Annotated in this window: 50 protein-coding genes, 1 tRNA gene and 1 pseudogene (1 of these 52 running past the window's edge); 23 read left to right on the forward strand and 29 right to left on the reverse strand. The window is 59.6% G+C overall.

Annotation, left to right across the window (positions count from 1 at the left end):
* Together GOX88_RS23295 and GOX88_RS11540 are read left to right on the forward strand one after the other, a co-directional pair.
* A partial coding sequence (locus GOX88_RS23295) for a hypothetical protein (protein ID WP_217354218.1) occupies positions 1-251 on the forward strand: 251 nt, incomplete at its 5' end.
* 232 nt (positions 252-483) lie between these two features.
* Complete coding sequence (locus GOX88_RS11540; RefSeq protein ID WP_170401532.1) at positions 484-1,158, forward strand: GntR family transcriptional regulator; 675 nt, start codon at positions 484-486, stop codon at positions 1,156-1,158.
* Positions 1,159-1,164: 6 nt separating this feature from the next.
* Here GOX88_RS11540 and GOX88_RS11545 read toward each other — a convergent pair whose 3' ends face one another.
* From GOX88_RS11545 to GOX88_RS11575, 7 genes are all read right to left on the reverse strand, one after another.
* Positions 1,165-2,121, reverse strand: a complete 957-nt coding sequence (locus GOX88_RS11545) for an ABC transporter ATP-binding protein (RefSeq protein WP_170401535.1) — start codon at positions 2,119-2,121, stop codon at positions 1,165-1,167.
* Positions 2,118-3,095, reverse strand: a complete 978-nt coding sequence (locus tag GOX88_RS11550) for an ABC transporter ATP-binding protein (RefSeq protein ID WP_170401538.1) — start codon at positions 3,093-3,095, stop codon at positions 2,118-2,120. The genes GOX88_RS11545 and GOX88_RS11550 overlap by 4 nt, the downstream gene beginning before the upstream one ends.
* 4 nt (positions 3,096-3,099) lie before the next feature.
* Positions 3,100-4,002 (reverse strand): ABC transporter permease subunit, encoded by a 903-nt coding sequence (locus tag GOX88_RS11555; RefSeq protein ID WP_170401541.1) that lies wholly within the window; start codon positions 4,000-4,002, stop codon positions 3,100-3,102.
* Positions 4,002-5,009 (reverse strand): ABC transporter permease subunit, encoded by a 1,008-nt coding sequence (locus tag GOX88_RS11560; protein WP_170326437.1) that lies wholly within the window; start codon positions 5,007-5,009, stop codon positions 4,002-4,004. Before GOX88_RS11560 ends, GOX88_RS11555 begins: the two co-directional genes overlap by 1 nt.
* Positions 5,009-6,103 carry a M24 family metallopeptidase gene (locus GOX88_RS11565; RefSeq protein ID WP_170401544.1) on the reverse strand — a complete coding sequence of 365 codons (1,095 nt, stop codon included), beginning with the start codon at positions 6,101-6,103 and terminating at the stop codon, positions 5,009-5,011. Before GOX88_RS11565 ends, GOX88_RS11560 begins: the two co-directional genes overlap by 1 nt.
* Before the next feature lie 65 nt (positions 6,104-6,168).
* On the reverse strand, positions 6,169-7,752 hold the full coding sequence (locus tag GOX88_RS11570) for an ABC transporter substrate-binding protein (RefSeq protein WP_170401547.1): 1,584 nt from the start codon (positions 7,750-7,752) through the stop codon (positions 6,169-6,171).
* Between the two features lie 326 nt (positions 7,753-8,078).
* The gene (locus GOX88_RS11575; RefSeq protein WP_170401550.1) at positions 8,079-8,999 is read right to left on the reverse strand and encodes a LysR family transcriptional regulator; all 921 of its coding nucleotides are present in this window, start codon (positions 8,997-8,999) and stop codon (positions 8,079-8,081) included.
* Positions 9,000-9,338: 339 nt separating this feature from the next.
* On the opposite strand from GOX88_RS11575, the gene GOX88_RS11580 reads away from it, so the two are divergent.
* The 3 genes from GOX88_RS11580 to GOX88_RS11590 all read left to right on the forward strand — a co-directional run bounded on the left by GOX88_RS11580 (position 9,339) and on the right by GOX88_RS11590 (position 15,701).
* Positions 9,339-12,542 carry a CHRD domain-containing protein gene (locus tag GOX88_RS11580; protein WP_170401553.1) on the forward strand — a complete coding sequence of 1,068 codons (3,204 nt, stop codon included), beginning with the start codon at positions 9,339-9,341 and terminating at the stop codon, positions 12,540-12,542.
* Positions 12,543-12,603: 61 nt separating this feature from the next.
* Positions 12,604-14,334 (forward strand): type I secretion system permease/ATPase, encoded by a 1,731-nt coding sequence (locus tag GOX88_RS11585; protein WP_170401556.1) that lies wholly within the window; start codon positions 12,604-12,606, stop codon positions 14,332-14,334.
* Positions 14,331-15,701, forward strand: coding sequence for an HlyD family type I secretion periplasmic adaptor subunit (locus tag GOX88_RS11590; protein WP_170401559.1), 1,371 nt, complete (start codon positions 14,331-14,333; stop codon positions 15,699-15,701). Before GOX88_RS11585 ends, GOX88_RS11590 begins: the two co-directional genes overlap by 4 nt.
* A 161-nt stretch (positions 15,702-15,862) precedes the next feature.
* On the opposite strand, the gene GOX88_RS11595 is transcribed toward GOX88_RS11590, so the two are convergent.
* Positions 15,863-16,480, reverse strand: a complete 618-nt coding sequence (locus GOX88_RS11595) for a TetR/AcrR family transcriptional regulator (protein WP_170401562.1) — start codon at positions 16,478-16,480, stop codon at positions 15,863-15,865.
* 183 nt (positions 16,481-16,663) lie between these two features.
* Between GOX88_RS11595 and GOX88_RS11600 the strand changes: the two genes are divergently transcribed.
* From GOX88_RS11600 to GOX88_RS11625, 6 genes are all read left to right on the forward strand, one after another.
* Positions 16,664-17,593, forward strand: a complete 930-nt coding sequence (locus GOX88_RS11600) for an AEC family transporter (protein ID WP_170401565.1) — start codon at positions 16,664-16,666, stop codon at positions 17,591-17,593.
* Between the two features lie 101 nt (positions 17,594-17,694).
* The gene (gene fghA, locus GOX88_RS11605; protein WP_170401568.1) at positions 17,695-18,528 is read left to right on the forward strand and encodes an S-formylglutathione hydrolase; all 834 of its coding nucleotides are present in this window, start codon (positions 17,695-17,697) and stop codon (positions 18,526-18,528) included.
* A 3-nt stretch (positions 18,529-18,531) separates the two neighbouring features.
* A complete protein-coding gene (sthA, locus tag GOX88_RS11610; RefSeq protein WP_170401571.1) occupies positions 18,532-19,989 on the forward strand; it encodes a Si-specific NAD(P)(+) transhydrogenase in 1,458 nt (485 codons plus the stop codon).
* Positions 19,986-20,441 (forward strand): YaiI/YqxD family protein, encoded by a 456-nt coding sequence (locus tag GOX88_RS11615; protein WP_170401574.1) that lies wholly within the window; start codon positions 19,986-19,988, stop codon positions 20,439-20,441. The genes sthA and GOX88_RS11615 overlap by 4 nt, the downstream gene beginning before the upstream one ends.
* 144 nt (positions 20,442-20,585) lie before the next feature.
* Entirely contained in the window at positions 20,586-21,206 is a 621-nt protein-coding gene (locus GOX88_RS11620; protein WP_170401577.1) for an HAD family hydrolase, read from the forward strand.
* On the forward strand, positions 21,203-22,111 hold the full coding sequence (locus tag GOX88_RS11625; protein ID WP_170401580.1) for an ornithine cyclodeaminase family protein: 909 nt from the start codon (positions 21,203-21,205) through the stop codon (positions 22,109-22,111). Before GOX88_RS11620 ends, GOX88_RS11625 begins: the two co-directional genes overlap by 4 nt.
* On the opposite strand, the gene GOX88_RS11630 is transcribed toward GOX88_RS11625, so the two are convergent.
* Positions 22,112-23,350, reverse strand: coding sequence for an MFS transporter (locus GOX88_RS11630; RefSeq protein WP_170401583.1), 1,239 nt, complete (start codon positions 23,348-23,350; stop codon positions 22,112-22,114).
* 148 nt (positions 23,351-23,498) lie between these two features.
* Between GOX88_RS11630 and zapE the strand changes: the two genes are divergently transcribed.
* Positions 23,499-24,557 (forward strand): cell division protein ZapE, encoded by a 1,059-nt coding sequence (gene zapE / locus GOX88_RS11635; protein WP_170401586.1) that lies wholly within the window; start codon positions 23,499-23,501, stop codon positions 24,555-24,557.
* A 75-nt stretch (positions 24,558-24,632) separates the two neighbouring features.
* Here zapE and GOX88_RS11640 read toward each other — a convergent pair whose 3' ends face one another.
* Genes GOX88_RS11640 through GOX88_RS11655 form a run of 4 tightly spaced genes read right to left on the reverse strand, consistent with a single transcriptional unit; the run spans position 24,633 to position 30,885 of the window.
* The gene (locus GOX88_RS11640; protein ID WP_170401589.1) at positions 24,633-25,907 is read right to left on the reverse strand and encodes a bifunctional folylpolyglutamate synthase/dihydrofolate synthase; all 1,275 of its coding nucleotides are present in this window, start codon (positions 25,905-25,907) and stop codon (positions 24,633-24,635) included.
* On the reverse strand, positions 25,904-26,836 hold the full coding sequence (gene accD / locus GOX88_RS11645; protein ID WP_170401592.1) for an acetyl-CoA carboxylase, carboxyltransferase subunit beta: 933 nt from the start codon (positions 26,834-26,836) through the stop codon (positions 25,904-25,906). Before accD ends, GOX88_RS11640 begins: the two co-directional genes overlap by 4 nt.
* 58 nt (positions 26,837-26,894) lie before the next feature.
* On the reverse strand, positions 26,895-27,785 hold the full coding sequence (locus GOX88_RS11650) for a CPBP family intramembrane glutamic endopeptidase (RefSeq protein WP_170401596.1): 891 nt from the start codon (positions 27,783-27,785) through the stop codon (positions 26,895-26,897).
* Positions 27,778-30,885: an ABC transporter transmembrane domain-containing protein gene (locus GOX88_RS11655; protein ID WP_170401599.1), complete on the reverse strand. Its 3,108-nt coding sequence runs from the start codon at positions 30,883-30,885 to the stop codon at positions 27,778-27,780. Before GOX88_RS11655 ends, GOX88_RS11650 begins: the two co-directional genes overlap by 8 nt.
* 243 nt (positions 30,886-31,128) lie before the next feature.
* Here GOX88_RS11655 and GOX88_RS11660 point away from each other — a divergent pair, with 243 nt between their 5' ends.
* From GOX88_RS11660 to GOX88_RS11670, 3 genes are all read left to right on the forward strand, one after another.
* Positions 31,129-31,890, forward strand: coding sequence for a DUF6478 family protein (locus tag GOX88_RS11660; RefSeq protein WP_170401603.1), 762 nt, complete (start codon positions 31,129-31,131; stop codon positions 31,888-31,890).
* Between the two features lie 11 nt (positions 31,891-31,901).
* Positions 31,902-32,261 (forward strand): hypothetical protein, encoded by a 360-nt coding sequence (locus GOX88_RS11665; protein WP_170401606.1) that lies wholly within the window; start codon positions 31,902-31,904, stop codon positions 32,259-32,261.
* A gap of 78 nt (positions 32,262-32,339) precedes the next feature.
* Positions 32,340-33,866: an MFS transporter gene (locus tag GOX88_RS11670; protein WP_170401609.1), complete on the forward strand. Its 1,527-nt coding sequence runs from the start codon at positions 32,340-32,342 to the stop codon at positions 33,864-33,866.
* Between the two features lie 47 nt (positions 33,867-33,913).
* Here the strand turns inward: GOX88_RS11670 and GOX88_RS11675 are convergent, their stop codons facing one another.
* From GOX88_RS11675 to GOX88_RS11705, 7 genes are all read right to left on the reverse strand, one after another.
* Complete coding sequence (locus GOX88_RS11675; RefSeq protein WP_170401612.1) at positions 33,914-35,254, reverse strand: S41 family peptidase; 1,341 nt, start codon at positions 35,252-35,254, stop codon at positions 33,914-33,916.
* A 6-nt stretch (positions 35,255-35,260) separates the two neighbouring features.
* Positions 35,261-36,391, reverse strand: coding sequence for a murein hydrolase activator EnvC family protein (locus tag GOX88_RS11680; RefSeq protein WP_170401614.1), 1,131 nt, complete (start codon positions 36,389-36,391; stop codon positions 35,261-35,263).
* Positions 36,388-37,905 carry a 2,3-bisphosphoglycerate-independent phosphoglycerate mutase gene (gpmI, locus tag GOX88_RS11685; protein WP_170401617.1) on the reverse strand — a complete coding sequence of 506 codons (1,518 nt, stop codon included), beginning with the start codon at positions 37,903-37,905 and terminating at the stop codon, positions 36,388-36,390. The genes GOX88_RS11680 and gpmI overlap by 4 nt, the downstream gene beginning before the upstream one ends.
* Positions 37,906-37,993: 88 nt before the next feature.
* A complete protein-coding gene (locus GOX88_RS11690) occupies positions 37,994-39,682 on the reverse strand; it encodes a sulfatase-like hydrolase/transferase (protein WP_170401620.1) in 1,689 nt (562 codons plus the stop codon).
* A gap of 61 nt (positions 39,683-39,743) precedes the next feature.
* Positions 39,744-39,986 carry a (Na+)-NQR maturation NqrM gene (gene nqrM / locus GOX88_RS11695; protein ID WP_170401623.1) on the reverse strand — a complete coding sequence of 81 codons (243 nt, stop codon included), beginning with the start codon at positions 39,984-39,986 and terminating at the stop codon, positions 39,744-39,746.
* Positions 39,987-40,001: 15 nt separating this feature from the next.
* Complete coding sequence (locus GOX88_RS11700; RefSeq protein ID WP_170401626.1) at positions 40,002-41,027, reverse strand: FAD:protein FMN transferase; 1,026 nt, start codon at positions 41,025-41,027, stop codon at positions 40,002-40,004.
* Positions 41,028-41,092: 65 nt separating this feature from the next.
* Positions 41,093-41,278, reverse strand: coding sequence for a hypothetical protein (locus GOX88_RS11705; protein WP_170401628.1), 186 nt, complete (start codon positions 41,276-41,278; stop codon positions 41,093-41,095).
* Positions 41,279-41,402: 124 nt separating this feature from the next.
* On the opposite strand from GOX88_RS11705, the gene GOX88_RS11710 reads away from it, so the two are divergent.
* The 3 genes from GOX88_RS11710 (at position 41,403) to tviB (ending at position 44,323) form a co-directional block, all read left to right on the forward strand.
* Positions 41,403-41,927, forward strand: coding sequence for a CBS domain-containing protein (locus GOX88_RS11710; protein ID WP_170401631.1), 525 nt, complete (start codon positions 41,403-41,405; stop codon positions 41,925-41,927).
* Between the two features lie 84 nt (positions 41,928-42,011).
* On the forward strand, positions 42,012-43,025 hold the full coding sequence (locus GOX88_RS11715; protein WP_170401633.1) for a GDP-mannose 4,6-dehydratase: 1,014 nt from the start codon (positions 42,012-42,014) through the stop codon (positions 43,023-43,025).
* Positions 43,026-43,039: 14 nt separating this feature from the next.
* Positions 43,040-44,323: a Vi polysaccharide biosynthesis UDP-N-acetylglucosamine C-6 dehydrogenase TviB gene (gene tviB / locus GOX88_RS11720; protein WP_170401637.1), complete on the forward strand. Its 1,284-nt coding sequence runs from the start codon at positions 43,040-43,042 to the stop codon at positions 44,321-44,323.
* A 35-nt stretch (positions 44,324-44,358) separates the two neighbouring features.
* Here the strand turns inward: tviB and nqrF are convergent, their stop codons facing one another.
* From nqrF to GOX88_RS11750, 6 genes are read right to left on the reverse strand one after another with little or no spacing between them, the layout of a single operon-like run.
* On the reverse strand, positions 44,359-45,582 hold the full coding sequence (gene nqrF / locus GOX88_RS11725; RefSeq protein ID WP_170401639.1) for an NADH:ubiquinone reductase (Na(+)-transporting) subunit F: 1,224 nt from the start codon (positions 45,580-45,582) through the stop codon (positions 44,359-44,361).
* Positions 45,583-45,592: 10 nt separating this feature from the next.
* Positions 45,593-46,201 (reverse strand): NADH:ubiquinone reductase (Na(+)-transporting) subunit E, encoded by a 609-nt coding sequence (gene nqrE, locus GOX88_RS11730; RefSeq protein ID WP_039526851.1) that lies wholly within the window; start codon positions 46,199-46,201, stop codon positions 45,593-45,595.
* Positions 46,201-46,854, reverse strand: coding sequence for an NADH:ubiquinone reductase (Na(+)-transporting) subunit D (locus GOX88_RS11735; protein ID WP_170401640.1), 654 nt, complete (start codon positions 46,852-46,854; stop codon positions 46,201-46,203). Before GOX88_RS11735 ends, nqrE begins: the two co-directional genes overlap by 1 nt.
* Positions 46,854-47,681 carry a Na(+)-translocating NADH-quinone reductase subunit C gene (locus tag GOX88_RS11740; RefSeq protein WP_170401642.1) on the reverse strand — a complete coding sequence of 276 codons (828 nt, stop codon included), beginning with the start codon at positions 47,679-47,681 and terminating at the stop codon, positions 46,854-46,856. Before GOX88_RS11740 ends, GOX88_RS11735 begins: the two co-directional genes overlap by 1 nt.
* On the reverse strand, positions 47,674-48,882 hold the full coding sequence (locus tag GOX88_RS11745) for an NADH:ubiquinone reductase (Na(+)-transporting) subunit B (protein WP_170401645.1): 1,209 nt from the start codon (positions 48,880-48,882) through the stop codon (positions 47,674-47,676). The genes GOX88_RS11740 and GOX88_RS11745 overlap by 8 nt, the downstream gene beginning before the upstream one ends.
* A 5-nt stretch (positions 48,883-48,887) precedes the next feature.
* A complete protein-coding gene (locus GOX88_RS11750) occupies positions 48,888-50,231 on the reverse strand; it encodes a Na(+)-translocating NADH-quinone reductase subunit A (RefSeq protein ID WP_170401648.1) in 1,344 nt (447 codons plus the stop codon).
* A 288-nt stretch (positions 50,232-50,519) separates the two neighbouring features.
* Between GOX88_RS11750 and GOX88_RS11755 the strand changes: the two genes are divergently transcribed.
* Together GOX88_RS11755 and GOX88_RS11760 are read left to right on the forward strand one after the other, a co-directional pair.
* Complete coding sequence (locus GOX88_RS11755) at positions 50,520-51,635, forward strand: THUMP domain-containing class I SAM-dependent RNA methyltransferase (protein ID WP_170401651.1); 1,116 nt, start codon at positions 50,520-50,522, stop codon at positions 51,633-51,635.
* Between the two features lie 99 nt (positions 51,636-51,734).
* Positions 51,735-51,811, forward strand: a tRNA-Pro gene (locus GOX88_RS11760).
* A gap of 212 nt (positions 51,812-52,023) precedes the next feature.
* Here GOX88_RS11760 and GOX88_RS11765 read toward each other — a convergent pair.
* Entirely contained in the window at positions 52,024-52,479 is a 456-nt protein-coding gene (locus tag GOX88_RS11765) for an Lrp/AsnC family transcriptional regulator (RefSeq protein WP_170401654.1), read from the reverse strand.
* Positions 52,480-52,594: 115 nt separating this feature from the next.
* Between GOX88_RS11765 and GOX88_RS11770 the strand changes: the two genes are divergently transcribed.
* The 3 genes and pseudogenes from GOX88_RS11770 to GOX88_RS11780 all read left to right on the forward strand — a co-directional run.
* Positions 52,595-53,794, forward strand: coding sequence for a methionine gamma-lyase (locus GOX88_RS11770; protein WP_170401657.1), 1,200 nt, complete (start codon positions 52,595-52,597; stop codon positions 53,792-53,794).
* 14 nt (positions 53,795-53,808) lie between these two features.
* Positions 53,809-56,181: a 1-deoxy-D-xylulose-5-phosphate synthase N-terminal domain-containing protein gene (locus GOX88_RS11775; protein ID WP_170401660.1), complete on the forward strand. Its 2,373-nt coding sequence runs from the start codon at positions 53,809-53,811 to the stop codon at positions 56,179-56,181.
* A gap of 180 nt (positions 56,182-56,361) precedes the next feature.
* A pseudogene (locus GOX88_RS11780) lies at positions 56,362-56,509 on the forward strand (transposase); the annotation flags it as partial.
* A gap of 251 nt (positions 56,510-56,760) precedes the next feature.
* On the opposite strand, the gene GOX88_RS11785 reads toward GOX88_RS11780, so the two are convergent.
* Both GOX88_RS11785 and GOX88_RS11790 read right to left on the reverse strand, forming a co-directional pair.
* Entirely contained in the window at positions 56,761-57,540 is a 780-nt protein-coding gene (locus tag GOX88_RS11785) for an IclR family transcriptional regulator (RefSeq protein ID WP_170401663.1), read from the reverse strand.
* Between the two features lie 11 nt (positions 57,541-57,551).
* A protein-coding gene (locus GOX88_RS11790) for a TRAP transporter large permease (RefSeq protein ID WP_170401665.1) crosses the window boundary here: on the reverse strand, positions 57,552-57,671 show its 3' portion. Its footprint extends 1,239 nt past the window's final position; 120 of the gene's 1,359 nt are visible here — the last part of the coding sequence; its start codon lies beyond the right edge, outside the window; the stop codon is at positions 57,552-57,554.

The raw sequence follows: 57,671 nt of genomic DNA on the forward strand, positions 1-57,671 counted from the left end.
TTCCGGCTCGCACCCGTCCAGACAGATCGCAATGGCCGGAACCTTCGGCTGAGGAAAGTATATGGGTCGAGTTGATCGCTGATCCTCTGCTTGGGGCGACGGCAATGTCCGGGGGGCTTAACCGCGCAATGCTCCTACAACAGGTAAAAGACGAGGCTGGCATATGTCCACAACAGGGCCTTACGCCGAAATGGCAGATTGGCCGAATCGCGCGTGATTTTTTTCGCAAATATCTCAATCAATCCAGTTAATGGTTTGAACTTTTCACATTGGTTAGAGTTATTCACGTATATTCGCCGGGTCTCTCGTGTTGATTGCCAGCAACCAGTTTGCAGAAAGGCTGTGAAACCGGGATGAAATCCCATTGAACTTCCGCGGAACGCAGTGAGTCACCTGTTCGTAATCTTGGCTTGTATGGGACTTGGAAATTGACCGCGCCTTTTGTATTTTGGATACAAGTTTTCCTCACCCGAGACCGACCATATGCCCAGAACACGTGCAATCCCCCGGCAAAGCCTGCCGGACGTCATCACAAACGATCTGCGCGAGCGGATTCTGAGCGGTGAAATGACCGAGGGCGAGACCATTCGGCAGGAAGCTCTGGCCGAAGATTACGACGTCTCGCGCATGCCGATCCGTGAGGCGCTGAAGCGGCTGGATGCTGAAGGTCTGGTGCAACTGACCAACAATCGCGGGGCATCGGTCACCAAGCATTCCCTGTCGGAAATCGGAGAGATTTTTGATCTGCGCGTGCTGCTGGAAGTGGACCTGTTCCAACGCGCCATCCCGCAGATGACCGAAGCCGATTTCACCGAATGCGACCGGATACTTGATGAGATGGAAAAGTCCTATGACGCCTATGATGTAGGCCGGTGGGGCAGCCTCAACAACGAATACCACATGGCGCTTTATGCTGCTGCGGATCGCGGGCTGAGCAATGAAATCCTGCAGCGGGTCAATGTGCAAACCGACCGGTATGTCCGGATGCACCTGAGCGTCATGGAACAGCGCGAACCGGCCAAGAAAGACCATCGTGAGCTGTTGTCACTGGCCCGCGATGGCCGGGCCGAAGACGCCTGCGCCCTGCTGACCCGGCATATCCTGCGCACCAAGGACCAATTGCTGGAAATGGTCATTGCCACGCGAAAAGGCGAATAAGCCCGATCAATCCAAAGGATGCAGACAGGCCACTTGATGCGTCTCGCCGCCGAGTTCGGGCGGGGCGGCACGGCATTCCTCGGTCGCCAGCCAGCAGCGTTGCGCAAAGGCGCAGCCTTGGGGGATGTTCATCGGTGAGGGCAGCTCACCTTCCAGCTTGATCCGTTCTTTCCGCGCCTCCGGGTCGGCGCGCGGGGTCGTCGACAGCAGAGCCTTGGAATAGGGATGCCGGGGGGCTGCGAACAGCAACTCTTTCGGGGCTTTCTCAACAGCACGGCCCAGATACATGACGATCACGTCGTCGGCGAAATGCTTCACCACCGACAGGTCATGTGAGATGAACAGATAGGCGAGATTCAGGCGCTCCTGCAGCTCGACCAGAAGGTTCAGAATCTGCGACTGGATCGAGACATCCAGCGCCGAGACCGGTTCATCCAGTACCAGCACTTTCGGGTTCAGCATCAGCGCCCGCGCGATGGCGATACGCTGGCGTTGCCCGCCCGAGAACATGTGCGGGTAGCGGTCGTAATGCTCAGGACGCAGCCCCACGAGGTCGATCATCTCGCGCGCCCGCGCCTCGCGGTCGGCCGCCGACATATCGGGGCGATTGATGATCAGCGGTTCCTGCAGGATCTGCCCGATCCTCTGGCGCGGATTGAGCGAGCCATAGGGATCCTGAAACACGATCTGCACCGTCTCGCGCATCTGCGCCCATTTCGATGGGGTGATGTCGACGCCGTCAATGGTCAGGTTGCCCGAGGTCGGCTCCTCGATCATCGTCACAACGCGCGCCAGTGTTGATTTTCCACAACCGGACTCGCCGACAATGGCCAGCGTCTTGCCGGGTTGCAGGTCGAAATCCACGCCGGACAGAGCCTTGACCGTTGCCGGTTTCGACAGAAGACCGCCTTTGACGGTGTAGAACCTGGCCAACGAACTGGCCTGAACAATAGGGGCGGTCATGCCAGCTCTCCGGCGGTTATCTTTTCAACATAGTGACAGCGGGCCTTGCCATACTCGGCGCTGTGGGGCGTGGGTGGCAAAGACCGGCAGAGGTCGTCGGCATATTGGCATCGGGGGCTGAACAGGCACCCCTTGGGCCGGTCGAACTGACCCGGCACAACGCCGGGAATGGTGGGCAGCATTTTCGATGTCGCCCGTTCCGGCAATGCGCTCAGAAGCGCCGACGTATAGGGGTGGCGCGGCGTGCGGAACAGGTCCTTGACGGTCTGTTCTTCCACCTTTTGACCGGCATATTGCACCTGCACCCGCTCGGCCGTCTCGGCGACGACACCCATATCGTGGGTGATCAGCACCAGCCCCATGCCCTGCTCATCCCGCAGCCGCATCAGGAGGTCCAGAATCTGGGCCTGAATGGTCACGTCCAGCGCTGTTGTCGGCTCATCCGCAATCAGCAGCTTGGGTTTGCAGGCAATCGCCATAGCAATCATCACCCGCTGGTTCATCCCGCCCGACATCTGGTGCGGAAAGGTGTTCAGACGGCTTTCCGGGGCGGGGATACCGACCTGATCGAACAGCTCAATCGCGCGCTGGTGCCGTTCCTTGCGGTTCAGACCCAGATGGATGCGCAGCGCCTCTTTGATCTGAAAACCAACTGTGAAACAGGGGTTAAGCGAGGACATCGGTTCCTGAAAGATCATGGCGATGTCCTTGCCGATGATCTTGCGCCTGTCGCGGGCCGAGATTTTGGTCAGGTCGATGCCTTCGAAACTCAGCTGGTCAGCGGTGATCGTGGCAGTCCATGGCAGCAGTCCCATCAGCGCCAGCATCGACACGGATTTGCCCGAGCCGCTTTCGCCGACGATGGCCATCAGCTCGCCCTTGTCGACCGACAGATCGACGCCGTCCACAGCGCGAAACTTGCCCGAAGCAGTGGCGAATTCGACGGTGAGATTTCGGATATCCAACAGGCTCATGTCGTCAGCTCCGCTTCAGTTTCGGGTCCAGCGCGTCGCGCAGCCCGTCGCCCATCAAGTTGATGGCCAACACCGTGACTAGGATGGCCAGGCCAGGGAAGGTCACCACCCACCAGGCACGCAGAATGAATTCACGCGCTTCGGCCAGCATGGTGCCCCATTCCGGTGTGGGCGGCTGCGCGCCCATGCCGAGAAAGCCAAGGGCGGCGGCGTCCAGAATGGCGGTAGAAAACGACAGCGCCGCCTGCACAATGATCGGGGCCAGACAGTTTGGCAGCACGGTCTTGAACATCAGCCGTGCCTTGCCCGCACCGGCCACACGGGCCGAAGTCACATAGTCCTTCTGCCGCTCCGACAGCACCGAGGCGCGGGTCAGGCGCACATAATGCGGTTGGAACACGATGGCGATGGCGATCATCGCATTGGTCAGCGACGGGCCGAGGATGGCCACCAGAACCAGCGCCAACAGCAGTGACGGGAAAGACAGGATGATATCCATCACCCGCATGATCAGCGTGTCGACCCATTTCGGCGCGAAACCGGACAGCAGCCCGATGATCACGCCGCCGGTCACGGCCACACAGACCACGACGATGCCGACGAAGAAGGAATAGCGTGACCCCATGATCAGCCGCGACAGCATATCCCGGCCCAGCGGATCGGTGCCCAGTGGGAAGGCCCAGCTACCGCCCTCCTGCCACGCAGGGGGCTGCAGGATGTGATTGCGGAACTGTTCGGTCGGGTCATAGGGCGCCAACAGGGGTGCGAAGGCGGCACAGAAGACAAAGACCAGGAAGACCCACAGGCCGAACACCGCACCGCGGTTTTCGCTGAAGTAATACCAGAACTCGCGCAGGGCGCTGGGCCGGTCTTCGGTTTTGGGCGCGTTTGCAGACAGTTCAGCCATCACCGCCTCCGGATTTTGGGGTTGATGATGCCATAGAGGACATCGACCAGCAGGTTCACCAGCATCACGATCACGGCGATCATCAACAGGCCACCCTGCACCACCGGGTAGTCGCGGCGGAAAATACTGTCGACCATCCACTTGCCGATGCCGGGCCAGCTAAAGATTGTTTCGGTCAGGATTGCGCCCGCCAACAGGGTACCGACGGACAGGCCGATTACGGTGATCACCGGGATCAAAGCATTACGCAGCGCGTGCAGCCCATTGATCCGTGAAGGTGAGAGGCCCTTGGCGCGGGCGGTGCGGATGTAATCCTCGCCCAACACCTCAAGCATGGCCGAGCGTGTCTGGCGCGCGATCACCGCAAGCGGGATCGTACCAAGAACGATGGTCGGCAGGATCAGATGTCGAACGGCCGAACCAAATGCACCCGGTTGCCCCGACAACAGACTGTCGATCAGCATGAAGCCGGTGACGCTTGGGAAGTAGTACAGCAGATCGATCCGGCCCGAGACCGGCGTCCACCCCAGATTGCCCGAGAATACGATGATCAGCAGCAGCGCCCACCAGAAAATCGGCATTGAATACCCGACCAGCGCCGAGGACATCAGGGCGCGGTCAAAGAACTTGCCCCGGTTGACCGCCGCGATCACACCTGCAGGCAACCCAAGCGCCACCGCAAAGATCATCGCACAGATCGACAGTTCCAATGTCGCAGGAAACAGGGCAAAGAACTCATCCCAGACCGGCTTCTTGGTGACAAAGCTTTCGCCCAGATCACCGTGCAGGACGCCGACGAGGTAATCCCAGTATTGCTGCAGGACCGGTTTGTCGAAGCCCAGCTTCTCGACCATCTCCTGATAGCGTTCTTCGGTCATGCCGCGTTCACCGGCCATGACAATGATGGGGTCACCGGGCAGGACCCGGATGAACATGAAGGAAATCAGCGTCACGCCCAGAAATGTCGGAACGAACATGCCAAGGCGTGTGAGTAAGTAGCCAAACATCAGCGACCTATGATTGTGAGATCTTTGGGAAAGCTGGTCAGAGACCGGCAGCCATCCTCGGTAACAAGCACGTCATCTTCTATGCGTACGCCGAAATTGTCCAGTTCATAAAGTCCAGGTTCGTTGGTCCAGACCATACCTGGCAAAATTTTCTGGTCATTTCCGCGCATGATGTACGGTGCTTCGTGAACGTCGCGGCCCAAACCGTGGCCCGTCTTGGTGCGGATGCGGTCGGCATAGGGCGAGGCCTCGAGCACGCTGATCACCGCGTCGTCGATATCGTGGGCGGTGACGCCAGGGCGGCAGGCCTCGAACCCGGCGAGGTTGGCGCGCAGAACGGTGTCATAGACATCCCTGCCCTCGTCCGAGACCTCGCCCACAAAGAAGGTGCGGGTTATGTCGGCGGCAAACCCGTGTTTGCGGGCACCGAAATCAAACAGCAGCGCGTCGCCCGGTTTGATCCGGTAGTCCGCACGCGCCTTGCCATGGGGCCGCGCCGAGTTATCCCCTGCGGTAACGATCGGCGCAAAGGCCAGTGAGGCCGCGCCTTCGGCAAACAGGGCTTGAATAAGGGCCTGTTCGATCTGAACTTCGGTCTGACCTACGCGCACATCCGCGATCACGCGGGCCAATGCACGTTCCGAGATATCAATTGCCGCCTGCATTGCTGCGATATCGGCTTCGGTCTTGCAAATCCGCAGGCCGGAAATTTCACGCTCGGCATCCACGATGCGCAGATTTGGCAGCGCGTTGGTGAAAGCCTTGGACACAAAGACCCGCATCACTTGCCCTTCGACGGCCAGTGACGTCAGCGGCATATGATCGGCCAGCGCTGCAAATGCGTCGTTATAGCCGGTTTGATCGAACCAGTCGAAGACAGCGCCTTCGAACCCGACCAGTTCCCATGACCCAAGCTCAAGATTGGGGACTACCGCGGCTGGCGCCCCTTCGGCCGGGATCACGACCACAAAGGGTCGCTCGTGGCTCATGAAGGGTTTTCCCAAAGCGCGGGTGAAATTCGGACCGGGCACAAGCGCCACGGCATCCACTGACATGTCCTTTGCCAGTTGACGGTACTCGGACAAATCCGGCATTGACGCCGACCTCCCAAAAAGAAAACCGGAGCCGCCGATGGCGGCTCCGGTCAGTGAGTGGTGATTTACTCGACGCTTACGCCATAGAAGATGTGGCCGCCTAGCGGGTGTACCTTGTAGCCCTGCACTTCGTTGCGCATCGGCATGAAGACAACCGAGTGTGCGATGGTCGCCCAGGGTGCCTGCTCTTTAAAGACGACCTGAGCCTCTTCGTACAGCTTGGCGCGCTCGGCCTGATCGGTGGTCTGCTTGGCCTTCAGGATCAGATCTTCGAACGGCTCGTGGCACCATTGTGCGCGGTTCGACGCTTCGCGGCCGTCACAGCCCAGCAGTACCGCCAGGAAGTTGTCTGGGTCGCCGTTGTCGCCGGTCCAGCCCAGCAGAACGGCGCCATCGCGGTTCAGTTCTTTCGAACGCGACAGGTACTCGCCCCATTCGTAGGACACGATCTCGACGCCCACACCGATCTTGTCGAAATCGGCCTGGATCAGTTCGGCCATACGGCGAGCGTTCGGGTTATAGGGACGCTGCACCGGCATCGCCCAGATCTTCATCGACAGATCGGACACGCCTTCGGCTTCCAGCATCGCCTTGGCCGCTTCGGGATCATAGGCGTCGTCGGTGATCGCGTCGTTATAACCCCACATGGTCGGCGGGATCGGGTTCTTGGCAACCTGGCCCGAGCCCTGGAACACCACGTCGATGATGGCGTTCTTGTCGATCGCCATGTTCAGCGCCTTGCGGACGTTCGGGTTGTCGAACGGCTCCATGGTGGTGTTGTAGGCCAGATAACCGACGTTCAGACCTTCCTGCTCCATCATGTTGATGTCTGCGTCATCCTTCATCGCCTGAATGTCGGCAGGGTTCGGATAGGGCATGATGTGGCATTCGCCGGCCTTCAGCTTTTGGTAGCGAACCGAAGCATCCGGGGTGATGGCGAAGATCAGGTTTTCAACAGCCGCCGGATCTTTCCAGTAGTCGGCGTTCTGGGCATAGCGGATCACCGCGTCCTTCTGATAGGCCACGAAGGAGAACGGGCCGGTGCCGATCGGTGCGGTGTTCAGCTTTTCAGGCGTGCCCGCTGCCATCATCGCATCCGCGTATTCGGCAGACAGGATCGAGGCAAAGTCCATCGCCATGTTGGCGACAAAAGGTGCTTCGGGCTTGGTCAGGGTGAATTTCACCGTGTAGTCGTCAATCTTCTCGATGGACTCGACCAGTTCCGGCATACCCATGCCTTGGAAGTATTCCCATGTACCGCCCGAAATCTGGTTGTACGGGTGGCCTTCGTCCTTCTGGCGCATGAACGAGAAGATCACGTCATCCGCGTTGAAATCACGGGTCGGGGTGAATTCGTCGTTCGAGTGGAACTTGACACCCTGACGCAGTTTGAAAGTGTATTCCAGGCCGTCATCGCTGGCCTCGACGCTTTCGGCCAGGCCGGGGATCACGTTGGTTGTGCCGGTTTCGAACTCGAGCAGGCGGTTGTAGATCGGGTGCGAAGAGGCATCAAAGGTCGTGCCGGCGGTGAACAGGGCCGGGTCGAAGCCTTCGGGCGAGCCTTCCGAGCAATAAACCAGCGTGTTCGCTTGTGCCGCGGCAGCCGACAAGGCGATCGCAGCAGTTGCGGCCATTAGTTTCAGTTTCATGTGGGTCTCCCAAAAATGGTTTTTATTCAGACATTCGCGTTGCTCTTTGTGGTCAGAGCATTCTTGGACGACTCTGATCGCCGCGAAATCTCTGCTCAATGTATCCAAAATACAAAATCCATTGTCAACTGACTTGCGCGCGCCGTCGCGGGCAGCCGTCGAACTGGCAGGATACTCCGACACGTTCGGCTTTTTAGACCATATGGGCAAGAGGATTCTAAGGTGACCCGACCGCACCCATCTGTCGGAAAAGTGCCTTTGAGATGTGGGTTTTGAGCGGCCAGTTCTGTGCCCGCCAAGGCGGTATCATGATCTTTGGGATGACATCACCCCGAAAAGGTTGGCGTGACGCCGATGGGCGGTGTCTTGTTGATATAGGCACCGATACGGTCCAGCAGCGGTCGGCGTGGACAGCCGGGGCGCGTAACCGCCCCAAGGTTGCGCAGGTTTCCCGGTGCATCGAATGGCACAAAGCACAGGGGCCACCTGTCACGCCTGAATTGTTCGGCTGCCAGCGCCGAGACTATGGTGCAATCGTCCGAGTGGCAGATATGGCGGCAAATCGTCTCGAACCGCAAGGCGCTCAGGTCGAAACGTTTGCTGACCCGGTGCGCGGGGTCCGGTTTGGGCAAGCGATCTTCCAGATCATAGCCAAAGCTGTGCGGCAACCGGATGAAATCGTGGGCAGGCACATCCTCGGGTGCGAGGGATGGCAAATGGCACAGCGGGTGACCTTCGCGGACAGCCAGAAACAGGGGTTCTGTCCAGATCGATGTAAAATCCAGCGTCGCCGCAGTGTTGACCTTGGCCACCAGCGCCACGTCCAGAGTGTGATCTTCGACCATTCGCAACATGTTCTGCGGCAGGTCTTCGACCATCGTGACCCGCATGTTGGGGAACAATGTGCTGAACAGTTCCGAGAAATACTGCGTCAGATAGGGGGCCAGCGTCGGGGTCATGCCCATGTTGAACGGAACGGCCTCGGGGTTTCGGAACTGGGTTGCGGTGTCCCGGATGGTCTGGGCGTCTTTCAGGACGCGTTGGGCTATAGCAATCACGCGGTCGCCACAGGCGGTCGGGCGTACCTCGTTGTTGAGGCGCAGAAACAGGTCGGTGCCCAATTCCTGCTCGAGCTTTTTGACCTGATTGGACATTGCCGGCTGCGAGACATTGCAGGCCACGGCGGCCTGGCTGAACTGACCATGTTTGGCAATGGCGAGGATATATTCCAAATCTCTGAAATTCATGGTCGTAAACCGGTGCTGCGTGTTTCGACCCCGCGGGGATGCTCTAAACATACGCCGACCCGGGCAAGGCAGTAGGATTTCGGGATCACAATCGCTGACAAAACCGTCAAAACGCGCCATTGAATAGCTTCGCGCGCTGGTTGGAGATCGCGTAACCCGTTGAAAACACGCAGTGCGTTGAAGCCGGATTTCACGGCAGCCGTGACTATTTGCGTTGGTTATACCCCCAATTCGCAGGATGAATTTCAGCTGACGGGCGGCGGGTCCTACCCCTTTGCTACGTGGAGCGCCCAGACCATCGGGCGGGCCGCAAGACGCAAACCCATGATGGAGTCCCCCATGCTGTCCCAATTTTTAGAAAGCCTACGTGCCCGTCTTTTGACCACATCCACTCTGGCGCAAGAGACGACCCGCGACGGCCAAACCCTTATCAACAACTTCTTCCAAAGCACGGTTGTCGATGACACTCCGGCCTTTGTTCTAGCCAATGATGTCTCGCGCCTGCTGAACTTTGGTGAGATTGTCACCAATAACGCAGTTGCGGCGGTTCTGGCGCAGGGTCAGGACGTTGATGTCTTTAATTTCCGCTCGGGCCAGATCGAGGCCAACAATGGCCCCGACGCGCTGGCCACCGGCGTTCAGGTCACCGGCAGCGCTTCTGTCCGCAACTTCGGTGAGATCGCGGGTGAGTTCAACGGCGTGCAGTTTGCAGGCTCCGGCAGCTCGGGCAGTCTCGACAACTTCCGCGGAGGCGTCATCAGTTCGGACAGCCGCGCGGTTGATATTCAGGGTCAGGGCATTGATGTGCGCAACTTTGGCGACATCATCGGCACTGGCGATCAGCGCAACGGCACGATCTATACCAACAGCACCGCCGAAGACGTCTCGATCTCGAACTTCACGGGTGGCACCATTGATGCCGGTGAAGGCAACGCAGGCGCCGGTTTTTCACTGCAAGTCGGTGATGAAGTTGGCGACCGTGTGGATACTGATGTCTTTAACGGCGTTGGCGCAACCATTCAGGGCCGTGGTCAGGCGGCTGCAAACACCGGGCTGGCCGGGGATGGCATTCGCATCGATGATGGCGCGGAAGGTGCCATTCTGGAAACCGAGATCGTCAACAGCGGTCTAATCTCGACCGAGAGCAATCAGGGCACTGCCGCCGGTATCCGCATCGCGGATGGCGCGAATACCGAGGGCGATATTCTCAACACCTCAACCGGTGTGATCGAAGGTCCGCGCAACGGCCTGTATATCGGCAACGGCGAACATGATCTGGACGTGCTGAACTTTGGCACCATCCAGTCGGGCAGCCGCGCGGTGAATATCGACGGCTCGGGCGTTGATCTGGTCAATGGCGGTGACATTCTGGGTACCGGCGACCAGCGCAACGGGACGGTTTATGCCGACGACACGGCGCGCGACTATTCGATCAACAACCTTGCGACAGGCACGATCGACGCGGGCGAACATAACGACGGAGCGGGGATTTCGCTGTCGCTGTCTGACGAGGGTAATGGCGAGGTCGAGATCGCCAACGACGGCACCATCGCCGGGCGTGGCAACGCAGGTGCGGGTCTGGGCACAGCCGGAGACGGTATCCGTCTGGAAGGCGTCCGTCAGGAAGGTGGCGGCTTTGGCCCTGCCCTGTTTACCGGCTCGATCACCAACACCGGATCGGTCACGTCCGAGGGCGCAAACAATACCGTCGGTGCATTCCGCGCCGTGAACAACGTCAGTTTTCAGGGCCAGTTGGTCAACGAGGACACCGGCCTGTTCGCGGGCGTTCAGAACGGTGTGTACTTCGGCACCGGCGATCACGCAGGCGGGTCCTTCGTCAACCGCGGCACCGTGACCTCGGACAGTCGCGCGCTGAACATTGACGGTGACGGCCTAGAGGTCGTGAACGAAGGCGACATCCTCGGCACCGGTAGTCAGCGCAATGGCACGGTGTATGCCGACGGTACTGCGGACAATTACAGCTTTACCAACACTGGTCTGGTCGATGCAGGCGAAGGCAACAACGGCTCGGGCGTTTCGCTGCAAACCGGTGATGTGTCGGGTGATGTGGTCTCGGCGGTTGTTGTCAACGAAGGCACGTTCCAGGGGCGCGGGGACGCGGTTGAGGGTAATCAGGTCGGCGACGGTCTGCGCCTGTTCACCAATCAGGACGACGTGTCTTTTGCAGGAGTCGTGGTTAATGAAGGCCTGATCGCGGGGTCGGAAGACTCGGACGCCGCCGCAGGTATCCGCGTGGATGGCGGCCTGAACCTGCTGGGCGCAATCCTGAACGAAGGTGAGATTCGCGGCACAGTTAATGCAATCGACGCATCGGATGCGGGCAGCGTGACCATCGTCAATGACGACGAAGGCGTGATCAACGGCAACGTTCTGCTGGGCGCTGGCGATGACATCTTTGTCGATCTGGGAACCACCAATGGCAATATCGTCGGCGGCGCGGGCGAGGATGTGCTGATCGCGGGTGATGCTGACAATGTTCTGACCGGCGGTCTGGGCAATGATCTGATCGACGGTGGCGAAGGTATCGACACGGCCGATTTCTCGGATCTGGATGTCGCGGTCGAGGTCCGTCTGGACGCCAATGGCAATGGCACTGCAACCCGTGACACCGGCTTTTCCGTCTCGGTCACCGATGCGGTCGTTGATGACCCGGACCAGTTCGGCTCGAACATCCCGGATGCCGCGTGGTTTGTTGAGGAAGCCATCCTGGGCAATCTCTACTACAACATCCACACCGCAGACTTCCCCGGCGGCGAAATTCGCGGGCAGCTTCTGGTCGATGGCGTTGAAACCGTGAATGGCATTCGGACAGTCACGCTCAGCGGTGGTCTGGATGCGTCGCAGGAACCGGGGCCGACCTCGGACAGTGCGGCAACGGGCGAAGCCTCGGTCGTTATCACTCAGAACCTGAACACGGGTGTGGTCACTTATTCCAGCGAGCTGAGTGTTGTTGGCCTGAATGAGGCGGACCTGAACACCCCGATCCCGGGTGTGGTTTCGGCGATCCACCTGCACAACGCCCCGGCGGGTGCGAACGGTCCTGTGGTTCAGGACACGCTGGTCGATGCAGGCGCGACGCTGGATGTGGACGCTGTCGGCGGCACCGGCGTGATCGGTCAGAACGTCATCGACAACCAGATCGAAACCGATGTACTGCGGTCCATCGAAAACGTCGTCGGGTCCGATGATGGCGACGTAATCGTTGGCAGCGATCAGGCCAATGTGCTGAACGGTGGCGCAGGTGATGATCTGATCTCGGGTGAAGGGGGCGATGACATCCTCATCGGCGGAGCCGGGGCGGACACTTTCACCTTCGGCGCAAATTTCGGAACCGACGTGATTCAGGACTTCGAGGTTGGTCATGATCAGCTGCAATTCGGTGATTTCGGCCCCGATTTCGGTGGCACGGTGAGTGTTGCGCAAGATGGCAACGACGCTGTGATCTCATTCGGTAGCGAAGGTTCGGTTCGCTTGGCGGGTGTGAACAGCGCCGATCTGACCGAAGACGACTTCGTCGCGTAACTGATCCTTGGCGGGGCGGCTTTCAGTCGCCCCGTTTTTCTAACCGGAAAGGGCCAAAGACATGTTCCAGAACGCCAATCCCGTCAAAACCGCCTGGGGGTCGCTGCGCAAAGGCTTTGTTGCGGTAGCGGTCTTCAGCCTGTTTCTGAACCTTCTGATGCTGGCCGGGCCGCTATACATGCTGCAGGTCTATGACCGAGTGCTGACCAGCCAAAACCCTGACACCCTGATCGCCCTGTCGTTGCTGCTGGCTGGGGTTTTCGTCGTGATCGCCTGCCTCGACCTGATGCGGATGCGCATCCTTGGCCGTCTGGCCGCCCGGTTCGAACTGAGCGTCGGCGCACCTGTTCTTGGTGCTGCAATGCACCGTCGGGTACAGGGTGAAAGCAAGGCCGGTGAAAACCTGGTCGAGGATGTGAACGGGTTCCGCGAGTTCATCTCGGGCACGACCCTGACCGCTTTCTTCGATGCGCCGTGGATTCCCATTTACCTGTTGGTTCTGTATGTGCTGCACCCGTTTCTGGGCCTGCTCGGCCTGGCTGGGGCTGTTACCCTGACCCTTATGGCGCTGATCAACAACGCCCGGGCTCGGGCGCCGATGCAGCTGGCATCGCAGGCGCGCGGTCGCTCGGACGCGCTGTTCAAAACCGGCGACAGAAACGCCGAGCTGGTTCACGCGCTGGGAATGAAAGACGATCTGGTGCGCCGCTGGACTGCCCTGCAGGCGGATGCGCATCAGCATAAGACCCGCGCTGCGGATCGGATCGCCAGCTTTTCGGTGATGTCCAAAACCATCCGCATGGGCCTGCAGTCCGCGGCTCTGGGGTTGGGCGCGGCGCTGGCGATAACCGGAGAATCCACGGCGGGTGTGATGATCGCCGCCACCATCGTTCTGGCCCGCGCGCTGGCTCCGATTGATCAGTTGATCGGCCAGTGGCGCACATTTCTGGCCGCGCGCGGCTCGTACGGCAAGATCAGGCAACTGACCGAGGATTTCGCCGAGACACCGCCCAACCTGCACCTGCCGCGTGCGTTCAAATCTCTGGATGTCCGGATCGCGCAGGCGGCCCCTCCGCGCGCTATGAATGCGACCCTTCGTGGAATAGATTTCTGCCTGACAGCCGGGGATGTTCTGGCCGTGATTGGCCAGAGCGGGTCGGGCAAGACGACTCTGGGCAAGATGCTGGCCGGTATCTGGCATCCGCAACGGGGCGAGATCCTGCTGGATGGCAGCCCAATGTCGAAATGGAATGCCGAGGATCTGGGCAATCAGATCGGTTACCTGCCCCAGGACGTGGAATTGTTCGACGGCACCATTCGCGAAAACATCGGTCGCTTTTCAACTGCCATCGACGATGCCGAGGTACTGCGCGCCGCGCGTGATGCCGGGGTGCATGACCTGATCAGCTGCCTGACCGATGGGTACGAAACCCGGATCGGACAGGGGTTCTTTCTGTCCGGCGGCCAGCGTCAAAGGCTGGCTCTGGCCCGGGCCCTGTATGGCGATCCGTTTGTGCTGGTGCTGGACGAACCGAACTCGGATCTGGATGCCGAGGGTGAACAGGCCCTGCGCGATGCGTTGTTGGCCGTGCAGGAACGCGGTGCGATTGCGGTCGTCATGACCCATCGCCCGGCCACGTTGCAGGCCGCCAACAAGGTGCTGGTTCTGCGCAGTGGCAGCCAGACACAGTTTGGCAACAAACAGGACGTGTTGAAGGTGAACAGCCGCAACGTGCTGCAGACACCCCCGCGCCCGGCCAGCGAAACTCAGATCACAGGAGCGGCCCAATGACGGACCTGATCAAGTATACACCTTCCCGCAACACCGTCGGGCGCCACCAGGCGCAGTTGCAAGAGATCACCGACACCTCATCCAGCATCGGCCGGTATGTCCTGTTCGGGCTGTTCACTCTGGCGGTGTTCGTCGGGGGCAGCGTCTATTGGGCCTTTGCGTCGAAACTGGACGGGGCCGTGGTCGCGCCCGCCTCGTTCGTGGTTGAGGGCGATCGTAAGACAGTCGAGCATCTGGACGGCGGCATCATCCACTCCATTTTGGTGGCCGACGGGCAATTCGTCGAGGCCGGGCAACCCCTGGTGCAGCTCGACAGTACCGAGATCAACGTCGACCTCAGCGTGCAGGGCAGCCAGTTGGGAGAGCTTTCGGTTCGCCGCGCCCGCCTGTTGGCGCAGATGAGTGGACAGGCCGAGTTTGACGAAGCCACCGCTCTGGCCGGGTTCCGGGAAGGGATGGAGCGTTTGCATTGGGTGTCCCCGTTTCTTACCCAGAAACAGCTGTTCGACGCCGAAGCCCGCGCACGGCGCACCGAAGCACAGATCAACGCGCAGCGGATCACCGGATTACGCAACCAGATTGCAGGGTTGAACGAACAGCGACGCACAACGCAAAACCAGATGGAGATTACGCAGACCGAACTGACGAACCTGCAATCGTTGCTGGCTAAGGGTCTGGTCGCCGTCACGAGGGTCAGCGCCCGGCAGATCGAACTGGAGCGCCTTGGCGGCGTTGACGCCTCGTTGCGCACTCAGATCGCGCAGGCTGAAGATCAGGTACAGGAATTGGAGCTTTCCTTGCTCAGTCAGCAAAAGCTGCGGGATGAGGTCATTGCCGGGGAGCTGGCCGTGGTCGAGGCGCAGCTGGATCTGATCCGACCGCAATTTGCGGGAACTCTGGCGCGGCTGAAGCGGGCGCAGGTTCTGGCACCGACCAGCGGTCGTGTCGTAAACCTTGGCATAACAACGGCTGGCGGCGTGATCCGCCCGGGTGAGCCGATCATGGATATCGTCCCTGCCGATCAGGCGCTGATCGTCGAGGCGCGGGTCAGGATCGGGGATATCGACAAGCTGCGGATTGGTCAGTCCACGCGCATCCGATTGTCGGCCTTTGCGCAGGCGGACGTGCCCGAAGCAAGCGGCCGAATATTCGACATTTCAGCGGATGCGCTCGAGGATGAGCGCACAGGCGAGCCGTACTACAAGGCGCGGGTCAAGCTGGATGCCGAGCAGCCGCAAGAGGTTGTTGCGCTGGAGCTGGTGCCCGGTATGCCCGCCGATCTGTTCGTCAACACTGGTGAGCGGGCGGTGATCAGCTATCTGTCGCAACCGATCAGCGACCGGCTGGCCAGAACATTTATTGAATGAGCTTGGATACCTGTGCCAAAAAATAGGCGCAGGTATTCGGTTTGATGGAAAATTCCTCAGCGCGGACTAACACCACGCATCCGCAGATTTCTACATTGATGGAAATGAACGATGCTGCTGGTTCCTGTCTGGCAAACGCCCGCACGCAGCTCAAATCTTGATCAGACCCCGTAGCGGGCCATGAACATGTCCACCGCCTGCAGTGCAATTGTGTCGATTTCCGACTGGCTAAAACGGGTCTGGATGCCCAATGCGGCCTTGGTCCAGATGCGCACCTTGCAGAGTTCCGAGAACTGCTCGGCAGCGATCTGGACGTCTTCGATGGCCAGTTCGCCCTTTATCACCGCCTTCTCCAGATACTCGACCATGTGGCGCTGGCCGTTCTGGGGTCCGGCCTCGAAAAACGCCATGCCAAGCTCGGGGAACCGGTCGCGTTCGGCCACGCAGATCCGAAACACCTGTTGCGAGAAGTCGGACACCAGAAATGCGGTAAGCTGCGTCGCGGTGATCGTCAGAACCTCGCGTGCCGGTTTGGAATCGTCGATCATCGAGATGACGTTTTCGGCCAGACGTTTGCACTCGGTCTGCGCGACCTCCATGAACAGCAGACGTTTGTCGGGGAAGTAGCTGTAGAGCGTTGCCTTGGACACCCCGGCGGCGCGCGCGATGTCATCGACGCTTGCACCCTCGAACCCATCCGCCATGAAAACTTCTCGGGCGCCTCGCAAAACCTGATCGAATTTGCGGCCCGTGCGAAGGATGGCGGCTGTCTCTGTCATGGGCTCTCCTTGGGTAGATGATCCTCTAAAACTATAAACCGTTCGGTTCAGATACAACGATTCGCGTGATTTCCATGATCGCGACGTTGTGGATTCTGTTCATTTTTCCGTCAGAACCCAAAGTCTGATGATCGCGTCAGCTAAAGGCTTGCTGCGCCGCCAAACGATGCTAACACTCTGGCCATGGTCGATATCTTTCTGCGCACGCTTCCGTTTTTTGCGATCATCGGCCTGGGATACTGGGCCGGGCGCAGCCGGTTTTTCACCGAAGAAGCAACGGCCTACCTGACCAAGTTCGTATTCTTCTTTGCGCTGTCGGCAATGCTGTTCCGTTTTGCCGCCACCCTGCCCTTTGCCGAGATTTTCAACGGTCGCCTTGTCATCGGCTATCTGCTGGGCACTATGGCAGTCTATGCGCTGGCAACGCTTGTAGCCTGGATGCGCGGGCTCGACATCCCCACCGCCGCGGTCGAGGCCCAATGCGCCGCCATCGGCAATGTCGGGTTTCTGGGCCTGCCTATGCTGGCCTTGCTGCTGTCCGAGGCGGCCATCGGGCCTGTCATGCTGGTTCTGACGGTTGATCTGGTGGTGTTTTCCTCATTGATCGTGATTTTGATCAATGCCGGGCGCGACGGGCGGCTGACGCCGGCGACCCTGCGTCTGATCGGGATGGGTTTGCTGAAAAATCCGATGATCGTTTCGATATCTGCCGGACTGTTGTGGTCGGCATTTCAGGTGCCGGTCCCTGACCCGCTGAACGACTTTCTGACCATTCTGGGCGGGGCCGCCACGCCGGGTGCGCTGTTTGCCATCGGCGCCTCACTGGCCTCAAAATCTGCCGAACGCGTGCAGGTTGCCGCCTGGCTGAGCTTTTGCAAGCTGGTCATCCACCCGATCTGTGTTGCCGTGGTGCTGCTGTGGCTGATCCCGGTTGCCGCGTTTCCGGCTGCGGTGGCCATCGCAGCGGCGGCGTTACCGGTGGCGGGAAATGTCTATATGCTGGCGGCTCATTACGGTGTGGCTCCGCATCGCGCATCAGCCGCCATCCTGCTGTCCACGGCGGCCAGTATCTTGACTGTGCCGGTTGTGATCGCCTGGGTCGCAACACTCTGAGCTTCGTCTTTAAAAAATACTCTCGCCGAAGGCGCGCGGCCTTTACGCCGGGTCCTTGGAGGGTTAGCCATGTCGCGACCCAAAGCTAAGGACTTTGCCAGATGGAAACCCTTTCCGAAAACGCCTGTTTCGGTGGCGTTCAGGGCGTTTATCGCCATACCTCCGCAGCCTGCCAATGCGACATGACTTTTGGCCTGTTTCTACCCGCCGAGGCCAAGGATGGCCCGGTTCCGGTTCTGTGGTATCTGTCCGGCCTGACCTGCACCCATGAAAACGCCATGACCAAGGCGGGCGCGCAGGCCTGGGCGGCGGAACAGGGCATCGCCGTGGTCTTCCCCGACACCTCGCCGCGCGGTGAGGGCGTGGCCGATCACGAAGACTATGATCTGGGCCAGGGTGCGGGGTTCTATGTGAACGCAACGCAACCCCCCTGGGCGCCACATTTCAACATGTGGGACTACGTGGCCGAGGAATTGCCGGCCCTGCTGGCTGAAAACTTCGCCATCGACATGGACCGTCAGGCCATCACCGGCCATTCGATGGGTGGCCATGGCGCGCTGACGCTGGCGATGAACCTGCCGGACCGGTTCCGGTCGGTCTCGGCCTTTGCGCCGATCTCGAACCCGACCGGATCGGATTGGGGTCGCAAACAGCTGAGCGCTTATCTGGGCGATGACGAGGCCGCATGGGCCAAGCATGATGCCTCGGTGCTGATGAAGGAAAAAGGGTTTGACGGCCCGATCCTGATCGACACCGGCACCAATGATCAGTTCATCGACCTGCTGCGCCCCGAGGCGCTGGCCCAAGCGATCGCCGCGCGCCGTCAGCAGGCCACCAATCGCCTGCAGCCCGGCTATGACCATTCCTATTTCTTTGTGTCCACCTTCATGGAAGACCACATCACCTTCCACGCCGAAGCGCTGTACGGAGACTGAGACATGAGAAAATTCGACTATGATCTGATCATCATCGGGTCCGGTCCGTCCGGGCGCTCGGCGGCGATTCAGGCGGGCAAACTGAAACGCCGGGTGCTGGTGATCGACCGCAAGGATCGGTTTGGCGGCGTTTCGGTGCACACCGGAACCATCCCGTCCAAGACGCTGCGCGAGACGGTGCTGAACCTGTCCGGCTGGCGCGAGCGCAGCTTTTACGGCCGCTCCTACCGGGTCAAGGATCAAATCCGTGCCGAGGACCTGAAGGCGCGCCTGCACATGACGCTGGACCACGAGGTCGACGTGCTGGAACACCAGTTCAACCGCAACCACGTGGAAACTCTGGATGGTCTGGCCAAATTCACCGGCCCGCACGAGGTTGAGGTCGCCACGGATGCGGGTGAAACCACGCGCCTGACGGCGGCCAAGTTCCTGATCGCGACGGGAACCAAGACTTATCGCCCTGAATATGTGCCCTTCAATGGCAAGACGGTCGTGGATGGGGATGAGTTCCTTGAGATGGCCGAAATCCCGCGCTCGCTGGTCGTGATCGGGGCCGGGGTGATCGGGGTGGAATACGCCACCATGTTCTCGGCGCTGGACGTGCGGGTGACGCTGATCGAGCCGCGTGAAACCTTCCTGGATTTCATCGATAGCCGGCTGATCCATGATTTCACCCATCAGATTCGTGAAAACGGTGTTGATCTGCGCCTGGGATCCGCCGTGGAAAAGATCGAAGATGCGGGGGACCACGTCGAAGTCACGCTCGACAACGGCCGCCATGTCAGGGCCGAGATGCTGTTGTTTGCTGCCGGTCGCATGGGCGCGACGTCCAAGCTGAATCTGGAGGCTGTCGGGCTGGAAACGGACCACCGCAACCGGATCAAGGTGGATCGCAAGACCTATCAGACCGCCGTGCCGCATATCTATGCGACCGGCGACGTGATCGGGCACCCCTCGCTGGCTTCGACCTCGCTACAGCAAGGCCGCGTCGCCGCCTGTCATGCGCTGGACACACCCACCCTGCCCGAAAGCCCGTGGTATCCTTATGGCATCTACTCGGTGCCCGAGATCTCCACTTGCGGTATGTCCGAGGAGGAACTTCAGGAACGCGGCATTCCTTATGAGGTTGGCGTGGCCCGGTTCCGTGAAACCTCGCGCGGGCATATCATGGGCCTGGAGCACGGGATGCTGAAGATGCTGTTCTCGCTGAAAACCCGCCGGGTTCTTGGTGTTCAGATTGTCGGCGAAGGTGCGACCGAGCTGATCCACATCGCGCAGGCGGTGCTGAACCTGAAAGGTACGGTGGACTACTTTGTGCAGAACACGTTCAACTATCCGACGCTGGCGGAGGCCTACAAGATCGCCGGTCTGGACGCGTTCAACCGGATGCCAATCCCGGAAGAGTTCAAGGTGCGCAAGAAACCCGCTGAACCCGCAAAGAAGCAGGTCAAGAAGGCGTGACCACGCTCTATGTCGATGGCGATGCCTGCCCGGTAAAAGCCGAGGCCGAACGGGTAGCAACCCGGCACAAGGTGCCGATGGCGCTGGTGTCAAACGGCGGGCTGCGGCCATCGGCCAACCCTCTGGTGCAGGTGGTCATCGTGGCGGAGGGCGCGGACGAGGCGGATAAGTGGATTGCCGAGCGTTGCGGGCCTGGGGATGTGGTGGTGACCTCGGACATCCCATTGGCCGCGAAATGCGTGGAAGCCGGCGCGCGCGTCTTGCGCCCGAATGGTGAGGCGTTTACGGCCGCCAATATTGGCCAGCAACTGGCGATGCGCGACCTGATGGCGGATCTGCGCGCGGCCAATCCGCTGGGCGCAGGCGGTGGTGGTAAACCCTTTGGCAAGGCGGACCGGTCCCGGTTTCTGGATGCGCTGGAGCGGGAATTGAGGGCAGCCTTGCGGGGCTAACCCTCCCGCCCGTCGGCGACGCATCAAAGATGCGTCTTCTCTGGTTGGGCCGGGCAGCGCTGCGCGCTGCGGTTCCGCCCTTGTCAATCCGGGCGGGTATTGGTTCAGTCGGTGCAAACTGGATTGATTTGACAGGGGCAAAGCATGCCGATTGAAGCCGTGGTTTTCGACATCGGGAACGTTCTGATCGAATGGCAGCCGGAGCGCTATTACGACAAGGTCATTGGCGAAGAGCGCCGTCGCGCCATGTTCGCCGAGGTCGATCTGCACGGGATGAACGATCTGGTGGATCAGGGGCATCATTTCACCAACACGATCTATGACTGGGCCGAGAAGTACCCCGAATGGCGTGATGAGATCCGCATGTGGCATGACAAGTGGATCGAGCTGGCCGCACCCGAAATCCCGCATTCCGTTCGTCTGCAGCGTGCCTTGCGCACCAAGAATATCCCCGTTTTTGCGCTGACCAATTTCGGGGTGCAGAATTTCGACTATGCCACCACGGTTTACCCGTTTCTGAACGAGTTTGATCGGCACTATGTCTCGGGCCGCATGAAGGCAGTGAAACCGTATGTCCCGATCTATGAGATGGTCGAGGCCGATTGCGGCGTGGCGCCCGAGGCTTTGCTGTTCGCGGATGACCGGATCGACAATATCGAAACGGCGCGGGCGCGTGGGTGGCAAACGCATCACTTCACCGGCCCGCAAGGCTGGGCGGCCCGCCTGGTGTCCGAAGGTTTGTTGACCAAGGAAGAGGCCCGATGAACGCCCTGCAAATCCCGTTTGCCGAGGGAGAGGCCAATCTGGACTGGGTGGAACTGACCCAAGCCTTTGCAGAAGGGCATCAGCGCTCCAAGGCTCAGATAGAAGATACGTTCCTATATCGCGGCGCGGACACGCTACTGTCGCGGTCGGCCTGGATTGATGGGCTGGGCATCGCCGTGAAATCCATCACCATTTTCCCGGGCAATGTTCAGGCTGGGCGCCCTGCGATCGATGGGTCCGTCTGCATTTACGACGACACCGATGGGCGATTGGCGGCATTGGTCGACTTTTTCCTGGTAACCAAGTGGAAAACAGCCGGAGACAGCCTGCTGGGCGCGCTGCGTTTGGCGAACCCGGACAGCCGCAACATCCTGATCGTGGGCGCGGGGCCGGTGGCCCGGTCCCTGTGCGAAGCCTTTGCTGCAGGTTTCCCGAAAGCCAAAATACGAGTGTGGAACCGCACCACTGCCAAGGCCGAAGCTATGGCCGGGACACTAGGGCATATCGACGTCGAATATGATCTGGCGGATGCGGTAGACCGGGCCGATATTGTAGTAACGGCCACAATGAGCACACAACCCTTCATCAAGGGCGAATGGTTGCGCCCCGGGCAGCATCTGAACCTTGTCGGTGCGTATAAGCCGGAAATGCGCGAGGCCGAAGACCTCGCACTACAACGTGCCCGTATTTACATGGACAGTTTTGACTCAACCGTTGATCATATTGGTGAGATCAAGATTCCGATCGAACAGGGCGTGATCACGCGCGGCGATTTGGTAGCCGATTTCTATGATCTGGACCAGTTTGCCCCCGACCCAACCGCGATCACGCTGTTCAAGAATGGTGGTGGCGCGCATCTGGACCTGATGACCAGCCAATACATCATCAGCAAATACCAGGCGTGATCAGGCGGCGACCACCTGAGGTCTGTTCTCGCGGATAGGCAGGTGGACGATGGCGCTGAGGGCGCCGACGCCCACACCGATCCACCAGACCATCGTGTAGTCGCCATAAACGTCATACATACGGCCACCTAGCCAGACGCCGAGGAATCCCCCGATCTGGTGGCTGAGGAACACGAAGCCATAAAGCGTCCCCATGTAGCGCAGCCCATAGAGATGCGCGACAAGGCCCGAGGTCAGGGGCACCGTGGCCAGCCAGAGCGAGCCCATGACGACCGAGAACACGATGACCGACATCGGGGTGATGGGCATGAGGATGAAGATCGCCGCCGCCAGTGTGCGACCGGTATAAATGGCTGCCAGCAGGTATTTCTTGGGAAAGTGATTGCCAGCCCAGCCCGCCAGCAGCGTACCGCCGATATTCGCCAGCCCCACCAGCGAGATGGCCACGGCCCCAAGGGCCGAAGTGGTTGTGATGCCCAGTGAATGCAGGACGCCGCCGGGTTGGATCGGGCCGCACATCTCGGTCACGAAAGCAGGGAAATGGGCGGTGATAAAGGCCAGCTGATAGCCGCAGCTGAAAAAGCCCAGGAAGATCATCGCGTAAGACGGGTCGCGGAAGGCGCGGCCCAGAATCTGGCCCATGCTTTCTTCCAGTTCGGTTTTGCTGACCGGTTGCGGCGCGCGCATGAAAGGCAGCGTCAGCACAAGGGCTAGGATTGCAGCGGCAAAGACGATGAAGACCTGCTGCCACGGCAGGAAGCTCAATAGCCACTCGGCCGTTGGGGCACCGATCACCTGACCGAAACTGCCCGCCGCCGTGACAATGGCCAGAGACATCGAGCGGTTCTTGTCCGACGAGGCGCGCCCGACTACGGCCAGCACAACGCCAAAGCCGGTGCCTGCGATACCAAAGCCCACAAGCCAGGCGTACATCTGGTGTCCGAACGGCGTAATCGACCATGCCGACAACACCATCCCGGCGGCATAGGTCAACGCACCCAGAATGATGGCCTTGCGGTCCCCGATCTTTTCCGCAATCGCCGCAAAGATCGGCTGCCCGATGCCCCAGGCGAGGTTCTGGATTGCAATCGCCAGCGAGAAATCGGTGCGCAGCCAGCCAAACTCGCTGGCGATGGGGATCTGAAACACCCCAAATGACGCGCGCACGGCGAAACTGACCGTGATGATGATACATCCAACGATCAGGATCGGGTTCAACAGGCGGGCAGATTGCGGCATCGTGACCTCGGGGATTGGGTTCGGCGGAAGTTAGCGGTTTTGCACACAGCGTCAAATCAGCAGATTTTCGGTCTCGGTTCAGGAAAATTGATGCGTCGGCAAAATGGCTGCTTTTCAAGCCTTAATGGGGGCGCTATGGCTCGGGTTCATGACGGATTTAATTTCGATTTATAACGACCGGGTTGCTCAGGGCATCCTGACAAGAGATGACGCGCAAGAGGCCGTGCTGCCCCATTTCGAGCGCATTCGTGCAGCCCTTGCGGCTCCGGTCAAGCGAGGGCTGTTTCGCAAGGCCCCTTTGCCACCGAAAGGGTTGTATCTTTGGGGTGGCGTCGGGCGCGGCAAGTCCATGCTGATGGATATGTTCGTTGATGCGCTGGGGGATATCCCAGCGCGACGCGTGCATTTCCACGCTTTCATGCAGGAAATCCATGCGGGTATGCATAAGGCTCGTCAGGACGGGGTCGAGGATGCGCTGGCCCCGGTGGCGCAGGAGGTAGTGAAAACGGTCAAACTGCTGGCCTTTGATGAGATGCAGATCACCGACATCACCGATGCGATGATCGTGGGGCGTTTGTTTGACATGTTGTACGAGGGTGGGGTTGTGGTCGTGACGACCTCGAACCGGCATCCCGATGACCTGTACAAGGACGGGTTGAACCGGCAGCTGTTTCTGCCGTTCATCGCACATATCAAGGAACAGCTTCAGGTTTGGGAACTGGTCTCACCCACCGATTACCGACAGAACCGGCTTGAGGGCGCGCCGGTCTATTTCACGCCGATCGGCCCGGAAGCACGTCAAAGCATTCGCAGTGTCTGGAACGACTTGTCCGGCGGTGCAGCGGAACCGCTGATCTTGCAGGTTAAAGGCCGCGCTGTTGAGCTTCCGGCTTTTCGCAATGGCGTCGCGCGGGCGTCGTTCTACGATCTGTGCGGGCGGATGCTGGGGCCTGCGGATTATCTGGCGATTGCCGAGGAACTGAAGGTGCTGGTGTTGGAAGACATCCCGCGCCTGTCACGGAACAACTTCAACGAAGCCAAGCGGTTCGTGACCCTAATCGATGCGCTTTATGAAGCGAGGGTACGTCTGATCTGTTCTGCCGCAGCCGAGCCCGAGATGTTGTATGTCGAGGGCGAAGGGACGTTTGAATTTGAACGCACCGCCTCGCGCCTGCGCGAGATGCAGGATCAGGATTGGGGGAAATAGGGGCGCGCTGCCCCCGCCGCGCTTTGCGCGCCTCCCCCGAGGTTTTTTGCCAGATGAAGCTTTGGCGGGCTTTCTTCAGCCGTTTTCGCGCAGGATGTTCCCGGCCAGGTAAAGCGAGCCGCATATCAGTACGCGGGCCTGCGGGTCTGCCGCCACGATTGTGTTCAGCGCATCGGCAACGCTGTCGGCGGTTGTCGCAGGCAGGTTGACCTTGGCCGCAGCGGCGGCGGTGTCTTCGGCGCTGAGCGTGGCGGCCTCTCCGGGAATGGAAACGGCGGTCAGGCTTTGCGCCTGTTTCGCCAGCGGGGCCAGATAGCCGGAGACGTCCTTGGTGTTGAGCATACCGCAGATCATATGCGTGGGGCGGTCGGGCAGCTTGGCCAGAACGTCAGCCAGCGCGATTCCGGCGGCGGCGTTGTGGCCGCCATCCAACCACAGCTCGGCCTGCGGAGCGGCTGCGACCAGCGGACCGGTCTTCAGGCGCTGCATCCGCGCGGGCCATTCGGCTTTGGTCACGGCGGCCTCATAGGCATCGTCGCCCAGGTTCAGGTGACGCAGCACGGCTAGCGCGGCGCCAGCGTTCTGGATCTGGTGTGCGCCCAGCAGGTTCGGCAGTGGCAGGTCGCGCAGGCCGGTTTCGTCCTGATAGATCAGGCGCCCGTTTTCCTCATGCACGTGCCAGTGCTGGCCGTGGACCAGCAGCGGAGCCCCTAGGCGCGCGGCGGTGTATTCGATGACCTCAAGCGCCTCGTCCGGTTGCGGGCCGACGATGCAGGGCACGCCCGGCTTTATGATGCCAGCCTTTTCGGCGGCGATCTTGCCAAGTGTGTCGCCCAGAAACTGTTCGTGGTCGATTGACACTGGTGTGATCACTGTGACCGCCGGTTGGTGGACGACATTGGTGGCATCCAGACGGCCGCCCAAGCCGACCTCAAGCAGCGTGTAATCTGCTTTTACCCGGGCAAAAGCCAGCAGGGCGGCGCAGGTCGTGATCTCGAAATAGGTGATGTTTTCGCCATTGTTGGCTGCGTAGCATTCGTCCAGAACCGCCGTCAGGTCAGGTTCCGAGATCAGCTCTCCGGCCAGGCGAATGCGTTCGTGGAACCGCGCCAGATGCGGCGAGGTATAGGCATGGGCCGACAGCCCTGCCCCTTCCAGCCCGGCCCGGATCATGGCCTGGGTCGAGCCCTTGCCGTTGGTGCCGGCGATGTGGATCACCGGCGGCAATTTGGTCTGCGGGTTGTCCAGAGCATCCAGCAGGCGCCAGACACGGTCCAAGGTCAGGTCAATGATCTTGGGGTGCAGGGCCATCATCCGGTCAAGGATGAGGTCAGATGTCTGGCCGGTCATTTCTCGCCCGCGTCCTCAGCCGGTGCTTCGGCAGGGGTTTCTTCGGGCTCGGGCGCAGGCAGGTCGCCTTTGACCGCCGGAGGCTGGTTCATCAGCATACGTGTGATGGTGATCAGCTCTTCGCGCATTTCGGTGCGTTTGGTGACGCGGTCCAGCATCCCGTGATCCAGCAGATATTCGGCGCGCTGGAACCCTTCGGGCAGTTTTTCACGGATGGTCTGTTCGATCACGCGAGGCCCGGCAAAGCAGATCAGCGCGTTGGGTTCCGAGATATGCACATCGCCCAGCATTGCGTAGGATGCCGTCACGCCGCCCGTGGTCGGATGGGTCAGCACGACAATATAGGGCAGGTTCGCCTCTTTCAGCATCTCGACGGCCACGGTGGTCCGCGGCATCTGCATCAGGCTGAGGATACCTTCCTGCATTCGTGCGCCGCCCGCGGCCGAGAACAGGATCAGCGGGCGCTTGAGCTTCACCGCCTCTTGCGCGGCGGCGATGATGGCGTTGCCGACATACATGCCCATCGAGCCGCCCATGAACGAGAAATCCTGCGCGGCGGCGACGATAGGCGTGCGGCCAATCTCTCCGCTGGCGACCAGCATCGCCTCTTTCTCACCGGTCTTTTTCTGCGCGGCTTTCATGCGGTCGGGATACTTCTTCTGATCGCGAAAATGCAGCGGGTCGTCTTTGGGCGCAGGTACCTCGACCTCGGTGAAAATTCCACCGTCGAACAGGTGCTTGAACCGATCGCGCGGGGTGATCGCCATGTGGTGACCGCACTGGGTGCAGACGTTCTGATTTTCCGCCAACTCGCGGTGGAACAGCATCGTGCCGCATTCGTCGCACTTGTGCCATAGGTTTTCGGGCACTTCCCGGCGCGAGAAGATCGAGTTGATCCGGGGGCGGACGTAGTTTGTGATCCAGTTCATGTCGGAACCTTGTTATGCGGCTTTGACGTCAAATAAGACGCAACGGCAGGAAATGCAATCAACGCCTGAGCGCAAGGCGCGCTGTCAGCCAACAGACAATCATCACTGCGAAATCCACGTACAGCCATTGGCGCAGCATCCCGGTCTCGGTCATCTCATACGGTAGTAGGTACAGGGCCAGGCCGCTGAGGGTGTCAGGCAGTGAGATGAATAGCAATGCAACGGTATTGTTGAGGAAATGCAAGGCGATAGCAGGTCCCAGCGTCCCGGATCTTGCGGTCAGGTCCGCCGCCAGAAGGCCGAAGACAAAGGCCCAGACCGTCACGAGAAGCGCGTTGTCCCCGGTTACACCCGGCGCGTAATGCCCGGCGGCAAACAGAAAAGAGGGCACGCCCATCCAGATCACCGGAGACCGGAATCTGGCCGCCAGACATTGCTGGATATAACCGCGAAACAGCACTTCCTCGGCGCTGGTCTGAATCAGTACCGCAGTCGCCGACATCGGCAGCAATAACACCCATGTGGACAGGGCAAGGTTCTGGGTCAGCGGCGCGCCCATTCCGTATGGCGGCAAAAGGGCCATGACCACGCCAAGAACCGTCAGGGCCAGTGCGACCAGAACAAATTGCTGTCGGAACCGATTGCGCGGCCCCAGAATCGCGCGCAAAGACCGGCGCTGCATTTGCCGGGCCGCAACAGCGACGCCTAGCGTCAGAAACCCGAAACTCATCAACAAGACCAATGTGGCCAAAACCGAGGTGCCGCGCAAAAAGCCCTGTACCTGATCCGGGGGGATCAGACCTCCGATGAGGGCGAACAGAACCGAATTCAGCGTCACATACAGCACGCCGACAATGAACAGCCCGAGCATAAGGCGCCACAGCTCGGGCCGGGCGCGGGCGCTGGCCACAAGCTGTTCATGGGCGGAATAGGCGGCGGGTTCACGCATTGTTGCCGGTGCTCTCGCCTTCGAGGGATTGCGGTAAGTCCGGGAATACATCGGCGGTTTTCTGGACTTCGTTCAGCCTGGTCGACAATGTGGTCAGATATCCGGCGACGGTCTGCAGCAGCTGAACCGCGACCGAGGCGTCGCTTTCGATCACGGCCCGCAGTTCTTCGGCGCCGATGCGCAGGAAGGTGCAATCTGTGATGGCTTCCAGATCCAGTTGGCGGAGATCGCCGGTGATGATCGACAGATCACCGATCAGACGGCCGGGTTCGATAATCGAAATAGGTCGCTTGCCGCCGCCTTCTTCGGTCCAGATCAGCTTGGCCTGCCCCTTGATGCACAAATAGGCCGCATCGGGGGATTGCCCGCGGGAAAAGATCATCTGACCCTCAGCCACTTCATACCATTGCGCCGAGAACGCCAGCAGGCGTTGGTTGCGGGCGTCGATGCCCGAAAACAGCTCGGTCGAGGCGATAATCTGCAGTTTCCGGCTCAGATCGGCCGAGGCCCCGTCTTCGTGGCGGTCCAGGGTCCGCGCAACGCCGTCGATGCGCCCGTCCTTGATTTCGATGAACAGATCATAGGCTTCGGGGTGGGCAAAGTGATCCTCCATGAAGATCATGATTGAGTCGGGCAACAGTTCCCGCAACCGCAGGCGCGTGCGCAGGCGGCTTTGGGAATCGTGGCTGGCCAGCGCCTTGTCGAGGATCAGAATATCGGGGCGTTTGATCCCCGCCCGCGAAAACGCCGCGCGTTCCTGAAACACGGTCGGCAGGTTGTTCCCGCCGAGCCCGGTTTGCAGATCGAACAAGGTCGCCGCCGCCCGGCGTCGCAGGCCTGCCTCGTTCATGGCGTGCGCCACAAGATCCTCAATCTCTTCGGCGTGGGCGCCGGCTGTAATGGAGACCCGCCCGTAAAGCGCATTCTCCATCACAGTGAGGCGTGGGAAGTAACTGTCTGGCGACAATGGAATGAACATGCCGTTCAGCGCGCCCTGAAGTCGTTCGGACTGTTCCTTTCGGATGGAAAGGATCTTGTCCTTGTATTCCTTCGGGAAATCCGGGCCAATCTGCTCGGCTGTCAATAGAAACGGGACGGTCAGCAGCAAAGATCGTTCGGCTTCGCTGATGTCGTCGTCACCTTTGGCTTTGCGTCGATCCTTGATATCGAGCAGACGGTGGAACATGTCCTTCGACATGCCCAAACGCAGAAACAGAGGGTGATCTGTCCCGCCGCGCCCAAAGGCCTGATCCAGCGTCTCGACCACGTCGCTCGCCATGCTCATGGCATCCTCGGCCAGATCATGTGAGCTGAGTATGTTCTTGAACCGCCTGTCGCCGGCCAGAGACTCGGGCGTGATATCCCGCGAAGGGGTGGCAAATAGCAAGTTCCCCCCAAGCGGCACAGTCGGGTTAAAGCGGTCAGGATCGAACCGGTAGACATGTCGGTCCAGCCCATTTTCCCGTAGCCGCTCTGCAACCGTTTCGCGCAGATTGACTACGTCCCGTGCCAGATCAGGATGCAGTTTGGGATCGAACTGGGTGCGCAGTGTACGGCGCAGTAAAACCTCGTCGGTCCCCATTGCTTCGACCAGCCGGAACCACCAGTCCCGAATGTCCTCGATGTCATCCAACCCGGCCAGTTCGGGGTCAATCCATTCATCCGTCAGAGAGTCGGTCGGGTTGCCGGATCGCGCAGCTTCGATCTGCCAACGGCTGGGGGCCTTTGCGGCGTCTGCCTCATGCCGCGGATGGGGGCGCAACGGCATCATCAGGTTATCGCCAACCGTGCCGTTAAACAGATAGGGTCGCGAATAGGCATAGCCGATCCGGGCGGCGATCACGGATTGATGCAGGTCTTTCAGATTGTGACCCGCCATGATTATCTCACCCTGAACCGGCAATACTTCGCGGGTCAGCACCTGTGCCAGCGCATTGCGTTCCGACGCATGGGTCGACTGGATCGCCACCCGCGCACCTTTGGGAATGGTCAGGTCGATATCTTCCAGAATGGTTTTGCCGTCATCGTCGCGCACGGTGACGTTGCGCAGCTCGATCTCGCCGGTCAGGTGCGGGATCACCTCGGGCTCGCCCACGAACAGCTCTTCCGGGATCATGTTCGAGGGGGCAAAGCGTTCGGTCACAACTTCCCACCGCAAGGACATGTCCTGAACCTGATTGTAATAGGTCAGCAGGTCCTTCCACGGGCCGCTCAGGTCCTTGTAGGCCCCAAGCGCCGCGACCAGTGCACCCACCGTCACTTCGCCCTTGATCGCCAGATAGCCGCCGACCGAATAAAACAGGAACGGCGTCATCTGCGTGATCAGGTTGTTCAGGAACTTCATGAAGAATTTCTTGTTGTAGATCTTGAACCGGATCTCGAACAAGAGCCCCAACCGGTGGCTGAACTGAGCCAGCCGATAGCGCCAGCCACCATTGGTACGTAGATCGCTGATGCCCGCCGCGCTTTCGCCAATTTCTGAACTCAGGCTGCGGACCTCTTGAATGCGCTCTTTGTTCAGCAGGTTGATCTGGCGCTGCAGTTTCGGGATCAGCCACGCCTGCAGCGGGATCAGCGCAATGCTGGCCAGTCCAAACCAGACGCTTTGCATGAACAGGAAGGTGACGATGGTCATCATCTGGCCGAACTGGAACACCGGCTGGGCGATGGCATCGCCCATCAACCCTCCCATTGGTTCCGCCTCAGAGGTGATCATCGACACCAGCTCGCCCTGACTGGTGGTGGCGAAATAGGATTTCGGGAATCGCATCGTGCGGTGGATCAGGGTGAACCGCAGGCGGCGCAGCATACGCTCGGCCAGAATGCCCTTCATTGTGTTGATGCGCATCTTCATCAACCCACTGGCGATCACCGTGGCCAGAAAGGCAAAGCACAGGATCATCAGGTACTGCACCTGGGTCACCGTGAAACCCAGCACCGTGACTGAGTCATTGGGAGCGCCGATGGCACCGTTGATAATCTGCTTGGGCAGCTCAAGCGAGGCATAGAGAAACGGAAACGACAGGATCGTCAGCAACAGCAGGACAAGCTGTTGTTTCCTGGAATGTTTCCAGATGAATGCGAACAGGGTGGATTCCATGCGCCGGTCGTGCCTCAAATCTATTGGATGCGATTTTGGGATGATCCAATGCAATCAGGTGACAGACGGTACGCACTGGCCCCGGCGATTGCAAGAATGCGGCGAGGTAACAGATTGCCGCCGGGTTGACCACCCGCCCATCTGTTCACGAATTTGAGAGTTTTGATCCTCAAAATCGTTTATTCATCTTTAACCCCTGCGCCGTCTTTGACTAAACAGGGTCACACTCTGAACGTTGGGGCCATGGGCAGACTACTGGATCGCTATATTCACCATCGGGTCGTCGCGCGTTGGCGCGAGGCATTGCGCGGTGCGGCTGAAGCGTCTGAGCCGCAGCTGCGTCAACAGCGAGACGATGCGCGCAAGCTGCGCACACAACTGGATATGCTGATCCATGAAGCCGATGGCCGGCTGACCCGACCCAGAATCGGGTCGGTCCAGTTCCCCAAACCTCTGGGTACGGATTGGTGCTGGCGACCGGATCTGTGGCGCGGGCCGCTGTCGCGCCCGGGGGTGGCCTCGGCCCCGCGTCGGGCGCAGATGGATCGGCAGGTAACGCTGTTTCACGACTGCCCTCTGGCCGAGATCGGGATGCGGCAGACCCGGAATTCCCGCGACAAGGACTTGGCCGCATTCGGACTGACGGTCGATGTGTTCGGATTTTCAGGCTCGTTCCTGTCGCTGTCCGTGGAATTGCCGCCCGAAGCCGCGCAGGGGCTGACCAAACAGCATCTGATGCGCGCCGATGTGCAGATTGAGCTTGAACAGCCACTTGAGATGTTCGCCCGCCTCAATATCCAGCACGGCCCCAACACCGAACAGGTGCTGCGCAAACTGGACCTGTCCAGCCCGTCCAATTCCGTGGATTTCGATCTGGCCCACCTGCCCCTGAACGAACAGCGGGTCGAGAAGATCTGGCTGGACCTGATCTTTGACAATCCCCGGATGAACCGCGCCACGCTGCGCGACCTGACCTTCTGCCGCCACCACCGCGCCGATTTGTGAGAGTTCCAACCATGACGCTTCCGATTTTGACGCATATACGGTTCGAAAACGGCCTTTGGCAGGGGCATCTGCAGGCCGACAGCGAGCCACGGATCGAGGTGCGCTATCTGGGCGAAAATCTCGAAGACGTGCGTGTTTCGGCAACTGAAGACGGGTGGACCCTGACTGTTCCAGTGCCCGTGGCTGCGCTGTCCGACGGTGTGCATTGTTTCGTGCTCGTCGATGCGGCGACTTCGGAAAAGATTGGCGATTTCACAATCATCGCAGGCTCTCCGGCAGCGGATGATCTGCGGGCCGAGGTCGAACTTTTGCGCGCCGAACTGGACATGCTGAAACGCGCGTTTCGCCGGACGCAAAGCACCGACAAGTGATCCGCCCGGGGCAAATCCCTATCTTTTCAACGGATTTCCGTGCATCCTAGGGTGACCCGCAGCAGCCTGGGCAAGCTCATGGATCGCAGTAGCATTGTCAAAGTCATCGCATTGATGGTGACGGGGTTCGGGATCGGCATAGACTTTACCGGTGCATTGATCCTGGTTCCGGCCATCGAGAACAGTTTCGATGCGGACATTACCAGCACGCAGTGGGTTCTGAACATCTATGCTCTGTTCTTCGCCATGACGATGGTCGCCGGCGGGCGCATGGGCGATATGTTCGGGCACCGCAAAATGATGCTGATCGGGCTGTCGATTTTTCTGTTCTCGTCCGTCATGTGCTTTGTCTCGCCCAGCCTGGACTTCCTGATCTTTGCCCGCGCCCTGCAGGGCATCGGCGCAGGCTGCGTCTGGCCCTGTACACTGGCGTTCGGGGCGACTAAGGTTTCGCGGCCCGAACATCGGGCCATGATCATGGGGCTGATCCTGGCTGGCGTCACTTGTGGCAACGTGTTTGGCCCTCTGATCAGTGGAACGGTGGTCAACCTTGGGGATTGGAGGCTGTTTTTCCTGGCCAACGTGGTGTTTTCAATCATCTCGATGGTGACCGCCTTGCTGTTGATGCAGCGCGAAACCCAACACAAGCAGGGAGAGCATATCGACTTTGCCGGGATGGCCGTGCTGTCCTTTGCCGTCTTGCTGCTGCTCTACGGGTTGGATGTGGGCGCGGACTGGGGCTGGACCTCGGCCCCGCTGCTGATGCTGTTCTTTGTCAGCGCGGTGTTGTTCGTTCTGTTCCCGCAGGTGGAAAAGCGGGTCAAAGAGCCGCTGTTGCTGCCGCAGATGATGGCGAACCGCGAGTTCCGGATCACTCTGGGGCTGAACATGTTCAACGTGTCGGCCGCCTTTGTCGGGCTGATGTATTTTCCGCAATACATGCAAAAGGTTCTGGGCTGGTCGACTCTGCAATCGGCCTTTGGGCTGGCGCCTTTGACGGTTCTTCTGGCGGTGGGGTCCATCCTGTCGGGCCGGTTGTACAACGATTTCGGCCCCAAGCGGCTTTTGTTCTGGGGTTATCTCTGCGCCACGGTCGGGGCTGCCAGCGTCGTGGTGATGCCTGCCGGGTTCGGCTATTTCCAGATTCTGCCCGGCATGGCGATGATCGGGCTGGGGGCCACGCTGACGGTCGGGCCATCCGGCACCGCCGCCGTCTGTGCGGTGAAACCGGAACGGGCGGGGCTGGTCGGCGGGCTGAGTTTCATGACCCATCTTGTCTATGGCGCCATCTCGGTCGCTTGCGCGACGGCAATCATGTACCGCGTCAGCCTGCGCAGCCTGGGGGAGCGCCTGACATCCGCCGGAATTGACATGTCGGAAGCCAGTCAGAGGGTCATAAATGGAGGGACGCTGACCACGCGTTCTGCCAAGGCCGTCATGGAAAAACTGACCCCTGCCGAGGCCGAAAAGGTCCAATCCGCCATCGCCGCTGCTTTTGACACCGGAATGAACATGGCCTTCATTTTCGCGACCATCTCCGTTTCAGTCGGCGTCTTGCTGGCAATGATGCTGGATGAGGAAAAGCTGCATAAGGTGGAAAGCTGACCCACCCGCAAGAAAAAAGGGCCGCCCATTCGGCGGCCCGTTTTCTGTTATTGTGACGGCCCGTTCGGGTTGAAGGCCGACAGACCCTTGAGGATGTCGATGGCATAGGCCAGCTGGTAATCCTCTTCCCGCAATTCGGCAGTTGCTTCGGCGCGGGCGCGGTCTTCCTCGATCTGACGGATTTCGTCCTCGCTGAGGCTGTCATTATTCAGGCTGCCGCGCAGGTCGGCCTCGGACCGGGCGGGGCGGTCCGAGTCTTCGTCGTCCGATGCGGGTGCCGGGCGCGGCTGTTCGACGATGATGTCAGGGCTGACGCCAAGCGCCTGGATCGAGCGACCCGACGGGGTGTAATAGCGCGACGTGGTCAGGCGCATGGCCCCGTCCCCGCGCAGCGGCATGACCGTCTGCACCGAGCCTTTGCCAAAGCTCTTGGTGCCCACCACGATGGCGCGGCGGTGATCCTGCAGCGCACCGGCGACGATCTCGGACGCCGAAGCCGAGCCGCCATTGATCAGAACCACGATCGGCTTGCCTTCGGCCAGATCGCCGGGGGTGGCGTTGAACCGCTCTCCTTCACCCGGATCGCGACCACGGGTCGAAACGATCTCACCTTCGTTCAGGAACGCATCCGAGACCTTGATCGCCTGCGTCAGCAGACCGCCCGGGTTGTTGCGCAGGTCCAGAACAAAACCGTTGACCTTGTCGATGCCGCCAGCCTCTTCGATCTGTTCGCTCAGACCTTCCTCGAGGTTGGGGAAAGTCTGGTCGTTGAAGGTGGTCACACGCAGCACGACGCTGGTGCCCTCGGTGCGGGCACGTACAGCGGTCAATTTGATGGTGTCGCGGATGATGGTGACGTCGAACGGCTCCTGCTCACCTTCACGCACAACGGTGATGACGATTTCCGAACCCACCGGCCCGCGCATCAGATCGACCGCTTTGTCCAGTGTCAGGCCCAGAATGCTTTCGCCATCGACATGGGTGATGAAATCACCCGCTTCGATTCCCGCCGCATCTGCGGGCGTGTCGTCGATGGGCGAGACGACTTTCACAAAACCCTCTTCCTGCGTGACCTCGATGCCCAGCCCGCCGAATTCGCCACGGGTCTGCACGCGCATCTGTTCCGCGTCGTCCGGTGACAGATAGCTGGAATGCGGATCCAGCGAGGTCAGCATGCCGTCAATCGCCGCCTCGATCAGCTCTTCAGGCTCAACCTCTTCGACATATTGCGCACGGATGCGCTCGAAAATGTCGCCGAACAGGTCCAGCTGCTCATAGACGCTGGCGTTGTTCTCGGCCTCCTGCGCCAGCAGAGGGCCCGCGATCTGAGTGGTTGCGATTATACCTGCCAAGGTTCCGGCCAGACCGGCCATCACAAATTTCTTCATACGTACTCATCCATCCTTACTGGTCCGAAACCACGATTCCGGGTCCACGGGGCTGTTATCCTGTCTTACCTCTATATAGAGCGTTTCTGACCGGTCAGTTCCAGTGCCATCACCGCTTGTTGACAAAATAGCGCCGATTTCGGGCGTTTCACCGGGCATCAGACCCACCGGAGTGCCCTCGGGGATCACCTGTCCGGTGTTGCCGTAAACCTCTTGAAGGCCCGAAAACACGAACAAAAGTCCGGGTTGGGGTTCAAGTATCACCAGATTCCCGAGATCCAGCAGTGGTCCGCGATAGCGAATGGTGGCGGCTGTCGGCGCGGTCACAATTGCGCGGGGACGCGTGCCCAGCACCACTCCGGGGCGTTTGACGCCTGCCGCATCCGTTTCCCCGGCGCGATTCAGCACGACACCCTGTACGGGCAAAGCGATCTCTCCCTTCCGGTCGGAGATATCAGCACTGGTTTCGGCAATTTCGCCTTCGGAGATTTCCGACAGACCGCTGGCAAACCCTTCCAGGGTCTCTGTGGACGAGATCAGGATCGCTGTGCGCACCGGGTCCTCGACAAAACGGCTGGGCAAATCGGTGCGGTCGGCGATGGCGGTGCTCAGCTGCGTGCGGGCGGTCTGGACGCCGGTCAGCCCTTCGGTCAGGGTTTCCGCCGCACTTTGTTGCAACTGCCGCAAGGTCTGCACCTCTTGCAGGTCATGGGCCAGGGCCTGCGCGCGGGCGTTGAGGCCCGGTGTGACCTCGGACAGCATCATTCCCGCCCGGGCTGACCCCAGCGGGCCCGACGGGTGCAGCATCAGAACCGGTGGTGAGGTTGTTTCAATCGTCTGCAACACGCCCAGCAACTGCGCGATGTCCTTTTCGCGGGTGCGCAGTTCGACGGTCAGCTGCGCCTCGCGCGTGGCGGCGCGGCGCAGGCCTTCGCGCATGGCGGTCAGACCGGCCTCATAGGCCTGAATGGTTTCGGTCAGGGCGCGCACACGGTCGCGAGCGCTGTCGGCCTCGGTCAAGGCGACCGAGGCGTCCTCCAGCATCTGCGCCGCATTCAGCGCGGCTGTGGACGGGTCGGTCTGTGCATGGACCGGAGCCGCAAACAGCAGCGCCAGAACAAGCGCGCGAATGGTCATGACAGCAGGCTCTTCCCGGTCATTTCCGGCGGCTGTTCCAGGCCCATCAGCTGCAACAGGGTCGGTGCGAGATCGGACAGGCGCCCGTTGCGCAGCGTCGCACCCTCGGGGCCGCCGACCAGTGCCACGGGGACCGGGTTCAGCGTATGCGCCGTGTGCGGCCCGCCGGTTTCCGGATCGACCATCATCTCACAGTTGCCGTGGTCGGCGGTCACGATCATCGCGCCGCCTGCCATTTCCAACGCGGCAACAACCTGCGCCAAACCCTGATCCACGGCCTCACAGGCCTTGATCGCCGCCTGCAGGTCGCCCGTGTGGCCGACCATGTCCGGGTTGGCATAGTTTGTGACGATCAGGTCGTATCCCGCCTCAATCGCCTCGACGAACTTGGCAGTCACTTCGGTCGAGGACATTTCGGGCTGCAGATCATAGGTCGCCACTTTGGGCGATTTCGGCATGAATCGGTCCTCTCCCACCTCGGGCGTTTCCTTACCGCCGTTGAGGAAGAAGGTGACATGTGGATACTTCTCGGTCTCGGCAAGGCGGAATTGGCGCAGACCTTGTTTGGCGACCCACTCACCCAGCGTGTTCACGATGTCCCGTTTGGGAAACACGGTGGTCATATAGGCATTGTGACCGTCCGAGTATTCGACCATTCCCAACAGGGCAGACAGTTGTGGGCGCGGGCCGGTGTCGAAATCAGAGAAATCCGGTTCACCAATCGCGCGCAGAATCTCGCGGGCGCGGTCAGCGCGGAAGTTGAGGCAGAAGACCCCGTCCCCGTCTTTCACACCGTTGAAGCCGTCCAGAACCGTGGGCACGATGAACTCATCGGTTTCCGACTGGTTGTAGGCGTGGTCAATCGCGCCATGAGCGGTCGCAGAGGTTCGGCCCTGCCCCTTGATCATTGCCTCATAAGCCTCGCTGACGCGTTCCCAGCGGTTGTCGCGGTCCATGGCAAAATAGCGCCCGCTGACGGTGACAAGGCGCGCGCCTTCGGGCAGGCGATCTTCCAGCTCGGCGATATAGGTGAAGGCGGATTTCGGCGCCACGTCGCGGCCATCGGTGATCGCGTGCAGCGCGACGGGCACGCCCGCGTCGGTGATCGCCTTGGCCGCGGCAACGATATGGTTCAGGTGTCCATGCACACCGCCATCCGACACCAGCCCCATCAGATGCGCGGTGCCGCCCGCAGATTTTACCTTGGCAATGAAATCCTGCAGGGCGTCGTTGTCGAAGAACGAGCCATCCTCGATTGCCAGATCAATCTGTCCCAGATCCATGGCCACAACACGGCCTGCGCCGATATTGGTGTGACCGACCTCGGAATTGCCCATCTGCCCGCTGGGAAGACCCACATCCGGCCCGTGGGTGATCAGGGTCGCGTGCGGACCGTTGGCCATGATCGCGTCGAAGGTCGGCGTGTTGGCGAGATAAGGCGCGTTGGCCTTGGTGTCCTCGGACAGGCCCCAACCATCAAGAATGCACAGGACAACGGGTTTGGGGGCGGTCATTTCGGCTCTCCGGATTTCTGCTCTTGGTTGGTCTTGTATCGTCTGACCTGCGTCGGGTGAACCGCCTTTTGGCGGCGTCCGAACAGAATTAATGCCCGGAGGGTTTGTCCTTGCCGATATATTCAGCAAAAGGCCGTGCTTTGCGCCCCCGGTATTTGACGGTCAGATCCAGCGGAGCCTCGTTTTCGTCATAGATCCCCAGGACAACCCCCCTGCCCCGGCTTTTCGTGCGCATCTCGATCAGTTGTTGTTCCGACCTGGTGGTGCGCTGCGACGGGCGGCGGGTCCAGGCAAAGAGGTGATCGTACATTTCCGCGATGACATCGGCGTGGTCGGTACTGTCGCCCAGATCGATCAGTTCATCCGGATCGTTTTCAAGATCGAACAGGATTGGACGGTAACCACCTTCGCAATGGATCAGTTTCCATTTCTTGTTGGCGACCATGAACATCACCGCATCGCGGACGGACGCATTCAGCATGTCGGCGATGGGCGATGCGGAGTAATCGTATTCGCAGATCACCACATCGCGCGGCGTTTCATCCTGCTGACCATGCAGGATCGGCAGCAGGGAATGCCCTTCGAGGATATGCGAGGCGACCTCTTCCCCGGCCACTTCCACAAAGGTCGGGGCGAGGTCGATGGATTCAACCAACGCATCACTGACCGTGCCGCGTGTTGCGTCTGCCTCGGGCGATGGGTCATAGATGATCAGAGGCACTTTGGTCGCGGCATCGTGGAAGAACGTCTTCTCTCCCATCCAATGATCGCCCAGAAAATCGCCGTGATCCGAGGTCAGCACGATCATCGTGTCCTCCATCCGGCCTGTTTTTTCCATCCAGTCGAACAGACGGCCCATCTGATCATCGGCCTGTTTGATCAGACCCATATAGGCGGGGATCACCGCCTCGCGCACGTCACGGCGCGAGAATGTCTGGCCGATTTTCGTATCCATGAACGCACGCAGAACCGGGTGAGCATTCTCACGCTCGGCCTCGGACCGGATCACCGGCAGCACGTGCTCGGGCCCGTACATCGAGGCATAGGGTTCCGGCACGATATAGGGCCAGTGCGGCTTGATAAAGCTCAGGTGACAGCACCACGAAGCATCATGGCTTTCCATGAATTCGATGCCGCGACCAGTCAAATAGGGGGTTTCGCTGTCCTCTTCAGCGATATTTGCCGCCTCAGACGAGTTTTTCAGGAACCAGCCCGACAACACGTTGCCATCCGCATCCAGCCCGGAATTTGCAAAGTCGTGCCACGGGTTGTCACTCTCATAGCCTTTGTCGGTGAGGTACTTGTTGTATTTCTTCGCCCCGTCCGGGTCGTAGAACCCATCCGGGCCTTCGGGGCGCATCCCGTCGTCGCGTTCGTAAACATCGAACCCGCATTCCGCCACGCGGGCACCGATCAGGCTGTCGGGCTCCAGCCCCAGCCGCGCCATCCCCTCGGCATCCGCCTTCATATGGGTTTTGCCGACCAGCCAGCAGTCCATCCCCGCCTTGCGCAGATGATCGCCCATGGTGATCTCACCCACCTTCAGCGGGATGCCGTTCCAGGATGCGCCGTGGGAATGCACGTAGCGCCCGGTATAGGTGGACATACGCGAACTGCCGCAGATGGGGGATTGGATATAGGCGCGATCAAACCGCACGCCCCGCGCGGCCAGACGGTCAATATTGGGGGTATCCAGATGCGGGTGGCCGTAACAGCTCAGGTAGTCCCAGCGCAGTTGGTCGAACATGATGAACAGGATGTTTTTGGCTTTGGCCATGCGGTACCCCCGGTATTCAGGGACCTAGTTAGCCAATTCCCGGCCCGGGGCGAAGTGCTAATTACGCTTCGGCCTGACGTTCCATCTGCTCCTGCATCTTCTTCGCGCGCTTGCACTGGAGCTTGTCGCGCAGCGGCGAGTTCGGATCGACGTCTTTCTGACAGACCACGCATTTATCCGCGCCCGAGATCGCATTCAGGCCACCACAGCTGCCCTTGATGGTCTTGCCCATCAGCATCACACCCAGTGACATGCCCACCACAACGAGGGTCAGCAGAATGAAGGCCAGAATAAAGGTGCTCATCGTGGGTCCTACCGGTTAGTTGGTGCCAAGCGCGTCTTTGAACGCAGTGCTGTGAACGGTGATATAGGCTTCTTCGCCGCCTGTCACATCCCGCGAGATGAAATACACGGCAAGTTCATGCTTTTCGGCCAGCTCAAGGCCCTTTTCCTGACCCAAAGCCAGCATCGCGGTGGCCCAGGCATCCGCCATCATCGCGTTTTCGGCCAGAACGGTGACCGAGGTCGTCCGGTGCGTGATCGGACGGCCCGTCGTCGGATCGATGATATGCGAATAGCGCACACCGTCCTGTTCGAAGAAATTCTTGTAATCGCCCGAGCTGGCCATACCCAGATCGCCCACCGATACGATCAGCTGCGGGGTTTGCGCACCGGCTTGCGGTTTTTCGATGCCGATGCGCCAAGTTTCGCCCTTGTCGTTCTGGCCCTTGGTGACCAGATCGCCGCCAATCTCGACCAGGTAATCCTCGATCCCCGCTTCGCGCAGGGTCTCGGCCACGGCGTCGATGCCATAGCCCTTGGCGATCGCAGACAGGTTGATTCCAACGCCGGGCTCGGATTTTGCCAGCTTGCCTGCCTCGGCATCCAGGGTCAGAAGCCGGGCTTGGCCGACACCGCTCAGCGCGGCCTCAATCTCGGCATCCGAGGGCACCGGGTCTTCCGGCGTGCGGGGGCCAAAGCCCCACAGCTCGATCAACGGGCCGAGGGTGACGTCAAAAATGCCGCCGGTTTTCTCATGCACTTCATTCGCGGCCGTCATCACTTGCGCGAACTCGGCGGATACGGGCATCGGATCGGTGCTGGTTGCGGCGGAAAAGGTCGAGACCTCGGAGTTCGGGTCCCAGTTCGACATCTTGGCGTTGACCTCGGCCAGAGTTTCCTGAACCGCAGCGGCCAGGGCATCCTCGTCCAGATCCTCGCCAATGGCGGTGATGTTGAACGTCGTGCCCATCGTTTCGCCCGACAGGCGAACCACTTCGGGCTCTTTGTCGAACAGGCAGCCGGACAGAAGTGTGGCAAAGGCCAGTACAGGCACAAGACGCATGGGGTGGTCTCCGAAAATTCAGTGCCCGGCATATGCCAGCCACCCATGCCGGAGTCAAACCGGCGTCACAGCTTCAGCGGCAAAAAGCCCAGAACCAAAAGGCCGATCCCCGCGGGTACCCCGAACAGCCACGCCCGTTTCTGCCATCCCGGCGCCTGCTGTTTCCACGCCATGCGGAAATTATGGCCGCACACGACCACCGCAAAGAAAATCAACGCGGCCACGGGTGGGGTAAGATACAGCTCGTTCAATGGCTTAAGGTTCCTCCGCTGGCGGGAGATTCCGCCGATCAGTGCAAATGCACCCTATACAGGTCGTTTAGCTGCGCTAAGGTGAAAGGGAAAGACTTTGCAATAACCATGAAGGAGATTGCCCATGGCCCCAACCTCTTACCAATCGCCATCGCGTGGCGACAAGGCTGACAAGACCACGTACAGCCAATCGACCGAGTCGAACCTGTCGCACTCGCAGACAACCGTGGCCAAGTTGCTGGAAGGTAAAGGGGATGCGGTGTTTTCGGTGCGCCCGAACGAGACGATCCATTCCGTGGTCAACACACTCAAGGAAAAGCGGATTGGTGCGGTGCTGGTGACCGACCAGAATGGCACCTTGCAGGGCATCCTGTCCGAGCGCGACATCGTGCGGCGCATGGCGGACACGCCCGGCCAGACCCTGCCGCAGGCGGTCGAAGATCTGATGACGCACGAGGTCAAGACCTGCACGCCGGATGATTATCTGAACGACGTTCTGAAATCCATGACCGAAGGCCGGTTCCGCCACATGCCGGTTCTGTGCGACGGGAACCTGTGCGGCGTCATCACCATCGGCGACGTTGTGCATTTCCGCCTGGAAGAGCTGGAATACGAAGCGCTTCGGATGAAGCAGATGATCGTCGGCTAGGCGATTTTGCCCAGAATCCCCTTGACCTTGCCCCGGCGACAGTATCCCTGATGCGTCAAAGATTGCGTTAAGGTCGAGGGTTGCATGAAACGGGTTCTTGTCACGGGCACGGCGGGATTTATCGGGTTCCATCTGGCAAAGCTGCTGCTGTCCGAGGGGTTCCGCGTGCATGGCTATGACGGGATGACGGACTATTATGACGTCACACTGAAACAGCGCCGTCACCAGATGCTGTTGCAGTCGCCGGGATTTTCCGCGACCGAGGACTTGCTGGAAAACCACGAACGCCTGATGCAGGTCGCCGATGAGTTCCAGCCCGAGGTAATCGTTCACCTCGCTGCGCAAGCCGGGGTCCGCTACAGCCTTGAAGACCCGCGCAGCTATGTCAGCTCGAACGTCGTGGGCACTTTCAACGTGATGGAGGTCGCCCGGCAGCATGAGGTCGCGCATCTTTTGATGGCTTCGACCTCCTCGGTTTATGGCGCCAACGAGGTCATGCCCTTTACCGAGGTGGAAAAGGCCGACACCCCCCTGACCATCTACGCCGCGACCAAAAAGGCGAATGAGGCGATGGGCCATTCCTATGCCCATCTGTGGAACCTGCCGACCACGATGTTCCGGTTCTTCACTGTCTATGGAACCTGGGGGCGGCCAGATCTGGCGTTGTACAAATTCGTGGATGCCATCCTGGATGACCGTCCCATCGATATCTACAACCACGGCAACATGTATCGCGACTTTACCTATGTGGAGGACCTCGTGCGCGGGATCAGGTTGTTGATCGACGTTCCTCCGGTGCGTCCCGCCAATGCGGAAGAGATTGAGGAAGGCGACAGCCTGTCACCCGCGGCGCCGTGGCGTGTGGTCAATATCGGCAATGGCGACAAGGTACGGCTGATGGACTTTGTCGAGGCGATCGAAGAGGCGCTTGGGAAAAAGGCGATCCGCAACTACATGCCGATGCAGATGGGCGACGTGCCTGCGACATGGGCCGACAACGACCTTCTGCAACGACTGACAGGCTATCGGCCGCAGACAGATTTCAAAGACGGGATTGCGCGATTTGTCGAATGGTTCCGCGACTATCATCAAAAGTGACCCGAGGGGCCGTAATGCTTGAAACCAACCCGAATTCCCGTCGGATCGCTGTTATTGGCCTTGGGTATGTTGGCCTGCCGCTGGCCGTGGCCTTCGGCAAGATCGGCCCGGTTGTGGGCTTTGATATCAACCCGGACCGGATTGAAGCCCTGCGCAAAGGGCAGGATTCCACGCAAGAGGTTGAGCCCGAGGATCTGGCCGCAGCCTCCGGGTTGGTTTTCACGACCGACATGTCCGACTTGGCCAATTGCGACACCTTTATCGTGACGGTCCCTACCCCGATCACAGAAGGCAGGCAGCCCGATTTGTCCCCCCTGCTCCGCGCCTCGGAAATGGTTGGCGGGTTGCTGAACCCCGGTGATCTGGTGATCTATGAATCCACCGTTTACCCTGGCGCGACCGAAGAGGATTGTGTGCCGGTTCTGGAACGCGCATCTGGCCTGACCTTCAACCGCGATTTCTTTGCCGGCTACAGCCCCGAGCGGATCAACCCGGGCGACAAGACCCACAGGATTTCCGATATCTGCAAGGTGACCTCCGGCTCAACCCCCGAGGTGGCCGATCTGGTGGATGCGCTCTACGCCCGGATCATCGCAGCGGGCACCCACAAGGCCGAAAGCATCCCCGTGGCCGAGGCCGCGAAGGTGATCGAGAACACGCAGCGTGATCTGAATATCGCGCTGGTCAACGAACTGGCGATGATCTTTGGCCGTATGGATATCGACACTGACGCCGTTCTGCGGGCCGCTGGTACCAAATGGAACTTCCTGCCCTTTCGCCCCGGTCTGGTTGGCGGGCACTGTATTGGGGTCGATCCCTATTACCTGACCCACAAGGCCGAGGCTGTCGGTCACCACCCCCAGATCATTCTGGCCGGTCGGCGGTTGAATGACAGCATGGGCGGCTATGTGGTCTCGCAACTGGTCAAACGAATGATGCGCGACGGCATCCATGTGGGCGCGGCGCGGGTTTTGGTGATGGGGCTGACCTTCAAGGAAAACTGCCCGGACCTGCGCAATACGCGCGTCGTTGATATCATCGAAGAACTACAGGATTACGGCGTTACAGTGGACGTCTTTGACCCCCACGCCGACCCACGCGCTGCCCAGGCCGAATATGGAATCAAACTGATCGACGACCCTCAGAACGCCACCTATGACGCCGTGGTGCTGGCGGTGGCGCATCGGGAATTTCTGGACCTAGATCCTGCGCAAGTGCGCGCCTATGGCAAGGATCAGAGCGTTGTATTCGACGTCAAATCCTGTCTTCCCAAAGAGGCCAGCGATCTGCGCCTATAAAAAAACCGGCGCGTGATGCGCCGGTTTTTCGTTTCTTACCCGCCGAAATCGTCGAGCATGATGTCTTCGCGGTCCACGCCCAGATCCAGCAGCATGTTGATGACCGACTGGTTCATGATCGGCGGACCACACATGTAGAACTCGCAATCCTCGGGCGCGGGGTGGTTCTTGAGGTATTCTTCGAACAGAACATTGTGGATGAAGCCGGTATAGCCTTTCCAGTCATCCTCGGGCTGCGCATCCGACAGGGCAACGTGCCATTCGAAATTGTCGAATTCCTTGGCCAGCGAGTCGAAATCCTCGACAAAGAACATCTCTTTTTTCGAGCGCGCACCGTACCAGAAGCTGATCTTGCGGTTGCGGTTCTCGAGACGCTTGAGCTGGTCGAAGATATGGCTGCGCATCGGTGCCATACCAGCACCACCGCCGATGAAGACCATTTCCTTGTCGGTCTCGCGGGCGAAGAATTCGCCAAACGGACCCGAGATCGTGACCTTGTCGCCCGGCTTCAGGTTGAAGATGTACGACGACATCTGACCCGGAGGGATGCCCTCGGACCCCGGAGGCGGCGACGCGACGCGGACGTTCAGCATGATCATGCCCTTTTCGTCCGGGTAGTTGGCCATCGAATAGGCGCGTTCGATCGGTTCGTTCACAACCGATTCATACTGCCACAGATTGAAGCGGTCCCAATCCTCGCGGTATTCCTCCTGCACGTCGAAATCGGTGTATTTCAATGCGTGTGCAGGGGCCTCGATCTGGATGTAACCACCGGCGCGGAAATTCACATCCTCACCTTCGGGCAGGTCCAGCGTCAGCGCCTTAATGAAGGTCGCAACGTTTTCGTTTGACCGGACGGTGCATTCCCATTTCTTGACGCCAAAGACCTCTTCGGGAACCTCGATGTCCATGTCCTGCTTGACCGCAACCTGACAGGACAGACGGTCGCCGCAGGAGGCTTCGCGCTTGGTAATGTGGCTTTCTTCGGTCGGCAGGATCGAGCCGCCGCCGGAATGCACCTTTACCCGACACTGCGCACAGGTGCCGCCACCGCCGCAAGCGGAGGGGACGAACAGTTTCTCGGCTGCCAGCGTCTGCAGCAGCTTGCCGCCTGCGGGCACCGAAATGGTTTTCTCGCCGTTGATGGTAATGTTGACGTTGCCGGTCGAAACCAGACGCGAACGTGCGGCCATGATGATGGCGACCAGCGCCAGAACGATCAGGGTGAAAAGGATGACGCCTAAGCTAAAAGTTTCCATTGCGCCCTCCTTACAGTTTCACGCCCGAGAAGGACATGAAGGCCATCGCCATCAGACCCGCGGTGATGAAGGTGATGCCCAGACCTTGCAGGCCATCGGGGATGTCCGAGTATTTCAGCTTTTCGCGCACACCGGCCATCGCAGTGATCGCCAGCGCCCAACCAAAGCCGGAAGACAGACCATAGGTCGTGGCCTCGGCAAAGTTGTAGTCGCGTTCCACCATGAACAGCGAGCCACCCAGAATGGCGCAGTTAACCGTGATCAGCGGCAGGAAGATCCCCAATGCGTTGTAGAGCGGCGGGAAATACTTGTCCAAAACCATCTCGAGGATCTGAACCATCGCCGCGATCACACCGATATACGAGATCAGGCCAAGGAAGGTCAGGTCTACATCCGGGAACCCGGCCCATGCCAGCGCGCCCGGCTTCAGCAGATAGTTCAGCAGCAGGTTGTTGGCAGGCACGGTGATCGCCTGCACGACCATGACCGAGATGCCCAGACCCAGCGCGGTCGATATCTTCTTGGACACGGCGATGAAGGTACACATCCCCAGAAAGAAGCTGAGCGCAAGGTTTTCGACAAAGATGGCCTTTACGGCCAGTGAAATCAGACCTTCCATCAGTGGGCCTCTACCTGCTGAATTTTGTATTCACGCTCTTCCACCTGGTTCGGCTTCCATGTGCGGAAGGCCCAGATGATCAGACCGATGATGAAGAACGCCGACGGCGGCAGCAGCAACATGCCGTTGGGCACGTACCAGCCACCGTTGTTGATGGTCTCCAGAATGGTGACACCGAACAGCGAACCCGCGCCGAACAGTTCGCGGATAAAGCCGACCAGCATCAGGATGAGGCCATAGCCCATACCGTTGCCCACACCGTCGATGAACGAAGCCACCGGCGGGTTCTTCATTGCAAACGCCTCGGCGCGGCCCATCACGATACAGTTGGTAATGATCAGACCGACGAAAACCGACAGGGTTTTCGAAATCTCAAAGGCATAGGCCTTGAGCACCTGATCCACCAGGATCACCAGCGAGGCGATGATTACCATCTGCACGATGATCCGGATCGAACCCGGGATCTGGTTGCGCAGGATCGAGATGAACATCGACGAGAACGCGGTCACGAAGGTCACCGCCAGCGCCATCACAAAGGCCACCTGCAGCGACGAGGTTACCGCCAACGCGGAACAGATGCCCAGAACCTGCAGCGTGATCGGGTTGTTGTCGACAAGCGGGTCGACCAGCATCTCTTTCTTGGTCTGAGACATCAGAGTTCTCCTGCTTGCAGTTTGGCCAGGAACGGAGCGTAGCCCGCGTCACCCATCCAGAATTTCACCAGGTTATCGACACCAACCGAGGTCAGCGTGGCACCAGCCAGCGCATCGACATAGAAATCGGGCCCGGCTGCGGGTTGCGATTTGGCGACGGTGATCTGCAGATCGCCCGCGTCATCCCGCAGTTTCTTGCCGCTCCACAGCGCTTTCCAGCGCGGGTTGTCCACCTCGGCGCCCAGGCCCGGGGTCTCACCATGCTGATAGAATTGCAGGCCGTAGATATCGTTGCCGTTGTTTTCCAGCGCGATAAAGCCATAGAGCGTCGACCACAGGCCATAGCCGTGCAGCGGCAGGATCACCTTGTCCAGCGCGCCTGCATCGTCACGCAACAGATAGATCACGCGGTACTTGGCCTTGCGGCCGATCCCTGCCGGGTCGTCATCCAGTGCGACGCTCAGCTCGGGGTCGCTGGCGGCGGCGATATCGTCGAACGTAGCCGGGTCGAACTGATCATCGACGAAGTCTCCGGTGGACAGCTCCAGCACATGCGGCTCGAACGCGGCGAAGGCTTCGGAGACGTCGATGCCGGGCTCATAAACGCCCGCCACCTGCAAAACGTTTACCTGCTTGTCTTTCAGCGCGTTGGCTTCCTGAACAGGGCGCAGGCTGACCGCGGCGGCGGACACGACCATCGAGGCCACAAGGCAGACCGCCACGGCGATGAAGATTGTTTTGCCAACCGAATCCGGCGAGGCTGCCAGAAACTTGGCAATCGCGCCCTTGGGTGCCTCGTTATTGTCTGGGGATTGCGTATCAGACATGGCGACGCGCCCTCCGTTTGATGTTGGCCTGAACGACGAAATAGTCGATCAGCGGTGCAAAGACGTTGCCGAACAGGATGGCCAGCATCATGCCTTCGGGGAAAGCCGGGTTGAGGACGCGGATCAGAACAACCATGACACCGATCAGCGCACCATAAATATAACGGCCCAGATTGGTGTGGCTGGCCGATACCGGTTCCGTCACCATGAAGGCCAGACCGAACGCATACCCGCCCAGCACGACATGCCAGTACCAGGGCATTGCAAACATCGGGTTGGTGTTCGACCCGATCAGGTTCAGCAGCCAGGTGAATACGATCGTCCCGGCCAGACAGCCCACGATCAATCGGTAATTGGCGATCTTGGTCACCAGCAGGAAGATCAGGCCGATGATACAGGCCAGCGTCGAGGTCTCGCCAAAGCTGCCCTGAATGGTGCCGTAGAACGCGCTCCACCAAGTGATGCCCTCGGCGGCCAGCGCCTGCATCCCGTCGGCTGCGGAAACAGCCAGTGCCGTGGCGCCCGAGAACCCGTCAACCGGGGTCCAAACCGCATCACCCGACATCTGCGCCGGATAGGCGAAATACAGGAACGCCCGACCCACCAGCGCGGGGTTGAGGAAATTCTTGCCGGTGCCGCCAAACACCTCTTTGCCGATCACGACGCCGAAGATGATGCCCAATGCCACCTGCCACAACGGCGTAGTGGCCGGCATGATCAGCGTGTAAAGCATTGAGGTCACAAGGAAACCCTCGTTTACCTCGTGTCCGCGCACGGTGGCGAAGATGACCTCGAAAATACCGCCTGCGACCAGTGTCACGATATAGATCGGCAGGAAGTACAAAAGCCCGTGCATGACATTGGCGAAGATGCTGGACGGGTCCAGCGAAATGCCGAACATCTGCAACAGGGCGATCCGCCAGCCGGTGGCGGCATCCGCGCCCAACGTGGCGATCGCGGAGTTCGCCTGATAGCCGGTGTTCCACATCCCCCAGAGGATACAGGGGATCGTCGCGATCACGACATAGGTCATGATCCGCTTCATATCCACATAGGACCGTGCGTGCGGCGCGACGGTGGTTACGGTTTTCGGAGTGTAGATGAAGCTTTCGACCATCTCGTAGATGGGGAAAAGCTTCTCGTACCTGCCGCCCTTGGTAAAGTTCGGCTCAATCCGGTCAAAGAAGCTGCGCAAACCCATTCGGATCAGCCCTCCTTTTCAATCTTTGTCAGGCAGTCGCGCAGCGCCAGCCCGTATTCATATTTCGCCGGACAAGCAAAGCCGACAAGGCCCAGATCCTCTTCGTCCAGCTCCAGCGCACCAAGTGCCTGAGCGGTATCGGTGTCCATCACCAGCAGCGCCCGCAGCAGCTGTGTCGGCAGGTAGTCCTGCGGCATCAGCTCTTCGAACGTCCCCGTGGGCACCATAGCGCGGCGACCACCATTAAGGTTGCTGGTCAGTTTGTAGAGCTTGCGCGCAAAGGCCGAGCCCAGCACCGGCTGGATCGCGAATTTCGACGGCATCGGAAGAATCCAGCCCATAGTGTGCTGGTCGTGGTCTTCACGAATGATCGAAATCTGACGGGCAAAGCGCCCCAGATAGGCGGTCGGCCCGTCGGCCTGCACACCAGACAGGATCGAACCCGAAATGACCCGGGCAGTGCCGTCCACATCGATCTCATCGCGGGTCAGATCATCGGTCGAGGCACCCATGACGGTGCGGATCAGACGCGGTCGCCGCGCACCAGGACCGCTGAGAGCGATCACGACGTTGGGGTCCAGATGCCCGGTTTGGAACAACCGGCCAATCGCGATCACGTCCTGATAGCCGATTGTCCAGACCTGCTTGTCACCCGCCAGCGGCTCGAGGAAGTGAATATGCGTGCCTGCCAGACCTGCGGGATGGGGTCCCGAGAAAGCCGCGGCTTCAACACCCGTCACATCTGCGCCGGGAATGGAGTCACCGTCCTTTTGGCACAGATAGGTTTTGCCCTCGGTCAGCTTGGTGATCACGCCCAGACCTGCGGCAAAAGCCTCGCCAGCGTCGGCGATGATCACCGCCGCATCAGCCGCCAGAGGCTCACTGTCCATCGCGGTGACGAAAATCGCCGCCGGTTTGCTACCCGGCACCGGCATCTTCGAATAAGGCCGTGTGCGGAAGGCCGTCCACAGGCCTGCTGCGCACAGCTTTTCGGTGACACCTTCTGCGCTGTCCGCGTTGCCCATGCCCGAGAAATCGATACCGCTGTCGTTGGGGTCAGAAACCTCGATCACGACGCTTTGCAATACACGCCGGGCACCACGGTTGATGTCGACGACTTTACCGCTAAGCGGGGCGACCATCATCGCCTCGGGTGCGTCCTTGTGACAGAACAGCGGTGTACCGCGCTGGACCACGTCACCTTCCTGAACCAGCATACGCGGTTTCAGGCCAAGGTAGTCGCCCCCCAACACCCCGACGGTGTTAAATTCCGGTCCCGGATGGATGGTTTGTTCCGGCGCACCCTGCACCGGCAACTCCAACCCTTTTTTCAGTTTGAAAGTTTGCATGTTGCTACTGTCTTCCAAGCCTCTTTACCTGCGCCAGCCCTGCCGACACCTATTCAGGGTCAGACAATAACGCGGGATTTCTAGACAGTCGTCGCAAAAGCGTCGAAATGCGTCCGAATTCCGCGGGCGTAATTCTGATTGGGGGTCGTTTACGCGGGGATGATACTAAAAGCAAACCTGTTACCGTCTAAACTGCCCTTTGAATGGCACTTTCCTCGGCAGATTTACGTTTTGTCGCAGCTCAATTTGCGTGTCGCACCCGGAAAGCTTCCGGTGTAAGCACATCCAATGGAACAGACGAGCGATCTTGAGATTTTTCTGGTGGCCACCCCGGGCCTTGAGGCACCTTTGCACGCCGAAGCTGTCGAGAAGGGATTCGCAGGCGCCAAAATCGTACCCGGCGGGGTAAGCTGCCGCGGTGCCTGGCCCGAGGTCTGGCGCGCAAATCTGTGTATGCGCGGGGCCAACAAGGTTCTGGTCCGTTTGGGCAGTTTCCCTGCAGTTCACCTGGCGCAACTCGACAAGCGGGCGCGCAAGTTTCCCTGGTCCGATGTCCTGCGCCCCGATGTTCCGGTCAAGGTCGAGGCCACCAGCCGCAAGTCGCGTATCTACCACGCAGGCGCCGCCCGTCAGAGGATCGAGCAGGCGATCACCGGCACGTTGGGTGCTCCGATTTCGTCGGACGCGGGCCTGCGGGTTTTGCTGCGCATCGAAAAGGACATATGCACCTTGTCCGTCGATACCTCGGGCGAACCGCTGCACAAGCGCGGCCATAAGCCGGCCGTTGCCAAGGCGCCGATGCGCGAAACGATGGCGGCGATGTTCCTGCGTGAATGCGGATACGACGGGTCAGAGCCCGTTCTGGACCCGATGTGCGGTTCGGGGACATTTGTCATCGAAGCGGCCGAGATCGCTTTGGGCCTGAACCCAGGACGGTCGCGCCGTTTTGCCTTCGAAGACCTGCAGGGGTTCGATTCGAAAGCCTGGGCCGCAATGCAACAGAACGACCCACGGTCAGAAACGGACATGGTGTTTTATGGGTCGGACCGAAACACCGGCGCTGTGGACGCGGCCGCCACCAATGCCGACCGCGCCGGAGTTGCAGCACACACCCTATTTCAGTGCAAGTCGGTCAGTGACATCAAACCTCCGGCAGGTCCCGTGGGTCTGGTCATCGTGAACCCGCCCTATGGCGCCAGAATCGGGGACGAAAAGCGCCTGCGCTCTCTGTATGGCAGTCTGGGAAAAGTTCTGATGTCACGGTTCAGCGGTTGGCGTGCAGGTATCGTGACCAGCAACCAATCGCTTGCCCGCGCAACCCGCCTGCCTTTGCTGGCCCCGGGCCCCGTCGTGGATCATGGTGGCACGAAAATCCGGCTCTACCGAACCGATCCCCTGCCCTGATGGGAAATCAGCGTCAATCGTCCTCCGGGAATTCCTGCAAAGGACTTCAGAATCCCTCTTGCACATCCAAATCCGCGGGTATAGATCACCCGCCACGGTCGGAGTGTAGCTCAGCCTGGTAGAGCACTGTCTTCGGGAGGCAGGGGTCGGAGGTTCGAATCCTCTCACTCCGACCAATAAAACAAGGCGCCAGCGGGCGCCTTTGTTGTTTTCAAGACAGTGATCCGAGGTTCGTTGAACCTGAGCACTAACCGAATGTCATCGCGCTGGCAGCTTTACGCAAAAGCTCCGGGCTAGAGCGATGCTGACAATGGGAAAATGCGGTGGGAAAAATCAAACAGCTGAGATGTTTAGCCATTTGGTATCAACCCATTCTAACTCGGTCCATCTATCCGGGCGGAAAAACGGCGGTTTTTTTCACTGTTCCATAGACAAAGCTGGTATCGATCGAAGCTATCCCACCGATCGGATGAATTCTGTTTCGAATGAAGTCTTCATAAGCCTCGAGGTCCGATACCAAAACCCGCAACTGATAATCCATCGCCCCGGTCAGCACGTGGCATTCCAGAACTTCTTCAATCATCCGAACACGCTTTTCGAAGTTTTGAACGTCCGTTTCATTGTGCCGCTCTAACCGGATACGCACGAAGACGGTAATGGCCATCCCATACGCGGCAGCATCTACGTCGGCGCTGTATCCCTTTATAACTCCGTTGGCTTCAAGGTTTTTGACCCGGCGCAAACACGGTGACGGGGACAGGTTCACTTCGTCGGCAAGATCCTGGTTCGTCATGCGCCCGTCCCGCTGCAGCGCTCGAATGATCTGCCTGTCCTTCGCGTCCATTTCACCCTCACCCTTAGCATAATCTGCCAACTTTTGCCTTATCATTGGCATACTTTGCAATCATTAGCTCAAAGTTAAGGCGCAAACTAGCTCCAACATGATTCAGGAGCTTGTAATGACTCGTCCAACCGGATTTGCCACCCGCGCCATTCACCACGCATATAACCCTCTGGAAAACGACGGCGCTCTGACACCACCGCTACATTTGACGTCCACGTTTACCTTTGAAACCGCAGAGGCTGGTGGAGAGATGTTCGCCGGTGAGCGTGAAGGTCATATCTACAGCCGTATTTCAAACCCCACATGCGACCTTCTGGAACAACGCATTGCCGTGCTTGAAGGCGCCGAGGCTGGGCTGGCACTCTCAAGCGGCATGGGGGCGATCACGGCCGTGCTTTGGACCCTGCTGTCGCCTGGTGACGAAGTCATCGTGGACAAAACGCTCTATGGCTGCACCTTCGCATTCATGCGCCACGGTTTGGCGAAATGGGGGGTCACGATCACACATGTCGACATGACAGACCCCGAGAACCTGAAAGCAGCAGTTTCTGACAAAACCCGCGTTGTCTATTTCGAAACTCCGGCCAATCCGAACATGCGCTTGGTGGACATCGCCGCGAGCGCCGAAATTGCGCACTCGGTCGGCGCAACGGTTGTCGTCGACAACACCTATGCCAGCCCGTATCTGACCCGCCCGATTGAACACGGGGCAGACATCGTGCTGCACTCTGCTACCAAATACCTCGGCGGGCATGGTGATGTGGTTGCCGGTCTGGTTGTCGGGTCCGCCGAACAGATTGCTGAGATCCGCCTTGTTGGGATGAAGGACATGACCGGCGCGGTAATGGCCCCTTTCAACGCAATGCTGATCCTGCGCGGTCTGAAAACACTGAACCTGCGCCTGGATCGTCACTGTGCGTCCGCCAAGGTTGTCGCGGACTTCCTCGAAGCACATCCCGCCGTCGGCGAAGTTTACTTCCCCGGGCTTGAGAGTTTCGCCCAGCATGATGTCGCGCAGCGTCAGATGTCCCAACCCGGCGCCATGATAGCGTTTGAAATCAAGTCCGGCCTGTCCGGTGGGATTGAATTCATGAACCGCCTGAACATGATCCAGCGCGCGGTGTCCCTGGGCGATGCAGAGACACTGATCCAACACCCCGCATCCATGACCCATTCGACGTATACGCCGGAAGAGCGGGCCGAGCATGGGATCAGCGATGGCCTGATCCGTCTGTCCGTCGGGCTGGAGGATGTCGAAGACATCCTTGCAGACCTGGAGCAAGCTTTGCCCTACCCTGCCCGCAGCGCCGCCTGAACCCGGAGACCGCCATGCACATTGATCCCACCCAACTTAAGATCGTGGAGCAGCGCCTGCTCTGGTTGTCGCATTGGATGATTCACCATGCCAACCACGTCCGACCGAAGGTGGATGGGATCAAGATCGGCGGCCATCAGGCTTCGTCTGCTTCGATGGTATCGATCATGACCGCGCTCTATTTCTCGGCCTTGCGTCCAGAAGACCGGGTTGCAGTCAAACCCCATGCCTCGCCAGTTTTTCACGCGATGCAGTATCTCATGGGCAATCAAACGCGCGAGAAGATGGAGAATTTTCGCGGGTTCGGGGGTGTGCAAAGTTATCCCAGCCGGACCAAGGATATCGACGATGTTGATTTCTCGACCGGGTCAGTGGGTCTGGGTGTCGCGATCACCTCGTTTGCCTCGATCATTCAGGATTACATCAAGGCCAAAAGCTGGGGCTCAGACGCCCCAATGGGACGTATGGTGGCCCTCGTTGGCGATGCCGAACTGGATGAAGGCAACGTTTACGAGGCGTTGCAGGAAGGCTGGAAGAACGACCTGCGAAACACGTGGTGGATCATCGACTACAACCGGCAGTCATTGGATGGGATCGTCCGGGAAGGGCTGTTCGAACGGATCGAGAAAATCTTCGATGCGTTCGGTTGGGATGTCGTGCGTGTTAAGTATGGGGTTCTGCAACGCGCGGCCTTTGAAGAACCCGGCGGCAACCGCCTGCGTGACTGGATCGATGCGTGTCCAAACCAGGACTACTCCGCTTTGACTTTCATGGGTGGCGCGAACTGGCGTCAGCGACTCTTGGACGATCTGGGGGATCAGGGAGAGGTGACCGCTCTGATCGAACGGCGCACGGACGCGGAACTTGCTGCCCTGATGGAAAACCTTGGCGGCAACTGCGTCGAGACCATGGCCCAGACATTTGCAGCCATCGATCATGATCGCCCGACATGTTTTCTGGCCTACACCGTCAAAGGATGGGGCACCCCCATTGCCGGCCACAAGGACAATCACGGCGGGCTGATGAACAATAGCCAGTTTGCCGCGTGGCAGTCGCATATGGGCGTGCCGGAAGGCGAAGAATGGGAGCCGCTTTTGACGGTACAAGACCCAGACGCGCTCAAGGATTTTCTGGCCAGCACCCCGTTCTTTGCCAAGGGTCCGCGCCGCTATTTTGATGACAAGCTGGATGTGCCGCCAATCGAGATTGACACCAGTCGCGAGACCTCCACCCAGATGGCGTTTGGCAAGATCCTTGACGAGCTGTCAAAAGACGACAGCCCATTGGCCGAACGCATAATGACAACCTCCCCAGATGTGACGGGCACGACAAGCCTCGGTCCTTGGGTGAACAGGCGCAAGCTATTTGCCCGATCCGAGCAAGCCGACGCCTTCATGGAACACCGGATCCCTTCGACGGCGAAATGGGAATTCACGCCGGACGGGCAGCATATCGAGCTTGGTATCGCCGAAATGAACCTCATGCTGCTTCTGGGTGCCGCAGGGCTGTCGCATTCCCTGTTCGGCAAGCGGCTGATCCCGATTGGCACCGTCTATGATCCTTTTGTCAGCCGCGGCCTCGATGCGCTGAACTACGCCTGTTATCAGGACGCGCGCTTCATGCTGGTTGGCACACCATCGGGCGTCACCCTCGCACCCGAAGGTGGAGCACACCAATCCGTTGGAACACCGCTCATCGGGATGAGCCAAGACGGGCTGGCCGCTTTTGAACCCGCCTTTGCCGACGAGCTGGCGGTGATCATGGAGTGGGCCTTTGATTACATGCAGCGCGACGGCGAAGGGCAACCGGACGAGCGCACCTGGCTGCGCGATGAAACCGGAGGGTCCGTCTATCTGCGCCTGACCACCAACCCGATTGAACAACCAGGCAAGCGCGTAGACGACGAATTCCTAAAAGGTGCCATCGATGGGGCTTACTGGTTACGAAAACCAGGACCCAATTGCGAAGTTGTAATTGCCTATCAAGGAGCCGTCGCGCCAGAGGCAATCAAGGCCGCCGGCATGATTGGCGAGGGCCGTCGCGATATCGGTGTTTTGGCCGTGACATCGGCAGATCGTCTGAATGCCGGATGGACCGCCGCCCAACGAGCGCGTTCTCGCGGTAACCAGGCGGCACGCTCTCACATCGAAACTCTGATGTCCGACCTACCGCCCCACTGCAAGCTTGTCACCGTAATCGATGGTCATCCTGCGACTCTTTCCTGGCTTGGCGCAGTGCTTGGACATCAGACCATACCCATGGGCGTCGAGCACTTTGGTCAGACCGGAACGATCGGTGATCTTTATCGCCACCACTGCATTGACGCAGACGCTATCCTGGAGAAAGTGAATGGCCTGACTCATGGCAGGGCTCTTCACCGTGCATAGATGGGTTGGATTGGTTGGCAAATCACCTCAGAAAAAAACAGCGCTCCGTTGACTAAAAACAATATCTTGGCTGTCTTTACCAATCTTCGGGAGGCAGGGTCGGAGGTTTGAAACCACTCACTCCGATCAATAAAACAAGTTGTCAAATGCAGAGGTATTTTCTGACTGACGGATGCGCAGATGTCGCGTCTTGAGCCCTTCTTCCCAAGGCCCCACGGCAAGCCTCGAGTTGATGATAGACGCGTTCGCAGCGGAATTACCTTCATCGATCGCAACGGTTTACGTTTGGCGTGATGTACCCAAGGAATACGGGCCGCACAAGACGCTCGATATGGGGTGCGAGCCGGCGCTGCTACAAGTTGCAGAGAACGTCGGCAGTGAACCCAGAGTGACAGATGCTGCATTAGCGAGGAATGGCAGCGGTACGTAAATGCGGACTCTGCAAAGTTGAACGAACGGCGCACACTGGACTTTGATCACACTCTGCCACGGCGGTGCAGAATTCTCTAAACCGGTCGGTGATCGAATTTGCAGCTGGTAGAAAACTGTTCACATTTTGACTGTCATCGCAGGCACCAGTCACTCGGTCAAAAGAGCCGAAAGCTCATTCGCCCCTTTTTGCAGTATGCCCAGAAACGACATCAGACTGTTGACGTCATGACGTTGTGTCGGTGCGTGAACCGAAAGCGTGCCCACCAATCGGCCTTGCCCATCCTGAACGGGTACAGCCAGCGCAGTCATTCCGGTCATGAATTCCTCGTCATCGGTTGAATAACTATTCTCAGAGATACGTTGGATCTCCGCGCGCAATGCCTTGGGATCAGTCAGCGAGCGTTCGGTTTGTGGCTGCAGATGTCCTGCCGAAAGAAAACCATCCAGCTTTTTCTGCCGTAGCGTGGACAGGTACATCTTGCCGCTGGCGGTGCAGTGGAAGGGCACTTGAGTCCCGACCGGGAGTTGAATTCGCAGAGGCCACTTGGTTTCCACCCGGTCGAGATAGATCATACCCTCGCGGTCTGGAATGGCGAGGTTACAAGTCTCACCGACAGTTTCAGCCACACTGCGCAAGATTGCCAGTCGCGCAGTGCGCAGGTGTTCGGATGACATGGTATTGACCGAAAGCCGTCGCAACCGGTGTCCTGGGCCATATGATCTGCCATCCAGATCTCGCTGCAGGAAACCTTCGGCTTCGGCGGTTTGCAGCAGACGGTGAATAGTTGGCTTGGCCAGACCCAATGCCTCGATCAGGTCCGATGGTTTGACGGAAACTCCCCGCCGCGCCACCTCCTCGAGGATCAGAAGAAGGCGCAAGTTGGTCGGGATATGAGTTTCTTTGTCTTGTGTTTCCGTCTCGGCCATCCTGCAACAGTCTAGTTATTTGGCAGCAGGATCAAGGCCAGATCGGGCACAAGTGACACTAAAATCCAAACCGACAGAAGCGCCACCAGATAGGGCACCGTATACCGAAGCAATCGGAAATAGGGTACGCC

Source organism: Ruegeria arenilitoris (genome assembly GCF_013030985.1).
Taxonomy (GTDB): domain Bacteria; phylum Pseudomonadota; class Alphaproteobacteria; order Rhodobacterales; family Rhodobacteraceae; genus Ruegeria; species Ruegeria arenilitoris_B.

Excerpts from the sequence above, each read along its gene's own strand:
- GOX88_RS11540 (WP_170401532.1), top strand. The coding sequence starts at position 484 with ATGCCCAGAACACGTGCAATCCCCCGGCAAAGCCTGCCGGACGTCATC.
- GOX88_RS11545 (WP_170401535.1), bottom strand. The coding sequence starts at position 2,121 with ATGACCGCCCCTATTGTTCAGGCCAGTTCGTTGGCCAGGTTCTACACC.
- GOX88_RS11550 (WP_170401538.1), bottom strand. The coding sequence starts at position 3,095 with ATGAGCCTGTTGGATATCCGAAATCTCACCGTCGAATTCGCCACTGCT.
- GOX88_RS11555 (WP_170401541.1), bottom strand. The coding sequence starts at position 4,002 with ATGGCTGAACTGTCTGCAAACGCGCCCAAAACCGAAGACCGGCCCAGC.
- GOX88_RS11560 (WP_170326437.1), bottom strand. The coding sequence starts at position 5,009 with ATGTTTGGCTACTTACTCACACGCCTTGGCATGTTCGTTCCGACATTT.
- GOX88_RS11565 (WP_170401544.1), bottom strand. The coding sequence starts at position 6,103 with ATGCCGGATTTGTCCGAGTACCGTCAACTGGCAAAGGACATGTCAGTG.
- GOX88_RS11570 (WP_170401547.1), bottom strand. The coding sequence starts at position 7,752 with ATGAAACTGAAACTAATGGCCGCAACTGCTGCGATCGCCTTGTCGGCT.
- GOX88_RS11575 (WP_170401550.1), bottom strand. The coding sequence starts at position 8,999 with ATGAATTTCAGAGATTTGGAATATATCCTCGCCATTGCCAAACATGGT.
- GOX88_RS11580 (WP_170401553.1), top strand. The coding sequence starts at position 9,339 with ATGCTGTCCCAATTTTTAGAAAGCCTACGTGCCCGTCTTTTGACCACA.
- GOX88_RS11585 (WP_170401556.1), top strand. The coding sequence starts at position 12,604 with ATGTTCCAGAACGCCAATCCCGTCAAAACCGCCTGGGGGTCGCTGCGC.
- GOX88_RS11590 (WP_170401559.1), top strand. The coding sequence starts at position 14,331 with ATGACGGACCTGATCAAGTATACACCTTCCCGCAACACCGTCGGGCGC.
- GOX88_RS11595 (WP_170401562.1), bottom strand. The coding sequence starts at position 16,480 with ATGACAGAGACAGCCGCCATCCTTCGCACGGGCCGCAAATTCGATCAG.
- GOX88_RS11600 (WP_170401565.1), top strand. The coding sequence starts at position 16,664 with ATGGTCGATATCTTTCTGCGCACGCTTCCGTTTTTTGCGATCATCGGC.
- fghA (WP_170401568.1), top strand. The coding sequence starts at position 17,695 with ATGGAAACCCTTTCCGAAAACGCCTGTTTCGGTGGCGTTCAGGGCGTT.
- sthA (WP_170401571.1), top strand. The coding sequence starts at position 18,532 with ATGAGAAAATTCGACTATGATCTGATCATCATCGGGTCCGGTCCGTCC.
- GOX88_RS11620 (WP_170401577.1), top strand. The coding sequence starts at position 20,586 with ATGCCGATTGAAGCCGTGGTTTTCGACATCGGGAACGTTCTGATCGAA.
- GOX88_RS11625 (WP_170401580.1), top strand. The coding sequence starts at position 21,203 with ATGAACGCCCTGCAAATCCCGTTTGCCGAGGGAGAGGCCAATCTGGAC.
- GOX88_RS11630 (WP_170401583.1), bottom strand. The coding sequence starts at position 23,350 with ATGCCGCAATCTGCCCGCCTGTTGAACCCGATCCTGATCGTTGGATGT.
- zapE (WP_170401586.1), top strand. The coding sequence starts at position 23,499 with ATGACGGATTTAATTTCGATTTATAACGACCGGGTTGCTCAGGGCATC.
- GOX88_RS11640 (WP_170401589.1), bottom strand. The coding sequence starts at position 25,907 with ATGACCGGCCAGACATCTGACCTCATCCTTGACCGGATGATGGCCCTG.
- accD (WP_170401592.1), bottom strand. The coding sequence starts at position 26,836 with ATGAACTGGATCACAAACTACGTCCGCCCCCGGATCAACTCGATCTTC.
- GOX88_RS11650 (WP_170401596.1), bottom strand. The coding sequence starts at position 27,785 with ATGCGTGAACCCGCCGCCTATTCCGCCCATGAACAGCTTGTGGCCAGC.
- GOX88_RS11655 (WP_170401599.1), bottom strand. The coding sequence starts at position 30,885 with ATGGAATCCACCCTGTTCGCATTCATCTGGAAACATTCCAGGAAACAA.
- GOX88_RS11660 (WP_170401603.1), top strand. The coding sequence starts at position 31,129 with ATGGGCAGACTACTGGATCGCTATATTCACCATCGGGTCGTCGCGCGT.
- GOX88_RS11665 (WP_170401606.1), top strand. The coding sequence starts at position 31,902 with ATGACGCTTCCGATTTTGACGCATATACGGTTCGAAAACGGCCTTTGG.
- GOX88_RS11670 (WP_170401609.1), top strand. The coding sequence starts at position 32,340 with ATGGATCGCAGTAGCATTGTCAAAGTCATCGCATTGATGGTGACGGGG.
- GOX88_RS11675 (WP_170401612.1), bottom strand. The coding sequence starts at position 35,254 with ATGAAGAAATTTGTGATGGCCGGTCTGGCCGGAACCTTGGCAGGTATA.
- GOX88_RS11680 (WP_170401614.1), bottom strand. The coding sequence starts at position 36,391 with ATGACCATTCGCGCGCTTGTTCTGGCGCTGCTGTTTGCGGCTCCGGTC.
- gpmI (WP_170401617.1), bottom strand. The coding sequence starts at position 37,905 with ATGACCGCCCCCAAACCCGTTGTCCTGTGCATTCTTGATGGTTGGGGC.
- GOX88_RS11690 (WP_170401620.1), bottom strand. The coding sequence starts at position 39,682 with ATGGCCAAAGCCAAAAACATCCTGTTCATCATGTTCGACCAACTGCGC.
- nqrM (WP_170401623.1), bottom strand. The coding sequence starts at position 39,986 with ATGAGCACCTTTATTCTGGCCTTCATTCTGCTGACCCTCGTTGTGGTG.
- GOX88_RS11700 (WP_170401626.1), bottom strand. The coding sequence starts at position 41,027 with ATGCGTCTTGTGCCTGTACTGGCCTTTGCCACACTTCTGTCCGGCTGC.
- GOX88_RS11710 (WP_170401631.1), top strand. The coding sequence starts at position 41,403 with ATGGCCCCAACCTCTTACCAATCGCCATCGCGTGGCGACAAGGCTGAC.
- GOX88_RS11715 (WP_170401633.1), top strand. The coding sequence starts at position 42,012 with ATGAAACGGGTTCTTGTCACGGGCACGGCGGGATTTATCGGGTTCCAT.
- tviB (WP_170401637.1), top strand. The coding sequence starts at position 43,040 with ATGCTTGAAACCAACCCGAATTCCCGTCGGATCGCTGTTATTGGCCTT.
- nqrF (WP_170401639.1), bottom strand. The coding sequence starts at position 45,582 with ATGGAAACTTTTAGCTTAGGCGTCATCCTTTTCACCCTGATCGTTCTG.
- nqrE (WP_039526851.1), bottom strand. The coding sequence starts at position 46,201 with ATGGAAGGTCTGATTTCACTGGCCGTAAAGGCCATCTTTGTCGAAAAC.
- GOX88_RS11735 (WP_170401640.1), bottom strand. The coding sequence starts at position 46,854 with ATGTCTCAGACCAAGAAAGAGATGCTGGTCGACCCGCTTGTCGACAAC.
- GOX88_RS11740 (WP_170401642.1), bottom strand. The coding sequence starts at position 47,681 with ATGTCTGATACGCAATCCCCAGACAATAACGAGGCACCCAAGGGCGCG.
- GOX88_RS11745 (WP_170401645.1), bottom strand. The coding sequence starts at position 48,882 with ATGGGTTTGCGCAGCTTCTTTGACCGGATTGAGCCGAACTTTACCAAG.
- GOX88_RS11750 (WP_170401648.1), bottom strand. The coding sequence starts at position 50,231 with ATGCAAACTTTCAAACTGAAAAAAGGGTTGGAGTTGCCGGTGCAGGGT.
- GOX88_RS11755 (WP_170401651.1), top strand. The coding sequence starts at position 50,520 with ATGGAACAGACGAGCGATCTTGAGATTTTTCTGGTGGCCACCCCGGGC.
- GOX88_RS11765 (WP_170401654.1), bottom strand. The coding sequence starts at position 52,479 with ATGGACGCGAAGGACAGGCAGATCATTCGAGCGCTGCAGCGGGACGGG.
- GOX88_RS11770 (WP_170401657.1), top strand. The coding sequence starts at position 52,595 with ATGACTCGTCCAACCGGATTTGCCACCCGCGCCATTCACCACGCATAT.
- GOX88_RS11775 (WP_170401660.1), top strand. The coding sequence starts at position 53,809 with ATGCACATTGATCCCACCCAACTTAAGATCGTGGAGCAGCGCCTGCTC.
- GOX88_RS11785 (WP_170401663.1), bottom strand. The coding sequence starts at position 57,540 with ATGGCCGAGACGGAAACACAAGACAAAGAAACTCATATCCCGACCAAC.